The 54755-nt window shown below is 64.2% G+C and carries 54 protein-coding genes and 3 tRNA genes (2 of these 57 running past the window's edge); 32 read left to right on the plus strand and 25 right to left on the minus strand.

The window, feature by feature from the left end; all coding sequences use genetic code 11:
• Nucleotides 1-1090, plus strand: the 3' portion of a protein-coding gene (locus AB1Z25_RS00815) for an FMN-binding glutamate synthase family protein (protein ID WP_486636403.1). 521 nt of this gene lie to the left of the window's left edge; 1090 of the gene's 1611 nt are visible here — the last part of the coding sequence; its start codon lies beyond the left edge, outside the window; its stop codon occupies nucleotides 1088-1090.
• A 2-nt stretch (nucleotides 1091-1092) separates the two neighbouring features.
• Here the strand turns inward: AB1Z25_RS00815 and AB1Z25_RS00820 are convergent, their stop codons facing one another.
• The 5 genes from AB1Z25_RS00820 to AB1Z25_RS00840 form a co-directional block, all read right to left on the minus strand.
• The gene (locus AB1Z25_RS00820; RefSeq protein ID WP_107797854.1) at nucleotides 1093-1497 is read right to left on the minus strand and encodes a hypothetical protein; all 405 of its coding nucleotides are present in this window, start codon (nucleotides 1495-1497) and stop codon (nucleotides 1093-1095) included.
• 57 nt (nucleotides 1498-1554) lie between these two features.
• Nucleotides 1555-1980: a DciA family protein gene (locus AB1Z25_RS00825; protein WP_048413534.1), complete on the minus strand. Its 426-nt coding sequence runs from the start codon at nucleotides 1978-1980 to the stop codon at nucleotides 1555-1557.
• A gap of 83 nt (nucleotides 1981-2063) precedes the next feature.
• Nucleotides 2064-3377, minus strand: coding sequence for an ABC transporter ATP-binding protein (locus AB1Z25_RS00830; RefSeq protein WP_253313501.1), 1314 nt, complete (start codon nucleotides 3375-3377; stop codon nucleotides 2064-2066).
• A 10-nt stretch (nucleotides 3378-3387) separates the two neighbouring features.
• Entirely contained in the window at nucleotides 3388-5127 is a 1740-nt protein-coding gene (locus tag AB1Z25_RS00835; RefSeq protein ID WP_235084911.1) for an ABC transporter permease, read from the minus strand.
• A 357-nt stretch (nucleotides 5128-5484) separates the two neighbouring features.
• Complete coding sequence (locus AB1Z25_RS00840) at nucleotides 5485-7524, minus strand: alkaline phosphatase D family protein (RefSeq protein WP_486636404.1); 2040 nt, start codon at nucleotides 7522-7524, stop codon at nucleotides 5485-5487.
• Nucleotides 7525-7960: 436 nt separating this feature from the next.
• Here AB1Z25_RS00840 and secA point away from each other — a divergent pair, with 436 nt between their 5' ends.
• Together secA and AB1Z25_RS00850 are read left to right on the plus strand one after the other, a co-directional pair.
• On the plus strand, nucleotides 7961-10672 hold the full coding sequence (gene secA, locus AB1Z25_RS00845) for a preprotein translocase subunit SecA (protein ID WP_227106503.1): 2712 nt from the start codon (nucleotides 7961-7963) through the stop codon (nucleotides 10670-10672).
• A gap of 247 nt (nucleotides 10673-10919) precedes the next feature.
• Nucleotides 10920-11444 (plus strand): DUF2087 domain-containing protein, encoded by a 525-nt coding sequence (locus tag AB1Z25_RS00850; protein ID WP_107797859.1) that lies wholly within the window; start codon nucleotides 10920-10922, stop codon nucleotides 11442-11444.
• A 45-nt stretch (nucleotides 11445-11489) separates the two neighbouring features.
• Here AB1Z25_RS00850 and AB1Z25_RS00855 read toward each other — a convergent pair whose 3' ends face one another.
• A complete protein-coding gene (locus AB1Z25_RS00855) occupies nucleotides 11490-11966 on the minus strand; it encodes a TlpA family protein disulfide reductase (protein ID WP_107801581.1) in 477 nt (158 codons plus the stop codon).
• A gap of 122 nt (nucleotides 11967-12088) precedes the next feature.
• Here AB1Z25_RS00855 and AB1Z25_RS00860 point away from each other — a divergent pair, with 122 nt between their 5' ends.
• The 6 genes from AB1Z25_RS00860 (at nucleotide 12089) to AB1Z25_RS00885 (ending at nucleotide 16981) form a co-directional block, all read left to right on the plus strand.
• Entirely contained in the window at nucleotides 12089-13033 is a 945-nt protein-coding gene (locus tag AB1Z25_RS00860; RefSeq protein ID WP_107797860.1) for a carbohydrate kinase family protein, read from the plus strand.
• Between the two features lie 139 nt (nucleotides 13034-13172).
• A complete protein-coding gene (gene gshA, locus AB1Z25_RS00865; protein WP_107797861.1) occupies nucleotides 13173-14462 on the plus strand; it encodes a glutamate--cysteine ligase in 1290 nt (429 codons plus the stop codon).
• Nucleotides 14459-15079 (plus strand): hypothetical protein, encoded by a 621-nt coding sequence (locus AB1Z25_RS00870; RefSeq protein ID WP_486636405.1) that lies wholly within the window; start codon nucleotides 14459-14461, stop codon nucleotides 15077-15079. Before gshA ends, AB1Z25_RS00870 begins: the two co-directional genes overlap by 4 nt.
• A gap of 2 nt (nucleotides 15080-15081) precedes the next feature.
• Nucleotides 15082-16041: a glutathione synthase gene (gene gshB, locus AB1Z25_RS00875; protein ID WP_107797863.1), complete on the plus strand. Its 960-nt coding sequence runs from the start codon at nucleotides 15082-15084 to the stop codon at nucleotides 16039-16041.
• Nucleotides 16042-16184: 143 nt separating this feature from the next.
• Entirely contained in the window at nucleotides 16185-16556 is a 372-nt protein-coding gene (locus AB1Z25_RS00880) for a diacylglycerol kinase (protein WP_043635597.1), read from the plus strand.
• 44 nt (nucleotides 16557-16600) lie between these two features.
• Complete coding sequence (locus AB1Z25_RS00885; protein WP_107797865.1) at nucleotides 16601-16981, plus strand: DUF1622 domain-containing protein; 381 nt, start codon at nucleotides 16601-16603, stop codon at nucleotides 16979-16981.
• A 90-nt stretch (nucleotides 16982-17071) separates the two neighbouring features.
• On the opposite strand, the gene topA is transcribed toward AB1Z25_RS00885, so the two are convergent.
• From topA to AB1Z25_RS00905, 4 genes are all read right to left on the minus strand, one after another.
• Nucleotides 17072-19372 carry a type I DNA topoisomerase gene (gene topA, locus AB1Z25_RS00890; RefSeq protein ID WP_227106512.1) on the minus strand — a complete coding sequence of 767 codons (2301 nt, stop codon included), beginning with the start codon at nucleotides 19370-19372 and terminating at the stop codon, nucleotides 17072-17074.
• Nucleotides 19373-19637: 265 nt separating this feature from the next.
• Entirely contained in the window at nucleotides 19638-20096 is a 459-nt protein-coding gene (locus AB1Z25_RS00895) for a Smg family protein (protein WP_048413521.1), read from the minus strand.
• A 34-nt stretch (nucleotides 20097-20130) separates the two neighbouring features.
• Nucleotides 20131-21210, minus strand: coding sequence for a DNA-processing protein DprA (gene dprA / locus AB1Z25_RS00900; RefSeq protein WP_486636406.1), 1080 nt, complete (start codon nucleotides 21208-21210; stop codon nucleotides 20131-20133).
• Nucleotides 21207-22241, minus strand: a complete 1035-nt coding sequence (locus AB1Z25_RS00905) for a LysM peptidoglycan-binding domain-containing protein (RefSeq protein WP_235084894.1) — start codon at nucleotides 22239-22241, stop codon at nucleotides 21207-21209. Before AB1Z25_RS00905 ends, dprA begins: the two co-directional genes overlap by 4 nt.
• 149 nt (nucleotides 22242-22390) lie before the next feature.
• Here AB1Z25_RS00905 and def point away from each other — a divergent pair, with 149 nt between their 5' ends.
• The 8 genes from def to AB1Z25_RS00945 all read left to right on the plus strand — a co-directional run bounded on the left by def (nucleotide 22391) and on the right by AB1Z25_RS00945 (nucleotide 31006).
• The gene (def, locus tag AB1Z25_RS00910) at nucleotides 22391-22894 is read left to right on the plus strand and encodes a peptide deformylase (protein ID WP_107797869.1); all 504 of its coding nucleotides are present in this window, start codon (nucleotides 22391-22393) and stop codon (nucleotides 22892-22894) included.
• 37 nt (nucleotides 22895-22931) lie between these two features.
• Nucleotides 22932-23852, plus strand: coding sequence for a methionyl-tRNA formyltransferase (gene fmt / locus AB1Z25_RS00915; RefSeq protein WP_486636407.1), 921 nt, complete (start codon nucleotides 22932-22934; stop codon nucleotides 23850-23852).
• 35 nt (nucleotides 23853-23887) lie between these two features.
• Nucleotides 23888-24742 carry a zinc metalloprotease HtpX gene (gene htpX / locus AB1Z25_RS00920; protein ID WP_486636408.1) on the plus strand — a complete coding sequence of 285 codons (855 nt, stop codon included), beginning with the start codon at nucleotides 23888-23890 and terminating at the stop codon, nucleotides 24740-24742.
• 95 nt (nucleotides 24743-24837) lie between these two features.
• Nucleotides 24838-26088, plus strand: coding sequence for a 16S rRNA (cytosine(967)-C(5))-methyltransferase RsmB (gene rsmB / locus AB1Z25_RS00925; RefSeq protein ID WP_486636409.1), 1251 nt, complete (start codon nucleotides 24838-24840; stop codon nucleotides 26086-26088).
• Nucleotides 26075-26647, plus strand: a complete 573-nt coding sequence (locus AB1Z25_RS00930; protein ID WP_233246632.1) for a DUF4390 domain-containing protein — start codon at nucleotides 26075-26077, stop codon at nucleotides 26645-26647. Before rsmB ends, AB1Z25_RS00930 begins: the two co-directional genes overlap by 14 nt.
• Nucleotides 26647-28755: a sensor histidine kinase gene (locus tag AB1Z25_RS00935; RefSeq protein WP_107797874.1), complete on the plus strand. Its 2109-nt coding sequence runs from the start codon at nucleotides 26647-26649 to the stop codon at nucleotides 28753-28755. Before AB1Z25_RS00930 ends, AB1Z25_RS00935 begins: the two co-directional genes overlap by 1 nt.
• Complete coding sequence (locus AB1Z25_RS00940; RefSeq protein WP_019100015.1) at nucleotides 28755-30023, plus strand: sigma-54-dependent transcriptional regulator; 1269 nt, start codon at nucleotides 28755-28757, stop codon at nucleotides 30021-30023. The genes AB1Z25_RS00935 and AB1Z25_RS00940 overlap by 1 nt, the downstream gene beginning before the upstream one ends.
• Nucleotides 30024-30250: 227 nt before the next feature.
• On the plus strand, nucleotides 30251-31006 hold the full coding sequence (locus AB1Z25_RS00945) for a HesA/MoeB/ThiF family protein (RefSeq protein WP_486636410.1): 756 nt from the start codon (nucleotides 30251-30253) through the stop codon (nucleotides 31004-31006).
• A 49-nt stretch (nucleotides 31007-31055) separates the two neighbouring features.
• Here the strand turns inward: AB1Z25_RS00945 and AB1Z25_RS00950 are convergent, their stop codons facing one another.
• The 5 genes from AB1Z25_RS00950 to AB1Z25_RS00970 all read right to left on the minus strand — a co-directional run bounded on the left by AB1Z25_RS00950 (nucleotide 31056) and on the right by AB1Z25_RS00970 (nucleotide 33938).
• A complete protein-coding gene (locus tag AB1Z25_RS00950; RefSeq protein WP_107797876.1) occupies nucleotides 31056-31541 on the minus strand; it encodes a TlpA disulfide reductase family protein in 486 nt (161 codons plus the stop codon).
• A gap of 55 nt (nucleotides 31542-31596) precedes the next feature.
• A complete protein-coding gene (locus tag AB1Z25_RS00955) occupies nucleotides 31597-32010 on the minus strand; it encodes an acyl-CoA thioesterase (RefSeq protein ID WP_107801583.1) in 414 nt (137 codons plus the stop codon).
• Nucleotides 32011-32080: 70 nt separating this feature from the next.
• On the minus strand, nucleotides 32081-32449 hold the full coding sequence (locus AB1Z25_RS00960) for a VacJ (RefSeq protein ID WP_107797877.1): 369 nt from the start codon (nucleotides 32447-32449) through the stop codon (nucleotides 32081-32083).
• 20 nt (nucleotides 32450-32469) lie between these two features.
• Nucleotides 32470-33330 carry an energy transducer TonB gene (locus tag AB1Z25_RS00965; RefSeq protein ID WP_486636411.1) on the minus strand — a complete coding sequence of 287 codons (861 nt, stop codon included), beginning with the start codon at nucleotides 33328-33330 and terminating at the stop codon, nucleotides 32470-32472.
• Between the two features lie 140 nt (nucleotides 33331-33470).
• Nucleotides 33471-33938: a Dps family protein gene (locus tag AB1Z25_RS00970; RefSeq protein WP_107797879.1), complete on the minus strand. Its 468-nt coding sequence runs from the start codon at nucleotides 33936-33938 to the stop codon at nucleotides 33471-33473.
• 101 nt (nucleotides 33939-34039) lie between these two features.
• On the opposite strand from AB1Z25_RS00970, the gene AB1Z25_RS00975 reads away from it, so the two are divergent.
• Nucleotides 34040-34336 carry a DUF167 domain-containing protein gene (locus AB1Z25_RS00975; RefSeq protein ID WP_107797880.1) on the plus strand — a complete coding sequence of 99 codons (297 nt, stop codon included), beginning with the start codon at nucleotides 34040-34042 and terminating at the stop codon, nucleotides 34334-34336.
• On the opposite strand, the gene AB1Z25_RS00980 is transcribed toward AB1Z25_RS00975, so the two are convergent.
• Entirely contained in the window at nucleotides 34330-34767 is a 438-nt protein-coding gene (locus AB1Z25_RS00980; RefSeq protein WP_474455458.1) for an FxsA family protein, read from the minus strand. The two genes, AB1Z25_RS00975 and AB1Z25_RS00980, sit on opposite strands and share 7 nt — an antisense overlap.
• A gap of 257 nt (nucleotides 34768-35024) precedes the next feature.
• On the opposite strand from AB1Z25_RS00980, the gene AB1Z25_RS00985 reads away from it, so the two are divergent.
• From AB1Z25_RS00985 to AB1Z25_RS01010, 6 genes are all read left to right on the plus strand, one after another.
• Nucleotides 35025-35100, plus strand: a tRNA-Lys gene (locus AB1Z25_RS00985).
• Nucleotides 35101-35137: 37 nt separating this feature from the next.
• Nucleotides 35138-35213, plus strand: a tRNA-Lys gene (locus tag AB1Z25_RS00990).
• Between the two features lie 25 nt (nucleotides 35214-35238).
• Nucleotides 35239-35314, plus strand: a tRNA-Lys gene (locus AB1Z25_RS00995).
• 246 nt (nucleotides 35315-35560) lie between these two features.
• A complete protein-coding gene (locus AB1Z25_RS01000; RefSeq protein ID WP_227106529.1) occupies nucleotides 35561-36142 on the plus strand; it encodes a biliverdin-producing heme oxygenase in 582 nt (193 codons plus the stop codon).
• On the plus strand, nucleotides 36139-36585 hold the full coding sequence (locus AB1Z25_RS01005; protein ID WP_199225783.1) for a YbaN family protein: 447 nt from the start codon (nucleotides 36139-36141) through the stop codon (nucleotides 36583-36585). Before AB1Z25_RS01000 ends, AB1Z25_RS01005 begins: the two co-directional genes overlap by 4 nt.
• Nucleotides 36586-36620: 35 nt before the next feature.
• Nucleotides 36621-36950 carry a hypothetical protein gene (locus AB1Z25_RS01010; protein ID WP_227106531.1) on the plus strand — a complete coding sequence of 110 codons (330 nt, stop codon included), beginning with the start codon at nucleotides 36621-36623 and terminating at the stop codon, nucleotides 36948-36950.
• Here AB1Z25_RS01010 and AB1Z25_RS01015 read toward each other — a convergent pair whose 3' ends face one another.
• Both AB1Z25_RS01015 and pyrE read right to left on the minus strand, forming a co-directional pair.
• Nucleotides 36951-37544, minus strand: coding sequence for a DUF4124 domain-containing protein (locus AB1Z25_RS01015; RefSeq protein ID WP_486636412.1), 594 nt, complete (start codon nucleotides 37542-37544; stop codon nucleotides 36951-36953).
• Complete coding sequence (pyrE, locus tag AB1Z25_RS01020; protein ID WP_235084877.1) at nucleotides 37544-38188, minus strand: orotate phosphoribosyltransferase; 645 nt, start codon at nucleotides 38186-38188, stop codon at nucleotides 37544-37546. Before pyrE ends, AB1Z25_RS01015 begins: the two co-directional genes overlap by 1 nt.
• A 74-nt stretch (nucleotides 38189-38262) precedes the next feature.
• On the opposite strand from pyrE, the gene AB1Z25_RS01025 reads away from it, so the two are divergent.
• Together AB1Z25_RS01025 and AB1Z25_RS01030 are read left to right on the plus strand one after the other, a co-directional pair.
• On the plus strand, nucleotides 38263-39039 hold the full coding sequence (locus AB1Z25_RS01025) for an exodeoxyribonuclease III (protein ID WP_235084874.1): 777 nt from the start codon (nucleotides 38263-38265) through the stop codon (nucleotides 39037-39039).
• Entirely contained in the window at nucleotides 39039-39632 is a 594-nt protein-coding gene (locus tag AB1Z25_RS01030; protein ID WP_235084872.1) for an RBBP9/YdeN family alpha/beta hydrolase, read from the plus strand. Before AB1Z25_RS01025 ends, AB1Z25_RS01030 begins: the two co-directional genes overlap by 1 nt.
• Before the next feature lie 2 nt (nucleotides 39633-39634).
• Here the strand turns inward: AB1Z25_RS01030 and AB1Z25_RS01035 are convergent, their stop codons facing one another.
• Nucleotides 39635-40471, minus strand: coding sequence for a sulfurtransferase (locus tag AB1Z25_RS01035; RefSeq protein ID WP_227106539.1), 837 nt, complete (start codon nucleotides 40469-40471; stop codon nucleotides 39635-39637).
• A 39-nt stretch (nucleotides 40472-40510) separates the two neighbouring features.
• Nucleotides 40511-41176 carry an HIT family protein gene (locus AB1Z25_RS01040; protein WP_486636413.1) on the minus strand — a complete coding sequence of 222 codons (666 nt, stop codon included), beginning with the start codon at nucleotides 41174-41176 and terminating at the stop codon, nucleotides 40511-40513.
• 178 nt (nucleotides 41177-41354) lie between these two features.
• Here AB1Z25_RS01040 and paeA point away from each other — a divergent pair, with 178 nt between their 5' ends.
• The 3 genes from paeA (at nucleotide 41355) to AB1Z25_RS01055 (ending at nucleotide 45208) form a co-directional block, all read left to right on the plus strand.
• The gene (gene paeA, locus AB1Z25_RS01045) at nucleotides 41355-42653 is read left to right on the plus strand and encodes a polyamine export protein PaeA (RefSeq protein ID WP_227106541.1); all 1299 of its coding nucleotides are present in this window, start codon (nucleotides 41355-41357) and stop codon (nucleotides 42651-42653) included.
• A gap of 174 nt (nucleotides 42654-42827) precedes the next feature.
• Nucleotides 42828-43070 carry a hypothetical protein gene (locus AB1Z25_RS01050; protein ID WP_486636414.1) on the plus strand — a complete coding sequence of 81 codons (243 nt, stop codon included), beginning with the start codon at nucleotides 42828-42830 and terminating at the stop codon, nucleotides 43068-43070.
• A 527-nt stretch (nucleotides 43071-43597) separates the two neighbouring features.
• The gene (locus tag AB1Z25_RS01055; RefSeq protein ID WP_486636415.1) at nucleotides 43598-45208 is read left to right on the plus strand and encodes a glycosyl hydrolase family 18 protein; all 1611 of its coding nucleotides are present in this window, start codon (nucleotides 43598-43600) and stop codon (nucleotides 45206-45208) included.
• 48 nt (nucleotides 45209-45256) lie between these two features.
• Here the strand turns inward: AB1Z25_RS01055 and AB1Z25_RS01060 are convergent, their stop codons facing one another.
• Nucleotides 45257-45805 carry a cysteine hydrolase family protein gene (locus tag AB1Z25_RS01060; RefSeq protein WP_486636416.1) on the minus strand — a complete coding sequence of 183 codons (549 nt, stop codon included), beginning with the start codon at nucleotides 45803-45805 and terminating at the stop codon, nucleotides 45257-45259.
• 16 nt (nucleotides 45806-45821) lie between these two features.
• Nucleotides 45822-49673, minus strand: coding sequence for a DUF3683 domain-containing protein (locus AB1Z25_RS01065; RefSeq protein ID WP_486636417.1), 3852 nt, complete (start codon nucleotides 49671-49673; stop codon nucleotides 45822-45824).
• A gap of 317 nt (nucleotides 49674-49990) precedes the next feature.
• Between AB1Z25_RS01065 and AB1Z25_RS01070 the strand changes: the two genes are divergently transcribed.
• The 3 genes from AB1Z25_RS01070 to AB1Z25_RS01080 are packed head-to-tail and all read left to right on the plus strand — an operon-like array spanning nucleotide 49991 to nucleotide 51940.
• Entirely contained in the window at nucleotides 49991-50593 is a 603-nt protein-coding gene (locus tag AB1Z25_RS01070; protein WP_253313575.1) for a LemA family protein, read from the plus strand.
• A gap of 1 nt (nucleotide 50594) precedes the next feature.
• Nucleotides 50595-51434: a TPM domain-containing protein gene (locus AB1Z25_RS01075; protein ID WP_486636418.1), complete on the plus strand. Its 840-nt coding sequence runs from the start codon at nucleotides 50595-50597 to the stop codon at nucleotides 51432-51434.
• Nucleotides 51434-51940 carry a TPM domain-containing protein gene (locus tag AB1Z25_RS01080; protein WP_227106546.1) on the plus strand — a complete coding sequence of 169 codons (507 nt, stop codon included), beginning with the start codon at nucleotides 51434-51436 and terminating at the stop codon, nucleotides 51938-51940. Before AB1Z25_RS01075 ends, AB1Z25_RS01080 begins: the two co-directional genes overlap by 1 nt.
• A gap of 1 nt (nucleotide 51941) precedes the next feature.
• Here AB1Z25_RS01080 and pdxA read toward each other — a convergent pair whose 3' ends face one another.
• The 3 genes in view from pdxA to AB1Z25_RS01095 are tightly spaced (at most 9 nt apart) and all read right to left on the minus strand, a layout consistent with a single transcriptional unit that may run on beyond the window.
• The gene (gene pdxA / locus AB1Z25_RS01085) at nucleotides 51942-52922 is read right to left on the minus strand and encodes a 4-hydroxythreonine-4-phosphate dehydrogenase PdxA (protein ID WP_486636419.1); all 981 of its coding nucleotides are present in this window, start codon (nucleotides 52920-52922) and stop codon (nucleotides 51942-51944) included.
• A 1-nt stretch (nucleotide 52923) separates the two neighbouring features.
• Nucleotides 52924-54213 carry a peptidylprolyl isomerase gene (locus AB1Z25_RS01090; RefSeq protein ID WP_227106548.1) on the minus strand — a complete coding sequence of 430 codons (1290 nt, stop codon included), beginning with the start codon at nucleotides 54211-54213 and terminating at the stop codon, nucleotides 52924-52926.
• Nucleotides 54214-54222: 9 nt separating this feature from the next.
• Nucleotides 54223-54755 carry the 3' portion of an LPS-assembly protein LptD gene (locus AB1Z25_RS01095; RefSeq protein WP_486636420.1) on the minus strand. The gene runs 1741 nt beyond the window's last position, so the window shows 533 of its 2274 coding nt (coding positions 1742-2274); its start codon lies off the right edge, out of view; the stop codon is at nucleotides 54223-54225.

The raw sequence follows: 54755 nt of genomic DNA on the forward strand, positions 1-54755 counted from the left end.
CCGCGCCTTGAACCAGGGCGCGCAACGCGGCGACTTCTATCACGACACCGGCGAGGGCAGCATCAGCCCTTACCACTTGGAACATGGCGGCGCGCTGGTGTGGGAGCTGGGCAGCGGCTATTTCGGCTGCCGCGACGCGGCCGGTGGTTTCGACGCGGAGCGCTTCGCCGAGCAGGCGCGCAATCCGCAGGTGAAAATGATTGAGATCAAGCTGAGCCAGGGCGCCAAGCCCGGCCACGGCGGCATTCTGCCCAAGCACAAGGTGACGCCGGAAATCGCCGCCACCCGCGGCGTGCCGCTGGGGCAGGATTGCGTGTCGCCGTCGCGCCACAGCGCGTTTTCCACGCCGATCGAACTGATGCGCTTCATCGACCGGCTGCGCGAGCTGTCCGGCGGCAAGCCGGTGGGCTTCAAGTTCTGCCTGGGTCACCCGTGGGAGTTCATGGGCATCGCCAAGGCGATGCTGGAAACGGGGATTCTGCCGGATTTCATCGTGGTGGACGGCAAGGAGGGCGGCACCGGCGCGGCGCCGCTGGAGTTCACCGACCACATCGGCGTGCCGCTGCGCGAGGGCCTGCTGTTTGTCCACAACGTGCTGGTGGGGCTGAATCTGCGCGACAAGATCAAAATAGGCGCCAGCGGCAAGCTGGTCAGCGCCTTCGACATCGCCAGCGTGCTCGCCATAGGCGCGGACTGGGCCAATTCCGCGCGCGGCTTCATGTTCGCCATCGGCTGCATCCAGAGCCAGAGCTGCCACACCAACCGTTGTCCCACCGGGGTGGCGACGCAGGACGCGCTGCGCCAGCGCGCGCTGGTGGTGCCGGACAAGGCGGACCGGGTGTTTCATTTCCACCGCAACACCATGAAGGCGCTGGCGGAGATGCTGGCCTCGGCCGGGCTGGAACATCCGTCGCAGCTGCGGCCGCACCACTTGGTGCGCCGCGTCAGCGATACCGAGATCCGCCTGTTTTCGCAGCTGCACGTCTTTTTGCAGCCGGGCGAGTTGTTGGAGCCGGAGATCAAGGCGGCCTTTTACGGCCGCATGTGGCAGATGGCGCGGGCGGACAGCTTTGAGGCCCAGCCGGCCTGAGCCTATTGCGGGGCGGAGGCGGCGCCGCTTTCTTCGTCGTCCGCGTCCTTGGGCGGCGGCACGATGCGCCATTGGCCGTCCTGGCGGCTGAAGCGCATCCGTTGTTCGCGCTCCACCGGCTTGCCGGTGAGCTTGCGGGCCTGATAACTGACTTCGCAGTCCAGCGTGGCGTTTTCCTCGTCGTTCTGGCAGTCGTTCACCGCGGTGACGCGCAGGTCTTTGAGCGTGGATTCCACCATGGAGCGCATCAGCAGGGTGTGGGTGGATTCCGGCTTGGAATCGAATGAGGCGAGCGCCTGGGCCTTGAAAGCGGCTTCCGCCTCGGCCGGCGTCGGCTGTTCCGTCGGCGCGGCCTGGGCGAAGCCGGCGGCGAGACCGGCGATCAATATGATGATGTGTTGTTTCATGCCGCGACTTTAAGCCGGTTTGGCCGGCGGCGGCAAGCTGGGCGGCGGTCCCGGTCTTTACTTGCGGTGGTGGGCGATCAGCTTGGCCAGCGCGGCGCTGACCAGCGGATTGCTGACGCTGGCGGCGGCTTCTTCCATGCCGTCCAACGCGTTCTGGCTGATTTTCAGCTTTTTTTCACGCGGCTTGCGCGCCAGGCGGACATCCACCTTGACCCGGGTTTTGCCGGCGATGAAACCTTGCTTGGCCAATTGCGGCAACAGGCCGGGGGCCAGCATGCGCAAGCGGGCGGCGATGATGCCGGTGTCGGTGTAAATCACCAGCTCGTCGTCGCGGATGCGCACGGCGCGGCAGCTGCCGACCAAGAGCGGCGGCAGCAGTTTCTGAAAGGCGCGGTCCAGCTTCATCAGCTCTTTGGCCTCGGCGGTGAGCCGGGTCAGGGTGCTGTCTTTGCTGGCGATGTCGTTGAATTGGCGTCCGAACATGGCGGGCAGTCTAGTGAAAACAGTCCATTGTAGCCGCTGAGGGGGGCGCTTGGGGAGCCTTGGGCCGGCGGCGCCCCCAAGTCTTACTGTCCGCCTTCCACATCCTCCAGACTGAAGGTTTCGCTGTGGTCGTTGTAGGAGAAGATTTCCGCGTAGCGCCCCCAGCTGATCACGGTGTCCAGCGTCTCTTCGGCGGTTTCGTCGGACAGCGAGTCTTCCAGCTCCTGGGCGAAGCGCAGCCGTGGCGCGCGCTGGCCCGGGCGTTCCTGCAGCACTTTGCGGATGTGGGCGGCCATGGGCACGTGGCGCAGCAGGTGTTCGGCGAACTGCACTTTGCGTTCCTGGGTGCCGTAGTCGGCGAACAGCTTGCCGGCGGCGGTGAGCAGGATGTCGCCGTCTTTCAGTTCGGCGAAGCCCAGGTGTTCCAGGATTTCCGCCACCGGGAACAACTCGTCCACTTCCAGCCGTAGCTTTTCCGCGATTTCCGGCATGTCCGCCTTGCCGTGATACGGCGCTTGCGCCACTTCCTCGATCAGGCCGGCCATCAGGTTGGTGGAGACCTCGCTTAACTGGCTGCCGATTTCCAGCGGCAGCTTGTGCAGGGTATGGGCGCTGCGGCGCGCGGTCATCAGCGCGTAGATGTCGTCCACCATTTTGCGGAAGGCCGGGTCCAGCCGGTTGCGGCGGTGCGGGAAGGGCACCTTGATTTCCGCCACCACGCGGCCGGGATTGGACGACAGCACCAGGATGCGGTCGCACATGAACACGGCTTCTTCGATATTGTGGGTGACGATGAGCACGGACTGGATGGGCAACTGGCCTTCGCTCCACAGATCCAGCATATCGGTGCGCAGCGTTTCGGCGGTGAGCACGTCCAGCGCGGAGAAGGGCTCGTCCATCAAGAGCAGGGTGGGGTTGACCACCAGGCCGCGGGCGAAGCCGACGCGCTGGCGCATGCCGCCGGACAGCTCGCGCGGGTAGGCGTTTTCAAAGCCGTCCAGGCCGATCAGGTCGATGGCGGCCAGCGCGCGGCGGCGGCGTTCCTTGGCTTCCACGCCCAGCGCTTCCAGGCCGGCCTCCACGTTTTGCAGCACGGTCAGCCAGGGGAAGAGCGCGAAGGTCTGGAACACCATGGCCACGCCTTCGGCTGGGCCGGTCAAGGGCTTGTCGTGGTAGCGGACGTCGCCGCTGCTGGGCTTGATCAGGCCGGCGATGATGCGCAGCAAGGTGGATTTGCCGGAGCCGGAACGGCCCAGCAGGCCGACGATCTCGCCTTCGCGCAGCGTCAGGTTGACGTCGTCCAGCACCTGGATTTCGTCATTGCCCTTGTTGAAGCCGCGGCAGACGTTTTTCAGCTGGAAGATTTCCCGTCCCGGGGTGGTGGTGTCTAGTGTCATGGTTGCCCCCTTAGCTGAGACGGAGTTTGTTTTCGGCGATGGCGTACAGCGGACGCCACAGCAGGCGGTTGAACAGAACGACGAAGATGGACATCACGGCGATGCCGAGCAGGATCTTGGGGTAGTCGCCGGCGGCGGTGGTCTGGGCGATATAGGCGCCCAGGCCGTGGGCGGCCAGTTTGTCGTCGCCCCAGGACACGTATTCGGACACGATGCTGGCGTTCCAGGCTCCGCCCGACGCCGTTATCGCGCCGGTGACGTAGTAGGGGAAGATGCCGGGCAGCATCACTTGCCGCCACCATTGCCAGCCGCGGATGCGGAAATTGGCCGCGGCTTCGCGAAAATCGTTGGGGAAGGCGCTGGCGCCGGCCACCACGTTGAACAGGATGTACCACTGGGTGCCCAGCACGATCAGCGGCGACAGCCAGATATCCGGATTGAGCTTGAAGTGGACGATGAAGACCACGAACACCGGGAACAGCAGATTGGCCGGGAAGGCGGCGAGGAACTGGGCCAGCGGCTGGATTTTTTCCGCCAGCGCCGGGCGCAGGCCGATGTGCACGCCCAGCGGCACCCAGATCAGCGAGGCCAGCAGGATCAGCAAGGTGACCCGCAGCAGGGTGATCAGGCCCAGGCCCAGCACGCGCAGCACTTCGGCCGGGCCCACTTCGGTATGGATGAAGGTCAGCAGCTTCCAGCTGGCCAGCAGGCCCAGCGCCGCCACCAGCAGCCACCAGACCACGTCGATGCCGCGCGACACCGGCGTTTGCGCCTCCGAATGCAGGCCTTGCGGCAGGCTGTAGTTGAGGCGCAGCCGGGCGGTTTTGCGCAGCAGTTTGCCAAAGGGCTTGAGCAGCAGCTGGATGGCGCGGGTGCGCTGGATCAGCTTGAGCACCCAGGACTCCGGCGCGGATTGGCTGGAGGTGTCTTCCAGGCGGAATTTGTCGGCCCAAGCCACCATGGGGCGGAACAGGAACTGGTCGTAGACGACGATGACCACGGTCATGGTCAGGATCACCCAGCCCACCGCGGCCAGATCCTTGTGCTGGATGGCCATGGCCAGATAGGAGCCGACGCCGGGCAGGGTGACGGTCTTGTCGCCCACGGTGATGGCTTCCGAAGCCACCACGAAGAACCAGCCGCCGGACATGCTCATCATCATGTTCCAGATCATGCCGGGCATGGAGAACGGCACTTCCAGCTTCCAGAACTTCTGCCACGGCGTCAGCCGCAGATTGACGGAGACTTCCTCCAGATCGCGCGGCACGGTGCGCAGCGATTGGTAGAAGCTAAAGGTCATGTTCCAGGCTTGGCTGGTGAAGATGGCGAAGATGGCGGCGAACTCCGCGCCCAGCACCCGGCCGGGGAACAGCGCCAGGAAGAAGGTGACGGTGAAGGAGATATAGCCCAGCACCGGCACCGATTGCAGGATGTCCAGCATGGGCACCAGCAGCAGGCCGGCGCGACGGCTCTTGGCCGCCAGCGTGCCGTAAACCAGGGTGAAGACCAGCGCGGCGGCCATCGCGGCCAGCATGCGCAGCGTGGTGCGCAGCGCGTATTCCGGCAGATTGGCCGGGTCCAGTGTGATGGGAACGGTTTGCAGCGCGGTCAGCGGCGCCCAGGTTTCACGGATGCCGGTGGTGGCCATCAGCAGGAAGCCGAGCAGGAGCGGAAACGCGATCAGGTCCCAGCGGTTGGGAATCAGCCGCTTGGCCGTGGCGGGCATGAAATGGCGGACAACGGCTGTCATCGGGCCTCTCCGGTTTATCGCCGCCGACGCCGGCGGTGTGTAGTCTGTTTTGTCCGGGCGGAGTTGCGGCGGAAAGCCGGCCCGACGATCTGGGGTTGCGGCGCGACGCGCGGCCGGGATCGGCCCGCCTGCCTTCACAGCATAGGCCAGCATCAGGGACGGCGGGCTGTCGCGGAGGCTGGTTTGCGGCGGGAAAATGCGCGTGGCGTAGGCGCTGGATACTAGCAGAGTTGCGTGGACGGGAATGTTACCGGCGCCGCAGATTTGTTGGGCTTTTGTGACGGATTGTACTGTTTGAAACTGAGTGGCGTTTCGCCACCCGCTCCCGGCGTTCCGAGCGGGCGGCGGCGCCAATGCTTACAAGACGTTGACGGCGGGGCTGCCGGCCGCCACTTCCACGGTTTTGACGCTGGCGGTGGCCGGGCTGGGCGCCGCGCCGCCGTTCAGCGCGCCCACCTTGTGGAAGACACAGCTGAGTTTGGCCGGCGTCAGCGTGACCAAGGCGTAACCCTGGGCGTCGCTGTCCACGTATTTGAGCCAGCTGTTGAAGCTTTGCAGGGTGTTGGTGAAGGTGTTGACCACCTGGCCGCTGACCGTGGTGTAGATCAGCGGTTTGGCCTTGGAGAAGGCCGGCATGGTGTCCACCACGTTTTTGAAATAGCTGAACAGCGAGTTGCTGGACACGCCGGCGGTGACCAGGTCCACCATCACCGGTGCGGGGCTGGCGGCGTCGTAGTCGTCCATCACCGGGCCGGCGAAGAAGGCGTGGATGTCGCCGGTGAGCGCCACCACATTGGCGATGCCCTGGGCTTTCAGATAGGCCATCAGCGCTTTGCGTTCGGCGTTGTAGCCGTCCCATTGATCGGCGTTGAGGATGAATTTATCGAAGAACATCGACGGCGGCAGGCTGGCGTCCAGGCCGGGCTTGATGGCGGCGTTGAACACGCCGGCGGAGATCGCGCCGCCGCTGAGGGTGTTCAACAGCGGCTGGGTGTTGGCGTAGCTGACCACGGGCGTGGAGCCGCTGGTGTTGGCGGCGGCCAGGTCCAGATAGAGCGCGCCTTGCAGCTGGGCGATCTGCGGCTGGGTCAGCGTCAGGCCCATGCCGGCCAGTTGCGGCGCCAGGCCCTGGGTCAGCAGCGAGGCCACCGCGACGGTGCCGTCAAAGCCCATGCGCAGCAGCGAGACTTCATTGCCCCACAGCTTCCAGGTGGTGGCGGCGGATTTCATCTGAGTCTGCCACCAGGCGCGCTGCGTCTCGCCCAGGATGGAGACATTGAGCAGATTGCCGCCGGTGGAGGCCATCTTGCTGGCTTCCACCTGGGCCAGGGTGTTTTTCTGCACGAAGTAGCGGCTGCCGATTTCGCCGCCGGCCTGGGTCTCCGGGATGATGTGGTCGCTGCGGTACAGGCGCTCGTCGGTCATCACCAGGGTGGCCAGATCGCCGAAGGTGAAGCTGCGGTAGATCTGGATGTTCTGGAACGAGGGGTTGTTCAAGTCCAGCCGTACGTCGGCCGGCATGTTTTCGAACCAGGCCTGGCTGGCGCTGCGGCGGCGCGCGGTTTGCGGCGAGCTGTCGTCGGTGGCGGTGTATTCCTGGCGGTCCTGCCAGCAGTCGTCGGAAAACTCGTGGTCGTCCCAGATCGCAATCATCGGGAAGCTGGCGTGCAGCTTTTGCAGGCGGGCGTCGTTGCGGTAGGACTTGTACAGCGCGCGATAGTCCGCCAGCGTGGTGGCGTAGCGGGCGCCGTCGGCGCGCAGGGTGCCGTTGGGCAGGCTCAGCGCCGGGTGGCGGGTTTCGTTGCCGCCGCTCTGGAAGCCGGCGCCGACGGTTTCGTAGATGTAGTCGCCCAGATGGACGATGAAGTCCAGGTCCTGATTGGCCAATTCCTCGAAAGCGCCCCAGTGGTTGACGCTCCAGTCCTGACAGGAAATGAAGGCGAACTTGAGCTGGGACAGCGGCGCGCCGGCGGCCGGCGCGGTCTTGGTGCGGCCGGTCATGCTGACCGCCGGGCCGGTGAGGAAGCGGTAGTAGTAGGTGGCGGCGCTGCCAAGGCCGGTGACCTTGTGGCGTATGGTGTAGTCCCAGTCCGGCTGGGCGCTGAGCGCCACGTTCACCAGCAGGGTGGAGAAGTCCGCGCGGTCGGACAATTGCAGCGTGACTTTGACGTTCTGGCTGCCGTCGCCGCCGTCGACACGGGTCCACAACACGATGCTGTCCGGCTTGGGGTCGCCTGAGGCGACGCCCTGGCTAAAGCCGCTGCCGTTGACGCCGATCGCGGCGCCGGAGCCCCCGGGCAGGCTGCCCGCGCCCCCGCCGCCGCATGCGCTCAAGCCGCCGGTGGCGACGGAGGCGGTCAAGAAGCCGCTCCACTTCAGAAACTGTCTGCGATCCATCGATGTCTCCCCTCTATTGTCCTGCGTGCTTGTGTCTGAATCGGGCCGTGGGCGGCCCTTGTCGGAAAGGCGCTATTGTTTGAGGGGATTATTAAAGTGGCATGACAGCGGGTGTCAATTTAATTGAGTGTTTGCTCGAATTGGCCCGGAAAACGTGGGTTAAAACCAACACTTGTTTGAGTTTGATCCGCTTCCGCCCGCCAGCGCCGCGCCGGGGCCGCGCGCTTTGGGACGCGGCCGCGCCGCGGCGGGCGGTTTTCGCGCGCGCATCCGGCGGCGGCCGGGCGCGGAGGAAAATAAAGGCCGCGCACAGCGCCTGCCCCCTTGATACAGCGCAAGCGCGCCCCCATAAAATAAGACTGCTAATGTGCTACACTTTCAGGCATTTTTGCGGACACCTTACCTAAACAGCCCGCTGGTCTCTGGATTCGATTACATGATTTCTTCTTTGCTTAAAAAAGTATTCGGCAGCCGCAATGACCGGCTTCTGAAGCAATTCCACCAGACGGTGGTGCGCATCAATGCTCTGGAAGAGGGCTTGAAAGCGTTGTCCGACGAGGCTTTGGCGGCCAAAACCGATGAGTTCAAGCAACGTCTGGCCAAGGGCGAGACGGTGGACGGCCTGTTGCCAGAAGCCTTCGCGGTGTGCCGCGAAGCCTCGCGCCGGGTACTGGGCATGCGCCACTTCGACGTGCAGCTGATCGGCGGCATGGTGTTGCACTACGGCAAGATCGCCGAGATGCGCACTGGCGAGGGCAAGACTCTGGTGGCCACGCTGCCGTCCTATCTGAACGCGCTGACCGGCGACGGCGTGCATGTCGTCACCGTCAACGACTACCTGGCCAGCCGCGACGCCGGCATCATGGCCAAGCTGTACAACTTCCTCGGCCTCTCCGTGGGCGTCAACCTGTCCCAGATGCCGCACGACGAGAAGCAGAGCGCCTACGCCTGCGACATCACTTACGGCACCAACAACGAATTCGGCTTCGACTATCTGCGCGACAATATGGTGTTCAGCGTGGAAGAGAAGGTGCAGCGCAAGCTGGCCTACGCGGTGATCGACGAGGTGGACTCCATCCTGATCGACGAAGCGCGCACCCCGCTGATCATCTCCGGCCCGGCCGACGACAATATCGACATGTACCAGCGCATGAACGCGGTGCCGCCGATGCTGAAGCGCCAGGAAACCGAAGAGGGCGAGGGCGATTACTGGGTGGACGAGAAAGCCAACTCGGTAATGATGTCCGAAGCGGGCCACGAGCACAGCGAAGAAATCCTGACCCGTCTGGGCCTGCTGAAGGAAGGCGACAGCCTGTATTCCGCCACCAACATCACGCTGATGCACCATCTGATGGCCGCTCTGCGCGCCCACTCGCTGTTCCACAAGGACCAGCACTATGTGGTGCAGGACGGCGAAGTGGTGATCGTGGACGAATTCACCGGCCGCCTGATGTCCGGCCGCCGCTGGTCCGAAGGCCTGCACCAGGCGGTGGAAGCCAAGGAAGGCGTGGAGATCAACCGCGAGAACCAGACGCTGGCCTCGATCACCTTCCAGAACTACTTCCGTCTGTACGGCAAGCTGGCCGGCATGACCGGCACCGCCGACACCGAAGCTTACGAATTCCAGAGCATTTACGGCCTGGAAACCGTGGTGATCCCGACCAACCGGCCCATGGTCCGCAAGGACGCGCAGGACAAGGTCTACCGCTCCGCCAAGGAGAAGTACGACGCCATCCTGGCCGATATCAAGGACTGCCACGAGCGCGGCCAGCCGGTGCTGGTGGGCACCACCAGCATTGAAAACTCCGAACTGATCGCCAATCTGCTGCAAAAGGCCAAGCTGCCGCACAATGTGCTGAACGCCAAGGAACACGCGCGCGAAGCCGATATCGTGGTGCAGGCCGGCAGCCCCGGCGTGATCACCGTGGCCACCAATATGGCCGGCCGCGGCACCGACATCGTGCTGGGCGGCAATCCGGAGCCGGAGATCAAGGGCGTCGAATCCGACGACAGCTTGTCCGCCGAGGAGAAGCGCGCGCGCATCGAGAAGATCCGCGCCGATTGGCAAGTGGTGCACGATCAGGTGCTGGCCGCCGGCGGCCTGCACATCGTGGGCACCGAGCGCCATGAATCGCGCCGTATCGACAACCAGCTGCGCGGCCGTTCCGGCCGTCAGGGCGACCCGGGCTCCTCCCGTTTCTACCTGTGTCTGGAAGACCCGCTGCTGCGCATCTTCGCCTCCGATCGCGTCGCCGCGATCATGGACCGCCTGAAAATGCCGGAAGGCGAGGCGATCGAGCACCCGTGGGTGTCCCGCTCCATCGAGAACGCCCAGCGCAAGGTGGAAGGCCGCAACTTCGACATCCGCAAGCAATTGCTGGAATACGACGACGTCGCCAACGACCAGCGCAAGGTGATCTACCAGCAGCGCAATGAAATCCTGGTGGAAAGTGATGTGTCCGACGTGGTGGTCAATATGCGCGAAGGCGTGTTGTCCGACCTGGTGGACCTGCACCTGCCGCCGGAATCCATGGAAGAACAGTGGGATCTGCCGGGCCTGGAGAAAACGCTGGAAGCCGAATTCCTGCTGCCGATCAAGGTCAGCGAATGGCTGAAGGCCGAGCCGGCGCTGGACATCGAAAGCATCCGCGAACGCATCATCGAGCAAGCCGCCGAGACCTATCAGGCCAAGGTGGAGCTGGCCGGCGACGGCGTGATGCGCCAGTTCGAGCGCAGCCTGGTGCTGCAGATGCTGGACAATCACTGGCGCGAACATCTGGCGGCGATGGATCACCTGCGCCAGGGCATCCACCTGCGCGGTTACGCGCAGAAGAACCCCAAGCAGGAATACAAGCGCGAAGCCTTCGAGCTGTTCGCCGACATGCTGGAGCGCATCAAGCGCAGCGTGGTCAATGTGCTGATGACGGTGCAGATCCGCAGCCAGGAAGACGTGGACGCGGTGGAGCCGCACCAGGTGGGCGAGTACGAAATGCAGCACGCCGCGCCGGGTTCGGCGCTGGGCGAGGACGAGGATAATCCGCTGTCCCCGGACGCGCTGGCGGCGCAGGGCCTGCGCATCGGCCGCAACGACGCCTGCCCATGCGGCAGCGGCAAGAAGTACAAGCAGTGCCACGGCCGCCTGGAGTGATCCGGTAGCCGCAGGGCCAAAAGCCGACGCGCGAGCGTCGGCTTTTTTCATGCCCGCGCGCTTTGCAAGCGGACGGCGCGGTGTTAGCATCGTCGCGGGTCAACAGTTCACCCAGGCGTCGCCGGTGCCTTCACCACGCTAAACCTGTCTTGGCTAGATTCATCCCGCTTGGCTCGAACCCGTGCCAGGCCGTAACGGCGACCGCGGCAGTCCCTCCCGACCTTGGCACGACGACAGGATTCGAACCATGTCTCGTACGCTTTATCCCTTTTATTGCAGCGACATCTCCGCGCTGGCGCGTTCGCTCAAACAGCAATGGGCGCAGGAAAGCGCTCCGCCCAGCCATGTGCACATCCTCAATATGCTGGCGCGTTCCGCCGGCTTCCAGAACTTCCAGCATTGGCGGGCGGAATGCGAACGTCCGGCGCCGCCGGCCGGCCTGTCCGCGGCGACGACGCGGCTGTTGCGTCATTACGACGCCGAGGGGCGCTTGACGCGCTGGCCTAAGAAATTCAGCGAACAGCGCGTCTGCCTGTGGGTCTTGTGGGCCAGCCTGCCGGGCGGGGAGCAGTGGTCCGAGCCGGAGGCGAACGCCTTGATCCGCGCCGAAGAAGCCTTTGGCGACCATGTGTTGCTGCGGCGCGAGCTGGTGGAGCAGGGCTTGCTGGGGCGGACGCCGGATTGCCGGCGTTATTGGCATGTGGCGCAGGCCTTGCCGGCGGAGGCCGAGGCCTTGGCGGCGGAAGTGGGCCGGCGCAGAGCCGGCCGCTGAGGAGGCTTGGGCGGCGGCCGGCGTCAATGGCCGTCGCCGAGCGGTTTACAACTGGGCTTTGATCGCCGCTTCCAGTTTTTTCTCGTCCAAGAGGCCGGTGAGCTTGGCGGCGATCTTGCCCTTGCGGTCCAGTATCAGGGTGTAAGGCAGGCCGCCGGTGGCGTTGCCCAGGCTGCGCATCAGGTTTAGCGTGTCGCTGTCGCCCAGCAGGATGGGATAGCTTATCTTCAGCTGGCCGACGAAGGCGCTGACTTCTTCCTTATTGTCCAGCGCCACGCCCACCACTTCCACGCCCTTGGGCGCCAGCTTGGCGCGCAGGCGGTTCAGCATAGGCATTTCCTCGCGGCAAGGCCCGCACCAGGTGGCCCAGAAATTCAGCACCGTGACCTTGCCCTTATAGGCGGCGATGGTGGCGTCGCCGCCTTGCAGCTTGGTGAAATGGGTTTGTTCCAGCGTGGGCGCGGCCATGGCGGAGAGCGGTAGCAGCGCGATCAGCGCGGGGGCGAGCAGTCGTTTCAGCATCTTGTTGAGCTTCCGGTAGGTGTTTGAAGTGTATTGGATATCCGACAAGGTCAAAGTTCTCGACGTGAACCAAACAAATGTTTCATGTTAAAATGGTCGATTGACCTTTTTGCGGAGTGGGCATGTCTATCCTCGTCTGCGGGGCCCTCGCATACGATACCCTGTTCTCGTTTCATGGCCGTTTTGACAGCCAGATCCTGCCGGATCAGCTGCACAAAATTTCCACGACCTTCCTGGCCCCGACCATGCGCCGCGAATTCGGCGGCATGGCCGGCAATATCGCCTACAGCCTGTGTCTGTTGGGCGAAACCCCCATCGTCATGGGCGTGGTGGGTGAGGATTTCGAGCCGTATCGCCAACATCTGAAACGCGCCGGCGTGGACGACCGCTTCATTCGCTTGATCCGCAAGCAGTATACCTCGCAGTGCTTCGGCATCGCCGACAAGGATGGCAATCAATTGATGGCCTTCCATCCCGGCGCCATGGATTTTGCCACCGAAAACCACATATCGGATATTCCGGGGCCGATCGAGCTGGCGATTCTGTCGCCCGGCGGCTACAGCGCCTTCCTGCAGCATTCCAAGGAATTGGCTGCGGCCGGCATTCCCTTCATCTTCGATCCGGGCCAGGAGCTGCCGCTGCTGTCGCGCGACGAGATCCACGAGATCGTCGAACTGGCCAGCTATGTGGCCATCAACGACTACGAGAGCGAGCTGATGCGCGAACGCGCCGGCCTGTCGGTGGAGGACTTGCGCAAAAAGGTGGAGGCGCTGATCGTCACCCGCGGCTCCAAGGGCGCGGAGATTTACGTCGGCGACACCGTGCACCTGATCCCGCGCGTGCAAATGCCGATCAAGCCGGTGGACCCGATGGGCTGCGGCGACGCTTTCCGCGCCGGCCTGCTCTACGGCATCAGCCGCGGCCTGGACTGGAAGATCACCGGCCGTCTGGCCAATGTGATCGGCGCGATCAAGGTCACCACGCCGGGCTGCCAGAATCACTTCTTCGACTGGGACTCGCTGAAGGACTTGTATCAGCAGGCTTACGGCGAACCCTGGCCGTTGTGACGATGCGGCCCGCGGGCCAAACCGACAAGGACGCGCAAGCGTCCTTTGCTTTTTGACGGTCCCAACACAACAAGTCTTGAATTCATCCCGCGCCACCCCCACCATTAGCGAATTCAATTCGAAAACCCAAGGGGATTCCATGCCGCCCGTTCCGCATCTGGCAACAGCACTGACCGGCCCGCTTTACGAACTGGAAAGCCGCATCCTGACTGCCCAGCCTCAGATCGAACACTGGTTCCGCAGTCAGTGGCATAACCACGCGGCGCCGTTCTACGGCTCGGTGGACCTGCGCAACAGCGGTTTCAAGCTGGCGCCGGTGGACATGAACCTGTTTCCCGGCGGCCACAACAACCTGAACCGCGACTTTCTGCCGCTGGCGGTCCACGCCGCGCAAAGCGCGGTGGAAAAAGTGTGTCCGGAAGCGCGCAGCGTGCTGCTGATACCGGAAAACCACACCCGCAACACCTTCTACCTGCAGAACATCGCCGCGCTGGTGCATATTTTCGAGCAGGCCGGCCTCAAGGTGCGCCTGGGCTCGCTGAACCCGGAAATCACCGAGCCGACCGAGCTGCAATCGGCCAACGGCGACATCGTGCGCTTGGAGCCCATCGAACGCCGCGGCAACCGCCTGGTGCTGGCGGACGGCTTCAACCCCTGCGTGGTCCTGCTCAACAACGATTTGTCCGGCGGCATTCCCGACCTGCTCAAAGGCCTGGAGCAGAATCTGCTGCCGCCGCTGCACGCCGGCTGGGCGGTGCGCCGCAAGAGCAACCACTTCGCCGCCTACGACAAGGTGTGCGAGGACTTCGCGCGTTTGATCTCCATCGATCCCTGGACCATCAATCCCTATTTCGCCAGCTGTAGCGGCCTGGATTTTCACGCCCGCACCGGCGAGGAGCAATTGGCGGACGAGGTGTCGCGGATGCTGGACAAGATTCGCGTCAAATACCGCGAATACGGCATCGACAACGATCCCTTCGTCATCGTCAAGGCGGACGCCGGCACCTACGGCATGGGCGTGATGAGCGTGAAGAGCCCGGACGAGGTGCTGGGTCTCAACCGCAAGGCGCGCAACAAGATGTCGGTGGTCAAGGAAGGCCTGGAGGTGTCCGAGGTCATCGTGCAAGAGGGCGTGTACACCTTCGAAACGGTGGAGGACGCGGTGGCCGAGCCGGTGGTCTACATGATGGACCGCTACGTGACCGGCGGTTTCTACCGCGTGCACACCGGCCGCGGCATCGATGAAAACCTGAACGCGCCGGGCATGCACTTCGTGCCGCTCTCGTTCGAAACCGCCTGCCTGCCGGACAAGCAGGGCACGCCGGACTGCGCGCCCAACCGTTTCTACGCCTACGGCGTGATTTCGCGGCTGGCGCTGCTGGCCGCCTCGCTGGAGTTGGAAGCCACCGATCCGGACGCGGACGAATGAAAGCCTGGCTGAGCCTGGCGCTATTGGCGGCGACGGCCTCGGCGGCCGCCGACGAGGCCTTGACGCCGCAGGCGCTGGAGGAATTGGTGCAGTGCGCGTCGTTCGAGCGCTACCAGGCCTTGCAGCCGGCCTTGCTGGACGTGGTGTTCGACAAGGGGCCGGACTGGATACGCAAGAACGAGCAGGCCAGCACGCTGGGCGTTTACGCCTATGACCTGAAACGGCCGATCCGGGTGTTCGGCGCGGAGACGACGCGGCTGGCGCTGCACAAGGAGTTCGTGTCGGTGCCGCTGCCGTCCGCTTGGACAATGGCCGAAGCCGCGTCCCGGCTGCGGCTCAAACGCGCGCCGATCCGGGTGACGGAGCAGTATTACCGCTTCGTCGGCGCGGAAGGGCCGATGCTGTCCGTCTACGAGATGTCCGCCAATCCCTTGGCGGCGCTGCTGGGCGCGCCGCAGCAGGGCGAAGCGCTGCGCTACCTCGGCTGCTCCTATAATGGGGCCGACGAGCCCACTTTCCTTTCCGTCGCCGCACAGGCCGACGAGATGATGCAAACGGCGCGTAGCGGCATGGAACGCATGCTGCGCGACGCCGCCAAGCCAAGCGAGGACCGATAATCATGCGCATCCTGTTCATTGCCGATCCGCTGGATCACTTCAAGCTTTACAAGGACACCACCTTCGCGATGATGCAGGAGGCCGCCGCGCGCGGCCATGCCCTGAGCTTCGCCCAGGCCCATCAATTGTCGGTGGAGGGCGGCCGCGTGCTGGTGGACGCGCGCGATCTGAGCCTGACCGGCCAGTACGAGGGCGAACACCCGGCCTGGTTCAAGCTGGGCGAAGTGCATCGCCAGCCCTTGCAGTCCTTCAGCGCCACCGTGATGCGCAAGGATCCGCCCTTCGACATGGAATACCTGTACGCCTCTCAGCTGTTCACGCTGGCGGAGGCGCAGGGGGCCAAGGTGTTCACCAGCGGCCAGGCGCTGCGCGATTTCAACGAGAAGCTGGCCATTTTGCAGTTCCCGGAGCTGACCGCGCCCACGCTGATCACCGGCGAGGCGCACCGCCTGCGCGCCTTCATCAACCAGCATCAGGACGTGATCCTGAAGCCGCTGGACAGCATGGGCGGCGACAGCATTTTCCGGCTGCGCCCGGACGACGCCAATCTGTCTGTGATCATTGAAACCATCACGTTGCGCGGTAAGCGCACGGTGATGGCGCAGCGCTACATTCCGGAGATCCGCGACGGCGACAAGCGCATTCTGGTGATAGACGGCGAGCCGGTGGAGTGGTGCCTGGCGCGCATTCCGGCGGCGGGGGAGACCCGGGGCAATCTGGCCGCTGGCGGTCGCGGCGAGGCGCGGCCGCTGACCGAGCGCGATCGTGAAATCGCCAGGACGGTGGGACCGGAGCTGAAAAAGCGCGGCATCCTGTTGGCCGGGCTGGACGTGATCGGCAACTATCTGACCGAGGTCAACGTCACCAGCCCCACCTGCTTCCGCGAAATCATGGACCAGACCGAGATCAAGGTCGCCGGCCTGTACATCGACGCCTTGGAGCGGCGTTGCCAGCCGCACTGACACGGTTTGCGACGACTTTATAAACACGGCCGGCGGCAACGTCGGCCGTTTTGATTTTTATTGTCGTCATCTTGAGCTGGCATGCTGGAGCGCCGGCCGCCATCCGATGCCGTTTCCGACGACCCAACCGCATGGATCTAGCAATGAAAGAAAGCCCGTTCAAAGGCAAAACCGGGATCACCCGCCTGATCAACGCCTTCGGTTACTCGCTGGACGGCCTCAAGGCGGCGTTCCGGCATGAGGACGCCTTCCGCCAGCTGGTGCTGCTGGCGGCGGTGCTGATCCCGCTGGCCTTCGTCATCCATGCCCAGCCGCTGGAGCGCGCCTTGCTGGTGGCCAGCTCGCTGGCGACGCTGATCATCGAACTGCTGAACTCCGCGATCGAGGCGGCGGTGGACCACACCTCGCTGGAGCGGCATCCGCTGGCCAAGCGCGCCAAGGACATGGGCAGCGCCGCTCAATTGCTGGGCCTGATCAATCTGACCGCGGTGTGGTGTCTGGTGTTGTTTGCCTGAAGCGGGTAAGGTGACGGCTGCCTGAACCCAGAGGGAGCCGTCCGATGATGTCGCCAGTGGAATCCGGAGTCGAGGAGTGGGTGTTGAACATCGTGCTCTGGCTCAAGTTGGGCGTGGAAGCGCTGGGCGCGCTGGTGATAGGCGTCGGCATCCTGGCCCTGGGCGTCCGCTATGTTCGCCGCTGCCTCAGCGCCAACCATGACGATTACAATCAGGTGCGGCTCAGCTTCGCCCGCTTCCTGGCGCTGGCGCTGGAGTTGCAATTGGCGGCCGACATCCTGTCCACAGCGGTGGCGCCCAGTTGGGACCAGATCGGCAAGTTGGGCGCCATCGCGGTGCTGCGCACCGCGCTCAATTACTTTCTGGGCAGGGAAATTCGCGAAGCCGAGGCGGCGCGCCGGCCCACAGAGCCGCCGGCCGCGTGATCCGGCGCTTGGCGCAAGCGTAAGCGAGGCCTCAATGAAAACAGCCCTGCCGCGGTGTCCCGCGCAGGGCTGTTGTCGTAAGCGGAGCCCTTAAGCCGGCTCGGCTTCCTTGCCTTCCGGCGGCGCGATCACCTCGCTATAGCCGCATTCCTTCTGCGGGCAGACTTTCTCGGTGCCGCGGCGCTTGGTGGTCTTGATGGTCAGGATCGGCCAATTGCACTTCGGGCAGGGCTCGGCCACCGGCGGGTTCCAGGTGGCGTACTTGCACTTGGGATAGGTGTTGCAGCTGTAGAACAGCTTGCCGTAGCGGCTCTTGCGCTCGATTAGCTGGCCGGCCTTGCATTCCGGGCATTCCACGCCGGTTTCGCGCGGCTTTTCCAGCGGCTCGATGTGCTTGCACTTCGGGTAGTTGGCGCAGCCGATGAACTTGCCGTAGCGGCCCTTCTTGATGTGCAGCTCGCCGCCGCACTCCGGGCAGCTGCGGCCTTCGATCACCGTCGGCGCTTCCGCCTCTTCCGCAGCCTGTTCGGCGGTTTCGCCCATATTGCGGGTGTAATCGCAGTCCGGATAACCGGTGCAGGCGATGAAGCGGCCGCGCTTGCCGAACTTGATGGACAAGGGCTTGCTGCATTTTGGACAGGCTTCGTCCAGGCTCTCGGTGGTGACCTCGGCGCGGGAGATGCTCTCCTTCTCCGCGATCTGCTTGGAGAAGTTCTTCCAGAAGCTGTCCATCACCGGCACCCATTCGCGCTGGCCGTTGGCCACTTCATCCAGCTGGTTTTCCAGCTTGGCGGTGAAGTTGTAGTCCACGTATTGCGCGAAGTGCTCGGTCAGGAATTTGTTGACGATGTCGCCGGTGTCGGTGGGCAGGAAGCGCTTCTTGTCCAGCACCACGTATTCGCGGTCTTTCAGCGTGGAGATGATGCTGGCGTAAGTGGACGGCCGGCCGATGCCGAATTCTTCCAGGGCCTTCACCAGCGAGGCTTCCGAATAACGCGGCGGCGGCTGGGTGAAGTGCTGGGTGCCGTAGAGCTTGTCCACCGGCAGGGTCTCGCCCTCGTCCAGCAGCGGCAGCTTGGCGTTGTCCTCGTCCTCGGCGTCGTCCACGTCTTCTTCATACACGGCGAGGAAGCCGGCGAAGGTCTGCACCTGGCCGGTGGCGCGGAAAACGCCTTCGCCGACGGCGATGTCTATGCTGGTGGTGTCGAACTTGGCCGGCGCCATCTGGCAAGCCAGCGTCCGCTTCCAGACCATGTCGTAGAGCTTGAACTGATCCGAGGTCAGGAAGGGCTTGACCATGTCCGGGGTGCGCAGGATGGACGTGGGGCGGATCGCCTCGTGCGCTTCCTGGGCGTTCTTGGACTTGTTCTTGTAGGCCACCGGGTTCTTGGGCAGGTAGTCGCCGTCGAATTTCAGGCCGATATAGCCGCGGATCTCCTCCACCGCCTCGCCCGCCAGCGCCACCGAGTCGGTACGCATATAGGTGATCAGACCGACGGTGCCCTGGCCGATGTCTATGCCCTCGTACAGCTGCTGCGCGGTGCGCATGGTGCGGTCGGTGGTCATGCCCAGCTTGCGCACGGCTTCCTGCTGCAGCGTGGAGGTGGTGAACGGGGCGGCGGGGCTGCGAGATTTCTTTTTCTTCTCGATGCTGCTGACCACCGCCGGGTGGCCTTCCAGCCGCGCCAGTATGCTGGCCTGCTCGGCCTCGTTGGGGATGTCGAACTGTTCCAGCTTCTTGCCGGCCATCGAGGTCAGCTTGGCGCCGAACTTGGTGCGGCCCTTGTGGCTGTCCAGATGCACAGACCAGTATTCCTGCTCGACGAAGGCGCGGATTTCGTTCTCGCGCTCGCAGATCAGCCGCAGCGCGGGGCTTTGAACCCGGCCGGCGGACAGGCCGCGGCGGATCTTCTTCCACAGCAGCGGCGACAGGTTGAAGCCCACCAGGTAGTCCAGCGCGCGGCGGGTCTGCTGTGCGTCCACCAGGTTCTGCGCGATTTCGCGCGGGTTCTGGATCGCTTCCAGCACCGCGTTCTTGGTGATTTCGTGGAAAACCACGCGCTGGGCGGTCTTGTTCTTCAGCAGCTTCTTGCCGTTGAGGATCTGCACCAGATGCCAGGAAATGGCCTCGCCTTCGCGGTCCGGGTCAGTCGCCAGATAGATGTGTTCGGCGTCGCCCACCGCTTTGACGATGGCGTCGACGTGTTTGCTGTTGCGCGCGATCAACTGGTATTTCATCGCGAACCCTTTTTCAGGGTCCACTGCGCCGTTCTTGGGCACCAGATCGCGCACATGGCCGTAGGAAGCCAGGACTTCAAAGTCAGGGCCTAGGTATTTCTTCAGCGTTTTCGCCTTGGAAGGCGATTCGACGATCAAGAGACTGGTGGGCATATTATCTTTTCTATGTGCAATCGCCGGCATGCCGGCCGATCCGTCCGGACCGGGCGTTTCTGCCGCGCGGCAGAAGGGCGCCAGGCCCGTGCGTGGGCTGCTGCGTTCCCGTCGACAAGGAGGGTGAAGGCTTCACCCTGAAAATTTCGCGTCGACAGAAAATATATTCGTCAAATAAAACAAGAGCGCAAGAGCGCTCTTGGATCGGCCGCCGGAACCGGCGGCCAAGGGCGGCATGTTAAGCCCGCTCCATGAGGCTGACAAGTCATTGCATGGTGGGTTCGCCATGCACGGCATCCAACAGCGCCTCGCCCAGCAGAATGGGCAGTTCCGCCTGTTGCGCCCACAACACCATCAAGGCCACCAGCTTGGCGCTGCCGACGTTGATGTCGTCGCCGTGCAGTTCCATCAGGCGGTCGATGACCATTTCGCGCTGCGCGGGCGTCAAGGCGCCGTGATCCTCCAGGAACTGCAGCAGGCCGCGCACGTCGGCGGGCAGGTGCTCCAGCTCGTCTTCGGCGTAAACGCGCATGCCGCTGGCTTCGTTGGCGCCGACGTAGCCGCTGTCGTCCAGGCCGCTGATGCCGTCCAGCCAATCCAGCGCGTCGTTGATCTCCTCGTCCTCGAAACCGGCGGCCTCCAATTGGCGCATCAGCGCGCCGCGGTCGCCGAAAGCGTCCGGATCGCGGAATTGTTCAAACAGGAAGGCGAGTACGTCAAACATCAATCTATCTTCTTAAAGTGCGGGTTAGCGCGGTTCAGCCCGGTTTCAGGCGCTGAAAAAGCCCGCCGGGATGGCTGGCCACCAGGCCGGCCAGCTCAAGTTCGAGCAGCATCGCGTAAAGCTCCCCCACAGTCAACCCGAGCGTGGTCGAAAGCGCATCCATACTGATGGGGTCGAATCCCATGGCTTCAAGCAGCGGCGATTCCGCCGCGGGGGCCGCCGGCTTGGCGCTGGGGCGTTTGCGTTGCAGCCTGCCCACTTCGTCCAGCACGTCGTCCACGGTTTCCACCAGTTTGGCGCCGTCCTTGATCAGCCGGTGACAGCCGCGAGACTGCGGATTGTGGATGGAACCGGGGATGGCCATCACTTCGCGGTTGTTCTCCATCGCCAGCCGCGCGGTGATCAGCGAGCCGGAGCCGATATTGGCCTCCGCCACCAGACAGCCGCGGCTGAGGCCGGCGATGATGCGGTTGCGGCGCGGGAAATGGCCGGCCAGCGGTCCCATGCCCAGCGCGAACTCGGACAGGATCAGGCCTTCCTCGGCGATGCGGTGCGCCAGCTGGCGGTTGCTGGCCGGGTAGACGCGGTCTATGCCGGTGCCGACCACGGCGATGGTGGCGGGCGGCTGTCCGAGCGCGCCGTGATGGGCGGCGGCGTCGATGCCGCTGGCCAGGCCGCTGACGATGCAATAGCCGTGTTCGGCCAGTTCGCGGGAAAAGCTTTCCGCGTTCTGCCTGCCCTGCGGCGTGGCGGCGCGGCTGCCCACGATGGCGAGCATGGGCTGGGTCAGCAGCTCGCGCCGGCCGCGGGCGAACAGCAGCGGCGGCGGCGAGTTGGATTCGGCCAGCTGCGGCGGGTAGTCGTCGTCCAGCAGCGACAGCAATTGGCAGCCCGGCGTTTGCGCCCATTCCAGCGCCGCCTCGGCGGAGGCGGCGGCCTCGCGCCGCTGCAGGGCCTCGGCCGCTTCTTTGCCGATCAAGGGCTCGGTCTGGCGGCTGTTGGCGTTCAAGGCGGCGTCGGCGCCGCCGAAGGCGTCGATCAGCCGTAAAAAGCCGGCTGGACCGATGCCGGGGGTCAGCGCCAGCAACAGCCAGTCATGCGGCGGAGCCTTCATTCTTGCTCGGGGCTGGCCACGCCGTCGCCCACGTAGATCGGGCCGCGGCTGTCCAGCACCAGCGCGTAGGACACCTTGTCGAACACGCGGTAGACGAAGGCGTTGCCGGCGCGCTCCGCCGGCAGCGTCACCGTGCGCTTGCCCTGTTCGTCTTTGATTTCCAGCGGGCGGCCTTTTTTGAACAGGCCGAACACATGACCGTTTTCGACGCCCTGCGACTGGCCCAGATTGAGTACAATAGTGGAGTATTGGGCCGCGCCGTCCACGCCGTTGTAGACCGAGACCACCTTGCCGCTCAGATGAGCGTCGGCCGGATGCGGGGCGTAGTTGTTGAAGTTTTGCTGCGGCGCGCGCATCAGATGGTCGCCCACCAGGATTTCCTCGCTGACGTTTCTGACTTTCAGCGTCTGAACGTCGCCTTGGGGCTTGTCTGCGGTCAGGTCGCCGCTGTAGGTCGCTTCTACGCCCAGCACCTTCTTGGTGTCCGGGTCCAGCAGCGGCTTGCCCAGCCGGTAAGCCTGCCAGGTGCCGGCCTCGTTGACGCCGGTGGCGTAGACGCGGTCCCCGGTGGCGACGGTGAGGTGTTCTTCCGGTCCGGCGATCAGCTTGGGCGATTGCAGGAACTGCGCCATGTCCACCACCAGCGGCCGTTTAAGGAAGGGCTCGATTGCCGAGGCCGGAATGCTGGCCACCGCCTGATCCAGCGTCTCGACGCGGGCCTGCGGCGAGAGTTTGACTTCGCGCTGCGCGCCTCGCGCCAGCGACAGCCGCGGCTGGCCGTCCACATAGTCCAGCGCCAGCACGTCGCCCGGGTAGATCCAGTGCGGATTCTTGATTTCGCCCTGGTTCATCCGCCACAGACGCGGCCATTTCCAGGGGCTGCTCAGATAGCGTCCGGAAATGCTCCACAGTGTGTCGCCGCGCTTCACGGTGTAGCGGCTGGGCGCGTCAGCCTTCAACTGGAGATCGGCGGCGAAGGCGGGCGCGGCGAGCCCGAGGGCCAAGGCGAAGGATATAATGCTTTTACGCATGGGAAATGCCCCAATATGAAGGTGGACGGACACCTGCGGGGGTGGCCCGCATACAAGGAATCGCGTTTCGAACATGTCTATTATCGGCGTGCCGATCGCGATACGACAACTTGATGAGTGAATGAAACGACGGGGAGTCATTAAATCCGATGGCATTGTTGAATATTTTGCATTACCCGGATGAACGGCTGCACACCGTGGCCAAGCCGGTGGAGGTCTTCGACGAGGCCTTGCAGATCCAGATCGATAATATGTTCGAGACCATGTACGAGGCCAAAGGCATCGGCCTGGCCGCGACTCAGGTCGATTTCCACCACCGCCTGGTGGTGATGGACATTTCCGAGGAACGGAACGAACGCCGCGTGTTCATCAACCCGGAAATCCTGAGCAAGGACGGCGAGACGGAATATGAAGAAGGCTGTCTGTCCGTGCCCGGCATTTACGACAAAGTGACTCGCGCCGAGCGCGTCAAGGTGCGCGCGCTGGACCGCAACGGCAAGCCGTTCGAACTGGAGGCCGACGGCCTGCTGGCGATCTGCATCCAGCACGAGATCGACCATCTGGACGGCAAGGTATTCGTAGAATATCTGTCGCAGATGAAGCAGACCCGCATCAAGACCAAGCTGAAAAAGCGTGAAAAACAGAATATGTGACCGTGGCGCCGTGGGCGCCCCGTCCGGAATGGTTTGAATGAAATTGATCTTTGCCGGTACGCCGGAGTTTGCCGCCGCCGCGCTGCGCGAGTTGATCGCCGCCGGCCATGAAATCGCCCTGGTGCTGACCCAGCCGGACCGTCCGGCCGGCCGCGGCATGAAATTGAAGCCCAGCCCGGTCAAGGCGGTCGCGCTGGAGCACGGCCTGCGTGTGGAGCAGCCGGCGTCCTTGCGCAACGACGAAGCGCAGCAGATGCTGCGCGACATCGGCGCCGACTTGATGGTGGTGGCCGCCTACGGGCTGATCCTGCCGCAGGCGGTGCTGGATATCCCGGCGCGCGGCTGTCTGAACATCCACGCCTCGCTGCTGCCGCGCTGGCGCGGCGCGGCGCCGATACAGCGCGCCATCCTGGCCGGCGACGCCGAAACCGGCATCACCATCATGCAGATGGACGTGGGCCTGGACACCGGCGACATGTTGTCCATCCATCCTGTGGCCATCGCCGACGACGAAACCGCCGCCACGCTGCACGACAAGCTGGCCGTGGAAGGCGCGCGCGCCATCGTCTCCACGCTGGCCGGATTGGACGGGATCGCCCCGCTCAAGCAGCCGGAAGCGGGCGTCACTTACGCGCAGAAGCTGAGCAAGGCCGAGGCCTTGGTGGACTGGAGCCTGCCGGCGGAAGAAGTGGCCCGGGCGATCCGCGCCTACAACCCGGCGCCGGGCGCGCATACGCTGCTGGCCGGCGAAGCGCTGAAACTGTGGATGGCCGGCGCCGAAGCTGGCCAGGCCGAGCCGGGCGTGATCGTCGCCGCGGATGCGGACGGCGTGCTGGTGGGCTGCGGCTCCGGCCTGGTGCGCTTGAGCGTGCTGCAGGCGGCCGGCGGCAAGCGGCTGGCCGCGCGGGACTTCGTCGCAGGCAGAAGCCAGCTGGCGGGCACGCGGCTGGGCGTGTGAGCGGATAGACTGAGGCGAGAGGAAAGGGGGCGGCAATGACGGACAACTGGTTCAAGACCACCTTGCTGATGGCGGCGATTCTGGCGCTGTTCGCCGTGATCGGCGGCATGATAGGCGGCAAAAGCGGCATGATTCTGGCCTTGCTGTTCGGCGGGGCGATGAATGTGTACGCTTGGTGGAATTCCGACCAGATGGTGCTGCGCATGTACAACGCGCAGGAGGTGGACGCCCAGAGCGCGCCGGAATTCTACGGCATGGTGGCGGAACTGGCGCAGCGCGCCGGCCTGCCTATGCCGCGCGTCTACGTGATTCACGAAGAGCAGCCCAACGCCTTCGCCACCGGCCGCAGTCCCGAGCACGCGGCGGTGGCCGCCACCAGCGGCATCATGCGCATGCTGGACTATCGCGAGCTGCGCGGGGTGATGGCGCACGAACTGGCCCACGTCCAGCACCGCGACACCTTGATCTCCACTATTTCCGCCACCATGGCCGGCGCGATATCCGCGCTGGCCAACTTCGCCATGTTCTTTGGCGGCCGCGACGAAAACGGCCAGCCGGTGGGCTGGCTGCCGCGTCTGGCCGTCGCCCTGCTGGCGCCGCTGGCGGCCAGCCTGATACAGATGGCGATTTCCCGCGCGCGCGAATTCGAGGCCGACCGCGGCGGCGCCGAGATTTCCGGCGACCCGCTGGCCTTGGCCTCCGCCTTGCAGAAGATCGAGTACTATGCGCAGGGCATTGTGATGCCCGCCGCCGAGGCGCACCCGGAAACCGCGCAGATGATGATCATCAATCCCTTGTCCGGCGGCGGGATGGGCGATCTGTTCCGCACCCATCCGCAGACCGCGGACCGCATCGAACGGCTGCAAGCGATGGCGCGCGGCGTATATTAATTGAAGAGCGTCGGGCGGCCGCGCGCCGCCTTGATCGCGCAAGGCCAATGCCGGAAGGCATTGGCCTGTTTGTTATGGTTTGATAGAAAGCACCCATGCATCATATTCAGCAATTGGCCGCCAATATTCTGTTGCGCGTCGAATCCGGAACCAATCTGACCGAGGCCTTGGCCGAGGCTCAACGCAAGGCGCCGGAGTTGACGCCGTCCGAGCGCGGCGCTTTGCAGGATCTGGCCTACGGCAGCCTGCGCCACTTGGCGCGGCTGCGTTTCTACCTGCGCCAACTGGTGGCCAAGCCCTTGCCCGAGCCGGTGCTGGAGCGGGTGCTGATCGTGGCCTTCTATCAGCTCTCGCACACCCGCGCCGCCGAGTACGCGGTGGTGAACGAGGCGGTGACCCTGGCCAGCCGGCTGGCCAAGGGCAATTTCAAGGGTCTGGTCAACGGGGTGCTGCGCAACTTCCTGCGCCAGCGCGCCGCCTTGGAACGCGCGGCGGAAAAGGACATCGAGGCCAGCTTCAACCACCCGCTATGGTGGATCAAGGGCTTGCAGCGCGCCTATCCGGACGCCTGGCAAGCCGTGCTGGACGCCGACAACGGCCATCCGCCGATGACTTTGCGCGTCAATCGCCGCCATGGCGACGCCGCGGCCTATCTGGAACGGCTGCGAGCCGCCGGGCTGGACGGCGAGGCTTTGGACGGCGGCTCGATCACGCTGACGCGGCCGGTCAATGTGCGAGACTTGCCGGGCTTCGCCGACGGCGAAGTCTCGGTGCAGGATTGGGGCGCGCAGCAGGCCGCGCACTGGCTGGACCTGCGCGCCGGCCAAAGGGTGCTGGACGCTTGCGCGGCCCCCGGCGGCAAGACCGGCCATATTCTGGAGAGCGCCGATGTCGAAGTGACCGCGCTGGACATCGACGAACAACGGCTGCAGCGCGTGGCCGACAATCTGGAGCGCATCGGCGCGACCGCGCGGCTGCATGCGGCCGACGCCGGCCAGCCGGATGGCTGGTGGGACGGCCGGCCCTTCGACCGCATCCTCGCCGACGTGCCCTGTTCCGCCAGCGGCGTGGTGCGTCGCCATCCGGACATCAAGTGGCTGCGCCGCCCCGGCGATTTCGCCGCGTTGGGCGTGCAACAGGCCGCCATGGCCGACGCGCTGTGGCCTTTGCTCGCCTCGGGCGGCAAAATGCTTTACGCTACGTGCTCCATTTTCCCCGAAGAGAATCAGCAACAGCTAGACTCCTTTCTGAATCGCCATGCGGATGCCGCGTGCCTGAGACAGGAGCAGTTGCTTCCTTGTGAGCGTCATGACGGCTTTTATTACGCGTTGCTTGAAAAACGTTAGCCTGCTGCTGTGCTTGCTGGCCGGTCTCGCCATGGCGGCGCAGGCCGAAACCATCAGCTCGCGTCGGGCTGAGGCCGAGGTGACGGCGGACGGCCAGTTGTCCGTCAGCACCCGGTTTCAGACGCGCTTGACGCCCAGTCTCAGCGACGCGCTGGAACAGGGCGTGGTGCTGCCGTTCCGGCTGGAGTTCCAGCTGACCAAGCCGCGTTTGACCGCTTACTATCTGAATTTCAGCGAGTGGTTCGATCCGCACGCCCAGTTGGGCTTCAAGCTGTCCTATCAGTCCTTGACCAATCGCTACCGCGTCACCATCGGCAATCTCTCCAACTACTACCCCACCTTGCGCGAAGCGCTGGGCGCAGTGGGCGCTATCCAGGGCTGGCGCGTGCTCAATTCCGGCACCCTGGACCCGCGCGCCTCGGGGCGCGTGGCCGGCCAGGTGCGGCTGTTGCTGGACATCGGCGAACTGCCCAAGCCCTTTCAATTGAACGCGCTGGGCTCGTCGGACTGGTCGCTGTCGTCCGACTGGGTCAAGCTGGACGTGAAGGACGGCGGCTGATGCGTTACGCGGTGATTGCGCTGGCGACGCTGGGCGCCATCCTGCTTTATCTGCTGGCCTTGGCCACCGGCAACGCATCCAAACTCAACGAATACTACTGGTGGGTGTTCGGCCTGAACGGCCTCCTGCTCGCCACGCTGCTGGGCGTGGTGGCACGGCAGCTGCTGCGCCTGCGTCAGCGGGTGCGGCAACGGGTGTTCGGCGCCAAGCTGACTCAGAAGCTGGTGATGATGTTCGCGGTGGTGGCCCTGGTGCCGGGCATCCTGGTGTTCACCGTTTCCGCCCAGTTCCTGACCCGCAGCATCGAAAGCTGGTTCGACGTCCGCGTCGAGTCGGCGCTGGACCGCAGCCTGGGCTTGGCGCGCAACTCGCTGCAGTACGTGCAGGAAGACCTGGGGCGCCGCACGCGTTCGGTGCAGGACGATATCGAGTCCTTGCCGGAAGGCCTGCTGCCGGCGCGGCTGGAGCGCTTGCGCGAGCAACTGGGATTGCGCGAGCTTGCTGTCTATAGCCGCAGCGGTCAGCTGCTGGCCTTCGCCGGCGGACTCAGCGAGCGAGTGCCTCCTCCGCTGTCGCGCGAGAGCATAGGCAAGCTCAAACCGCGCCAGACGCTGGACAGCTTCGAGAACGACGGCGGCAGCGGCCTGGTGCTGAAATCGCTGCTGATTTACCGCAATCTGGACAGCCAGCAACGCGTGTTGCAGGCCCTGCAATCCGCTCCCGGCCGTATCGCCCAGGACGCGGAGCAGATCGAGACCGCGCGCGCGGAGTACCGCCAGCTGCTCTTGGGCCGCGAGGGCCTGACCACCTTCTACATGCTGACGCTGGCGCTGTCCGCGCTGCTGGCGTTGACCGCGGCGCTGGCCTTCGCCTTATTCCTGTCAGAGCGCCTGTCGGCGCCCTTGTCCGAGCTGGCCGCCGGCACCCGGGCCGTGGCGCAGGGCGACTTTTCCAAGCGCCACCCGGTATACCGGCGCGACGAGCTGGGAATGCTGACCACCTTGTTCAACCGGATGACGCAGCAGCTTGAGGACGCGCGCCACGCCGCGGACCTCAGCCGCAGCGAACTGGAAAGCAGCAAACTTTACCTGGAAAGCATTCTGGCCAACCTGAGCGCCGGGGTGATCGCCTTCGGCGCCGATTGGCAGCTGCGCGCCGCCAATACCAGCGCCTCGCGCATTCTGGGCGTGGATTTCGCCGAGGTGTCGGATCAGGATTTCCCGCACTGGGCCACCTCGATTCCGGCGGTGGCGCCGCTGGTGGAGTGCGTGCTGGAGTACGCGTCCAAGAACAGCGACAGCGACTGGAAAACCCAGCTGAACTATTTGACGGTGCAGGGCGAGCGCACCTTGCTGGTGCGCGGCGCCCATCTGCCGGAGGCGTCTGCGGTGGGCTATGTGGTGGTGTTCGACGATATCACCGAACTGGCGCGCGCCCAGCGCGACGCGGCCTGGGGCGAGGTGGCCAAGCGGCTGGCGCATGAGATCCGCAACCCGTTGACGCCCATCCAGCTATCGGCGGAACGGCTGGCGATGAAGCTGCAGGACAAGCTGGCCGGCGCCGACGCCGACATGCTGCGACGCTCCACCGACACTATCATCAAGCAGGTGGGCGCGCTCAAGGCCATGGTGGACGCTTTCCGCGATTACGCGCGCGCGCCGCGCACCAAGTTGACCGAATTGGACCTGAATCAAGTGGTGCGGGAGGTGATGGCTCTTTACGAATCCAACTCTGCTGTTAAGATGGCGCTTGATGAAAGGCCGTTGATGATCATGGCGGATGCGGCATTGTTGCGGCAGGTTTTACATAACCTGATTCAGAACGCGCAAGATGCGGTCCTTGACGTTGACATCCCGATGATTCAAATTAGCAGCCGAAAAGAAGAAGGCTATGCGCTCGTTTGCGTGGAGGATAACGGTCCGGGCTTTGCTCCGGAGATCCTGCAACGCGTGTTCGAACCCTATGTGACCAGCAAGACCAAAGGTACCGGTCTTGGCCTGGCGGTGGTCAAGAAGATTCTTGAAGACCATCACGGGCAGATCAAAGTGGGTAATCTCGAACCGAATGGCGCGCGCATCCTTCTCTCCCTGCCATTGCTGGAGGCCTAATGCGTAGCAGCGATATTTTGATTGTTGACGACGAGATCGGTATCCGTGAATTGCTCTCCGAGATACTGCAGGATGAGGGGTACACCGTCGCGCTGGCGGAAAACGCCGAGGTAGCCAGACAGTTGCGCAACCAGACGCGTCCGGCGTTGGTGTTGCTGGACATTTGGATGCCGGATTGCGACGGCGTGACTTTGCTCAAGGAATGGGCCAAGTCCGGTCAGCTGAACATGCCGGTGGTGATGATGTCCGGTCACGCCAGCATAGACACCGCGGTAGAGGCGACTCGCATCGGCGCTTTCGACTTCCTGGAGAAGCCGATCGCGCTGCAAAAGCTGCTGACCACGGTGCAGCGGGCGCTGAAATACGGCGATATGCAGGCCAACACCTCGCTCAATCTGGACAAGCTCGGCCGCAGCGAGCCGATCCAGGAGCTGAAGCGGCAGCTGGAACGCGTGGCCAAGGTCAAGTCGCCGGTGCTGCTGACCGGCGAACCGGGTTCCGGCTTCGAACTGGTGGCGCGCTTCTTCCATCAGGGCAACACCCCGTGGGTGACGCCGGCCAAGCAGGAGCAATTGGCGGACGCCCCGCTGGAGCTGCTGCAAAAAGCCAATAATGGCGTCTTGTTCCTGCCGGAGATCGGCCAGTACGGCCGCCGCGTGCAACAAGGGCTGCTGTTCCTGCTGTCCAAGCTGGACCGCTTCAATGTGCGGCTGCTGTGTTCCTGCAGCCGCCCGTTGCAGGAACTGCTGGTGGATCCCGAGTGCGACAACCGCCTGCTGACGGCCTTGTCCAGCGTGATCGTGCCGATTCCGCCGCTGCGCGAGCATTCCGAAGACATCATCTTCATCGCCGAGCAGATCCTGACCGAGCTGGTGGAGTCCAAGCAGGTGCCGGCCCGCAAGCTGACCACCGCCGCGCTCAATGCGCTGCGTCAGTACGACTGGCCTGGCAACCTGGAGCAGCTGCGCAGCATCATCAAGAGCCTGGCGCTGACCTCGGAGTCGGACGAGGTGGACGCCGGCGAGGTCAACAAAGTGCTGGCGCAGTTCCGCCATGAGAAGCCGGTGGAGGAGTCCGGTTTCGACTTCAACATGCCCTTGCGCGAGTTGCGTGAACAGCTGGAGCGTCGTTACTTCGAGTACCATATCTCGCTGGAGAACGGGAATATGAGCCGGGTGGCGCAGAAGGTGGGCCTGGAGCGCACCCATCTGTACCGCAAGCTCAAGCAGCTGGGCATCAAGTTCGCCCGCAAGACGGTGGAAGAATAAGCCCGCGTTTCCGTTAGAACCGTTCAAAGTCTCGCGAGCAAGAGCGAGACAAGGCGAAAATGACTGAAGAAGCGGAATGTACATACGGTACATGAGCATTCTGAAGGTATTTTCAACGCCGTATAGCTGAAGCGCAGCAGACTTTGAGCATAAGGCCAGCCCGGATACGGCTGGCCTTATGCTTTGGGCGATGGCGCGGCGGCGGCGTTCGGATTAGGCTAGCAATCATGATTGAACTCAACGACGAGGCGCTATTGCGCTACAGCCGGCACATTCTGCTGCCGGAAATCGACATTGCCGGCCAACAGCGGCTAAACCGGGCGCGTGCGCTGATCGTCGGCGCCGGCGGATTGGGCTCGCCGGTGGCGCTGTACCTGGCCAGCGCCGGCGTGGGGCGGATCAGCATCGCCGACGACGATGTGGTGGAGCTGTCCAATCTGCAGCGTCAGATCGTTCACGACAGCGATAGCCTGGGGCGTTTGAAGGCCGAGTCCGCCGTCGAGAGAATGCGCCGCATCAACCCGGAGGTGGACGCGCGGCCGCTGGCGCGGCGGCTGGACCAGGCGGCCCTGGAGGAATTGGCCGCCGGCCACGATCTGGTGCTGGACTGCAGCGACAATTTCGCCACCCGTCACGCGGTGAACCGCGCCTGCGTCGTCGCCGGCACGCCGCTGGTGTCCGGCGCCGCGGTGCGTTTCGCCGGCCAGCTGGCGGTGTTCGATCCGCGCGACGCGGCGTCTCCCTGCTATCACTGTCTGTTTCCGGACGAGGGCGAGGCCGGCGACGGGCCGTGCGCGACTTTCGGCGTGCTGTCGCCGCTGGTGGGGGTGATAGGCAGCTTGCAGGCGGTGGAGGCGGTCAAGCTCTTGGCCGGCATCGCGCCGCGTTTGGGCCGGCTGACCCTGTACGACGGGCTGAGCGGAGAGTTCCGCCAGATCAAGGTGCCGCGGGATCCCGCTTGCGCGGTGTGCGCCGCGCGATGAAAAACGCCCCGTTTGACCGGGGCGTTGGTTTTTCCGGGGCGAGCGGGCATCACAGATGCTGCTGCACCAGCTTGCGTACTTCCTTGAAGTCCATCACGCCGACGTAGCGCTTGATGATCTTGCCCTGTTTGTCGATCAGGAAGGTGGTCGGCGCCAATTGGATGTCGCCGAAGGCCTTGGCGATCTCGCCATTGCCGTCCAGCGCGACAAAGAAGGGCAGCTGGTATTTGTCCACGAAGCTCTTCACGTAATTGGGCGGATCGTAGCTCAGCGCCACCGCGATGGTTTCATAGCCCTTGCCGGCGAACTCCTGATGCATTTTCTTGATTTCCGGCATTTCCTCAACGCAGCCCGGGCAGCTGGTGGCCCAGAAATTGACCAGCACCACCTTGCCCTTCAGCGATTCGGTGCTGGCGGTCTGGCCGCTGAGCGAGGTGTAGTTGACCTGGGGCGCCGGCGAGCCGGCGAACAGCGTCATATAGGCGACGACGGCGACCAGCGCGATGCCCAGCAGCGCGAGCAGACCTTTCTTCATTTCCTTATCCTGCGGTAAGGTCCGGGCGCGGCCCGGACGGTTCATGCCATGGCGATCAAGCCTGTTCGGCCAGCATTTGTTCCAGTAGTTCCTTCAGCTTGCCGTCCAGCGCCACCGCCTTGCCTTGTTTGGCGTCAAACACCGCGAAAGTGACGTCGGCTTCGGCCACCAGCTTGCCGCTGCCGACCAGGGTGACGCGTTGATGCATCACCGCGCTGCGGGTGCCTATCGATTTGACGCCGGTGTCGATTTGCAGCTCGTCGCCCATGGTGGCCGGGTAGCGGTAATCGATATTGATGTTGACGACCACCAGCGCCAGGCCGGACTGCAGGAACCAAGGCAGGTCGCCGCGGCTCTCGAAGTAGTTCCAGCGCGCCTCCTCCAGAAACTCCAGATAGCGGGCGTTGTTGACATGGCCGTACAGGTCCAGATGATAGCCGCGCACTTTGATCTTGGTATTGTGCTGCATGATGGTGTTTTCCCCTTTGCTCGTGATGGCGCGCTGCGCCGCCATGGACGGCGACGCCGCGGCGCCCATGTTATTCGCCCAGTTCCAGCGGCACGAAGGCCTCGCGCTCCAGCGCCTCGTCCACCAGATCGGTGACGATGGAATGGATTTCCAGCGAGAACCATTGCTGGAACAGTTCCAGCGACAGCTCTTCCGGCCACAGGCTGTCGTCGTCGCACCAGTCGGACAGCTCGGCTGCGAATAATTGCTGGTAACGCTCGAAAACAAAGGCTTGGGCGTCGGCGTAATCTTCCGCCGCCGGAATCAGCAGCGCGTTGCAGTCCTGGCCCAGGTGCTGCAGCGAGATTTCCTCGTCCAAGCCGCCGGGCAAGGATTGCAGCCAGGCGTGGAAGGGGGCGAGGGGGCGGATCAGGGCGATGCTGCGATTGACTTCGTACATGGAGATTCCTTGATGATGTGTCAGCGACTGGACAGTTGATTGTCGCGAGTGAAAACGAATTTCTGGCGGATGCGTTGCGAGCTGGATTGCTCCGCGAGCGAGGCCGGGAACGGCGCGTAGGGCGCGGCCAGTTCCACGATGCGGCGCGCGGCTTCGTCCAGCACGTCGAAGCCGGAGCTGCGCAGCACGCGCACGTCGCGCAGGCCGCCGTCGGCTGCAATCAGCACTTCCAGCGTCACGGCGCCGTGAATGTTCTGGCGGCGGGCGGCTTCCGGGTAGTTGAGGTTGCCGATGCGCTCCACTTTCAGCCGCCAGTCTTCCTGGTAACGGGCCCAGGGGTAGCCGCGGGCGCTTTCGGCCAGCTTGCCCTGTTTGCCGCCGCTTTCCTGCTCCTTGTCGGTCAGGCCGCTGTCGCCCAACTGCCGGCTCAAGTCGCCGACCTGGGCCAGCAGGCTGCCGGCGCTGACATGTCCGACCGTGCCGGACTGCGCGGCCGGCAGCGCCGGTTTTTTGCCGGCGTCAGGGGGCCGGGCCATGGTTTGTTGCCGCGGCGATGCGTCGGCGGGTTCGGGCGTGCCGGGCTCCGCCGGCGCGGCGACCGGCTTCGCGCGATGGCTGGCCAGCTTGTCGGTCTGAGCGCTATTGCCGGCCCCCAGATTGTTCTGCTCCGCCAGCCGGCGGGTTTTGGGCGTCTGGCGGCTGGGCGTCTGGTTCAACTGCACATTGATGATCTGGGCGGAGACGGGCGCGGGCGGGCTGGAGCGTGGACGAATCTCCAGGCTGAACAACAGCGCATGGACCAGCAGCGAAGCGAGCAGCGTCAAGCCCAGCGGCAGCATGGTGGCGCTGGAAGTCGAGGGCGAGAGCGGACTAGTGGACATGGGTGGCTGTTGTGTTGGCTTTCACCGGGTAAGCGGAGTTCGCCGCAGGCGGAACCGGGCGCAGCTGAAAGTGTAGCACGGCGGCCAGTAAAAACGCCGCGCTGAGCGCGGCGTGGCGATGCATCAAGCGTGCGGGCGTATTATTTTTCCAGCAGGCTGCGCAGCATCCAGGCGGTTTTCTCGTGAACTTGCAGGCGCTGGGTCAGCAGGTCGGCGCTGGGCTCGTCGGCGGCGCGTTCCACCACGGCGAAAATGCTGCGCGCGGTGCGACATACGGTTTCATGGCCGTCCACCAGCTGGCGGATCATCTCCTCGGCCTTGGGCGGGGCGCCGGCGGCTTCCTGGATCGCGGTCAGCTTGGCGTAGTCGGCATAGCTGCCCGGCGCGTGGTGGCCCAGCGCGCGGATGCGTTCAGCCACGGCGTCCACCGCCAGCGCCAGTTCGTTGTACTGGGTTTCGAACATCAGGTGCAGGGTGTTGAACATCGGCCCGGTGACGTTCCAGTGGAAGTTGTGGGTTTTCAGATACAGGGTGTAGGTGTCGGCCAGCAGGCGGGACAAGCCATGAGCGATTTCCTGGCGGTCTTGTTCGTTGATTCCAATATCCATCGCGATATCCTCATAAGTGAAGGGAGAGCGGAAGCCTCCCGTCGGCTGACGCCGGCGCGGCGGCTTTTGGACTACACTCTCCCGTTTTGCGGGAAAAAATCATGAAACCTTGGCTGGACTGCCGCAACGGCGCTGTCCGTCTGACGCTGCATGTGCAGCCCGGCGCCAGGAAAACCGAGGCGGCGGGCGAACACGGCGACTGCCTGAAAATACGTTTGGCGGCGCCGCCGGTGGACGGCAAGGCCAATGCCGCGCTGTTGGCCTGGCTGGCGCAGCGCTTCGCCGTGGCCAAGCGCGACGTTCAACTGCTGTCCGGCGACAAGAGCCGGCACAAGGTGGTCTTGCTTCAGTGCGAGATCACCGAGGAAGACGCGCTGCGGCGGCTGGACTTTCAGTGAAGGCGCCGGTCGGGCGGCGTGGTTTTGTCCACCCGGGTATATTCTCCATCGATGATGTCGGGGTCGGCGGCGGGTCCGGGTCCGGTCGCCGCGCGAGCGTTGACGGCAATGCTGGGGCCTTTGAAAGGCAGCAGCAATAGTACGGCGGCCAGGTCGCTGATGACGCCTGGTATCAGGAACAGCACGCCGGCCAGCAAATAACGCAGCGGCCAGAGCAAGGAATACAGCGATACGCGGTCGCCCTGGCGCATCACGCTGCCCAGGGTGAACAAGGCGCCGATCTGCTGGTTGCGCAACATCCACAAGCCCAGCAGCGAAGACAGCACGACGAAAACGAAGACGGCGAGCCCGCCGAAGTGGTCCGCCAGCGCCACCAGGGCGGCGATTTCAGCGAAGGGGTACAGCAACAGCAGGATGAGGAAGGTGCGCATGGGCAACTGAATCCGGTAAGTGGGTTTCGCGATCAGGCGGCGGACGCGTAAACCTGATCCCTTGTTGTACACATGGGTATGGCTTGGCGGCTTTCAAGGCCGGTCTGGAATTATCGTTCGGGCTTAGATGATATCGCGGCGCTTCGGTTCCCGTTTCAAGCGGGCTTTTCCGTCCGTGCCGCTGTCATTGTCATGAAAAAAAATGCAAAAACCCGTTGACGACCCTGAACTGTTTCATTATAGTTGCGCTCTCTCTTGGGTCGTTAGCTCAGCTGGTAGAGCAGCGGACTTTTAATCCGTTGGTCGCAGGTTCGAATCCCGCACGACCCACCAGTTTCCGATACCGGAAATTGCCAAGAGTTTTGTTTGGGGGTCGTTAGCTCAGCTGGTAGAGCAGCGGACTTTTAATCCGTTGGTCGCAGGTTCGAATCCCGCACGACCCACCACGACAAACTCTTAGCGCCCAGGATCGGGTCGTTAGCTCAGCTGGTAGAGCAGCGGACTTTTAATCCGTTGGTCGCAGGTTCGAATCCCGCACGACCCACCAAATATATAGCAATCAGGCCAGTTCGCGAGAACTGGCCTTTTTGTTTTCTCTCGCTTCCCGTGTTTCCCTCTGCTTTAGCGTTTGCCGGTTTTCCCGGGTCTTTCTCGCGGACATGTCTTTGTCGTGGTAAATTTGATAATGATTGTAAGAATCATTCGCATTATAATGGCGAGTTATTCGCCTCTTCCCGACGTCCGCGCCGCCGCGCGCAGGCGCCGGGATCGCATCAAACAGGAAACACAGAGCATGACTACCGTTGTCGAGAAAACCCGCACTCAGGACTTGAAGGCCCGCACCCACGAAACCCACGACGCGCTGGACCAGCGCATCATGGCGAATCAGCCGTTCGCCACCCGTGAAAACTACGCGCGCTTCCTGCTGGCGCAATACCGCTTCCTGCGCGACGCCGACGCGCTGTATGACAATCCCGAGCTGGCCCGCCTGTTCCCGGACCTGGCCGAGCGCCGCCGTTACGACAGCATCGCCGCCGATCTGCGGGATCTGGACCGCCCGCTGCCGGAATTGCGCGAAGCGCCGATCAGCAGCACGCTGGATGTGGCCAGCGCGATGGGTTGGCTCTACGTGGTGGAAGGTTCCAAACTGGGCGCGGCCATTCTGTACAAGCTGGCCGGCAAACTGGGCCTGGACGAGCATTGCGGCGCTCGCCATCTGGCCGGCCACCCGGACGGCCGCGCCCGCCACTGGCGCGCGTTCACCGCGGCGCTGGACGGTCTGCAGCTGGACGAGGCGGCCGAGCAACGCGTCACCGCCGGCGCGGTGGCCGCTTTCGCCTGCATGAACAGCCATCTGGACCAGGTGTACGCTTGAGTCAGCGTTTGCGGCACCCCGCGGTGCGCTGGCTATACCTGTGCGCCGGCGTGGCGATGCTGGCCTTGGGCGTCATCGGCGCCTTGCTGCCGGTGATGCCGACCACGATTTTTCTGATTTTGGCCTTGGCTTGCTTCAGCAAGTCCTCTCCGCGGCTGGAGCAGCGGCTGCTCGCGCATCCGCGTTACGGGCCGGGCCTGCGCCGCTGGCGCGAGCACCGCGTGGTGCCGGTCAAGGCCAAGTGCTTCGCCGCCATGGGCATGGGCGCGGGTTTCGCCGCCTTGTTGCTGGCGCGGCCTCCGCACTGGGTGCCGTGGCTGGTGGGGGCGATCGAATTGAGCGTCTTGCTGTACTTGCTGTCGCGGCCTTCGCAGGCGATCGAACCGGCCGGGACGGCCGCGGCGCCCCAGCCGGATTTAGCCAAAACCCCGCCGCCGCGTTAAGCTTGCGCATCGATACCGAAAACGGGAGCTGTGTGATGAGGGTAAACGGAATCGTCGCGGCCTTGGCCGCCCTGGCCTTGCCTGCCTTGGCTGTGGCGCAGACGGCGGACGAACAGTTGCTGGCGGCGCAGATGTACTACCAGCAAGTGCGAGGCGCGCAGCAGAAGGCGGACGCGCGTTTGACGCAGGCCGAGTCCGACAAGCTCAAGGCGGAGCAGCGACTGAGCGAGGCTCAGGCGGGCTTGAGCGGCGCCACGGCGGAACTGGAGGCGGCCAAGTCGGCTCAGGCCGCGGCGGCGCAGACCAGCGAGGCGGCCACCAAGGCCTTGAACGAGGCTTGGCAGCGCAAGGACGGCGGGCAGTAGTTAGCCGCCGCGCAATTGCCGGTAGCGGTTGAGGTCGTTCTGAGTCTTTTGGCGGAAGGCGGCCAGCTCCTGCTGCTTGGCGGCGATTTGCCTGGCCAGTTCGGCTTGCTCCGCCTGCAGCACGTTCAGATTGCGCTGACTGTTTTGCGGAGGGGCTTGTTTGTTGCGCCGGCTTTGCGCAATGTCTTGCTGAATGCCTTGAATTTGCAGCGTCAGGCCGCGAGAGCGCTGTTGCAGCGCGTCCAGCGCGCTTTGTAGCACGGCCTGCTGTTTGGCGCGCTCGGCCTGCAGTTGCTGCAGGTTGGCGTAGCTTTCCACCAGCGCGTTGTCGCGGCGGGTGTTTTCCAATTGCAGGGCGTCGCGTTGTTTTTGCGCGGCCTCGGCGGCTTCGCGCGCCTGGCGGGCGGCGGGGCTTTCCGCCGGTTTGGTGACGGCGCCCTGCTTGGACAGCTCGGCGACGCCCTGCTGCTGGCTTTGCAGCGGCGGGGAGTCGCTGTAATGCACCTTGCCGGATTCGTCCACCCACTTGTAGAGGCCGCCGGCGTAGACGGCGGTTCCCAGTATCAGCAGCGCGAGTCCGGCAAGCGGTTTCATCAGTCGTTGACTCCGTATTGCGCCCGGTAGGCGCGCACCGCGTCCAGGTGCGCCGCCAGTTCCGGGCTGTGTTCCAGGAAGCCGAGCAAATCTTTCAGCGTGGCGATGGCGATGACCGGCAGGCCATGTTGCTGGGCCACTTCCTGCACCGCCGACAATTCGCCGCTGCCGCGTTCCATGCGGTCCAGCGCGATGGCCACCCCGGCCGGTTCGGCGCCGGCGGCGCGGATCAGCTGCACCGATTCGCGCACCGAGGTGCCGGCGGAGATCACATCGTCGATGATCAGGACCTTGCCTTGCAGCGGGGCGCCCACCAGGGTGCCGCCTTCGCCGTGGTCCTTGGCTTCCTTGCGGTTGTAGGCGAAGGGCACGTTGCGACCCTGTTCCGCCATCGCCATGCAGGCGCCGGCGGCCAGGATGATGCCTTTATAGGCCGGGCCGAACAACATGTCGAATTGCACGCCGCTTTCCAGTATCGACTTGGCGTAGAAGCGCGACAAGTGCAAAGTGGACAGACCGTCGTTGAACAGGCCGGCGTTGAAGAAGTAGGGAGACTTGCGGCCGGCCTTGGTGATGAACTCGCCAAACTTCAAAACCTGCTTGTCGAGCGCAAAACGAATAAAATCCTGACGGAAATCGCTCATCATTACTCCTTATTAACTGTTAACTGTTTGAACGGCTGAAAAAATTGCCGGCAAGCATATCACGGGAGAGTCCTTTGCTTCGAATCGTTTCCGCCAATCTGAACGGCATCCGCTCCGCCGATAAAAAAGGCTTTTTCGACTGGTTGGCCGGCATAGACGCCGACTTCGTCTGCGTGCAGGAACTGAAGGCCCAGGCCGGCGACCTGTCCGAGCGCATGCGCCAGCCGGACGGGATGACCGGCTATTTCCATTACGCGGAAAAAAAGGGCTACAGCGGCGTAGGCCTGTATACCCGTCATCAACCGGATGCGGTGGTGGAGGGGCTGGGCGTCGACTGGATCGACGCCGAAGGCCGCTTTTTGCAACTGGATTTCGGCAATCTCAGCGTGATTTCGCTGTATCTGCCGTCGGGCTCCAGCAGCGATGAACGCCAGCAAGTGAAATTCGATTTTCTCGACGTGTTCATGCCGCATCTGGAAACGCTGCGCGCGGCCGGCCGCGACATCGTGATCTGCGGCGACTGGAATATCGCCCACAACGAGATCGATCTGAAGAACTGGAAGGGCAATCTGAAGAACTCCGGTTTCCTGCCGGAAGAGCGCGCCTGGATGACGGACTTGCTGAGCCGCGTGGGTTGGTGCGACGCCTGGCGCCGCCTGTACCCGGACACGCCGGGCTACACCTGGTGGAGCAACCGCGGCCAGGCTTACGCCAAGGACGTGGGCTGGCGCATCGATTATCACATCGTGACCCCGTCGCTGATGGAGCTGGCGCGCAAGGCCTCGGTATACAAGGACGAGAAGTTTTCCGACCATGCGCCGCTGATCGTCGATTACGAACGGAGCCTGTGATGTTGGACGAGGACGACGTCACCTTGATCACGGTGCCGGGCTGGGGCAATTCCGGCGCTGAGCATTGGCAGACCAGTTGGGAGCGCTGCTACCCCTTGGCGCGCCGGGTGGAGCAGGACGATTGGCTGTACCCGGAGTGCGAGGCCTGGGTGGACGGCATCCGGCGCACGCTGGAGCAGGTGCCGGGCCGCTGGATGCTGGCGGCGCACAGTCTGGGCTGCCATGCGGCTGCGGCCTGGCTGCGGACCTTGTCCTTGCGCGAACAGAAGCGGCTGCAAGGGCTGCTGCTGGTGGCGCCGCCGGCCTTGCCCATCAGCGAGGCGCGGGCGCGCGCCAGCGGCGAACTGCCGGAGGACGCGCCCTTGCCCGCTTTCGCCGGCTTCAACGCGCCGACGCTGCGCTTGCCGGCGCCGGCCTTGCTGGTGGCCAGCCGCGACGACTTGTTCTGCGACATGGCCGAGGCCGAGGCGATGGCGCAAGCCTGGGGCTGTCCCTTGGTGGACGCCGGCGCGCATGGACACCTGGGCAGCGCCGCGCGCCTTGGGCATTGGCGCTTCGGCCAGGATTTGCTGCAGGAACTGATGCTGGCCTGAGCCTAGCGCGCCACCGGCCTTGCCGGGTCGCTGCACCATTCGCTCCAGGAGCCGGGGTAGAGCCGGCTGCCTTCGAAGCCGGCGTGGCGCAGCGCCAGCAGATTGTGGCAGGCGGTGACGCCGGAGCCGCATTGATGAACGATGGACGCCGGATCGAGGTCGCCGAGCGCCGCTTGCCATTCGGCGCGCAGCTGTTCCGCCGGCTTGAAGCGGTTGTCGGCGTCGACGTTGAGCATGAAGAAGCGGTTGGCCGCGCCGGGAATATGGCCGCCCACCGGATCCAGCGTTTCGCCTTCGCCGCGGAAGCGCTCGGCGGAACGGGCGTCCACCACGGTGAAGGCCGGCTGCTCGATATTGCTCAGCACGGCGGCGGCATCGACGGTGTCTTCCAGTGCGGGCTTGATCGAGAAACGGCAGGGACGGCGTTCCGCCGTTTGCTGGTCGAGGGCGCGGCCGGTCCGGGTCCAGGCCTGGACGCCGCCGTCCAGCACCGCAACCGCGGAGTGTCCCAGCCAGCGCAGCAGCCACCAGGCGCGGGCTGCGTATTGTCCGGCGGCGTCGTCGTAGGCGACCACCTGGGTGTCCGGAGTGATGCCGATCGCGCCGAGGTCCACCGCCAAGCGGCTGCCGTCGGGCAGCGGATGGCGGCCGTTGGCGCCGGTCTTGCTGCCGGAAAGATGGTAATCCAGGTTCAGGTAATGCGCGTTCGGCAGGTGGCCGGCCTCATAGGCGGTCAAGCCATAATCCGCTTGTTCCAGCCGGAAGCGGCAATCCAGAATCACAAGGCGTTCTGTCGGCAGAGCCGCCAGCTGTTCCGCGGAGATCAAGGTTTGGTGCATGGCATTCCTCTTTCTTGATGGATGGCCGAGGACGGGCGCTTAGCGCAGCCGTCCGGCCTGATAAGGACGCGGGCAGGGCAGCAGCTGGTAGCTGCCGGGCTCCAGGCGCAGGCTGTCCACTTGTTCCGTGCCGTCCGGGCCGCAGCGGCGCAAGGCCAGCCAGTGCCGGCCGTCGGCGTCCACGCTGTCGACTGGCCAGCTCAGGCCGGATTCGGCGAAGAAGCGGTAGCAGGCCAGATCGGCGCCTTCCAGCCCGTCCGGAACCTGGTCCACCTGGATTTGATAGTCCAGCCAGCAATGAGTCTGGGCGGCGGCGAGCTGTCGGCGCAACTGCTCCGCCAGTTGCGGCCAGGCGCGCGGAGCGCTTTGGCGGCGGGCCGCGGCCCAGATCGGGGCGGGAAAATGAGCGTCGTCGGCGAAACGGGGAATCACGTGCCAGTGCAGGTGGGGCACCATATTGCCGAGGCTGGCCAGGTTGATCTTGTCGGCTTGCATGCAGTGCAGCAGCGCGGCTTCCACGTAATGGACCCAGTCCAGCAGGTGCAGGCGGTCGCAGGCGGACAGGTCCGTCATTTCCTTGACGTGGGCCTTCCAGATCACGCGGCAGAAACCGGGGTAGCCTTCCTCGTCCACCAGCAGGACTTTGAGATGATCGTCTTCGTGCAATACTTGCCCGGCCGGGGCCTGGCACAATTCACAATCCATGATGGCGGCCTTTTGAAATGCGGAAACCTTATTGTAACGGTTGCCGCGGGCTTCGGCTAAAGCCCGGTTCGCTGCTATCATTACAGAAATTATGATTTGAACTATTTATCATGCCTTCTGCCGTATGCCGTCGCCTGTGCGGTGTTCAGGCGCAGCGGCGGGCACAATGGAGAGCTTGATGACGGATATGATGATTATTCTGGCGCTGATTCTGGCCAGCGCCTTTTTCTCGGTGTCGGAAATATCGCTGGCGGCTTCCCGCAAGATCCGCTTGCGTCAGATGATGGACGAGGGCAACGTCAATGCCGGCAAGGTGCTGGCTTTGCAGGAGCATCCGGGACATTTCTTCACCGTGGTGCAGATAGGCGTCAATGCGGTGGCCATCCTGGGCGGTATTGTCGGCGAGGCGGCGTTCACGCCCTTCTTCGCCCGCGTATTGGGGTTTTTCCTGTCCCCGGATCTGGCTCAGAGCCTGGGTTTTCTCTCGTCCTTCCTGCTGGTGACCAGCCTGTTCATCCTGTTCGCCGACTTAACGCCCAAACGTCTGGGCATGGTGGCCGCGGAGACGGTGGCGGTGCGCATTGTGCGGCCCATGCTGTTCATGGTGTTGCTGTTCAAGCCGCTGGTGTGGCTGTTCAATGAATTGTCCGGCCTGCTGCTGCGGCTGGTGGGCATGCCGACCAGCCCGCGCGACGAGATCACCAGCGACGACATCTCGGCGATGATGGACGCCGGCGCGGAAGCCGGCGTGCTGCACCGGCAGGAACATCAGGTGATTGAGAACGTGTTCGAGCTGGAAAGCCGGCTGGTGCCGTCGTCGATGACGCCGCGGGAGAGCATCATCTATTTCACGCTGGACGAAGCGGAGGACAGCATCAAGTCCAAGGTGGCCGAGCAGCCGCATTCCAAGTTCCTGGTCTGCGACAACGGCATCGACAATGTGGTCGGCTACGTCGATTCCAAGGATTTGCTGCGCCGGGTGCTGGCCGGCCGCGCGATCTCCTTGAAGGAGCCCGGCTTGTTGAAGACGGTGCTGCTGATTCCGGACTCCTTGACCTTGTCGGAGTCGCTGGATCAATTCAAGGGCACGCGCGAGGACTTCGCGGTGATCTTGAACGAATACGCTTTTGTCGTCGGCCTGATCACGCTCAATGACGTGATGTCCACGGTGATGGGCGATCTGGTGGGCCAGGGACAGGAGGAGCAAATCGTCAAACGCGACGAGAATTCCTGGCTGGTGGACGGCATCACCCCGGTGGAAGATGTGCTGCGGGTGTTGGAGATCGACGAATTGCCGGACGATCAGAACTACGAAACCGTGGCCGGCTTCATGATGTATATGCTGCGCAAGATTCCACGCCGCACCGATTGCGTGCAATACGCGGGCTACAAGTTCGAAGTGGTGGACATCGATAATCACAAGATCGATCAGATCCTGGTGACGCGGGTGGCGGCCAAGGAGCCGGCGCCGGTCTGAGAAGGTTTGACTCCGCTCGCTTGGTGAGACGCGGCGCTGAGGCCTTGTACGATCGGTTACATGATTTAACACAGGCCTCACAGACTGCGGCGAGGCGGCTTGCATATGATGAATTCAAGGACGCACCAGGACGGTGCCCTGACAACCGATAAGTCGCAGACTTGGAGAAACATCATGAAAAAGATCACCGCACTGATCCTGGCTTCCGTAATCGGCCTGACTTCCGCCGCCGCCTTCGCCGCCGACGCCTCCGGCCCGGCCGCCAAGGCCGCCGCTCCGGCGCACGCCAAGAAACACCATCACAAGAAGCACGCCAAGAAAGCGGCTTCCGCTCCGGCCGCGCAGAAAGCCCAGGCCGCCAAGAAGCACGTTAAGAAGCATCACCACAAAAAAGCACAGGTGAAAAAAGCGGCTTGATTCTGCGGCTACAGGCAGGGTATCGGGAGGAGGCCAAGGCCTCCTCTTTGCGTTTCTGGCCGGTTGCGGCATGCGTTTGGCTTGCGATTGAAAACGTAATGGTTTTGTAGTGGCATGGTTTTGTGAAGCCCATGCTTTTGCTGTGAAGTTTTGTCTCAAATTGCCAACAGGCATTTCTCCTGTGCTTAAGCGGCTTTCTCACTGAAGAAATAGACATCGCCAAGTGCGCTGTTTATCTCCTTTTCTTGGCTATTTGTGCGATAAATTCGCCTAAATTCGCGTAAACCTGAACTTTCACGCATTTTTGAGCCACAGCTGCGCCCTTGTCGGCGTAAGACAATCCTTTTGACCTGTTTTAACTGTTATTAAGGACAGGTTGGTGAAATTTGGGTTGGCAGCGGTGGAGTGATTGCTCGAATCTGATACCACTGTAATACCACATGTCCGAACTAAAACGCCGGCTTGCGGTGCTGCAGCGGGGACAGCATGACGCTGCCGTGATCACTGACAGAATTGAGGAGGTCCGAATGTCGAAACTTTCGTTGACGTTGTCGGCGCTGTTTGGGGGGGCTGGCTTGTTGTTGAGCAGCGCGGCGGCGTTCGCCGCGCCGGCCTGCAGTGCGTGGAGCAATGCGCAGACCTATAACGGCGGCGATTACGCCTTGTACGCCAACAAGACCTGGCGCGCCAAGTGGTGGACGCAGAACAATCAGCCGGGCGCGGATCAATGGGGGCCGTGGGAAGAGCGGCCTGCCGGCGAATGCACGCCGGGCGGCGGCGATCCCGGCCCCGGACCGGGCACCGGCGTGCCGCCGGAACCGACGCCGACCGTGGGTCGTCATGTCGGCTCTTATTTTGCGCAATGGAGCATTTACGGCCGCAATTACAAGCTGCGCAATCTGGTGGACGCCGGCGGCGACAAGAAGCTGACCTTCCTGAACTACGCCTTCGGCAACGTCTACGCCGACGGCAAGTGCGGCATGGTGACCCGCGCCGAGAACGGCAACGGCGACGGCGGCGACGCTTGGGCCGATTACCAGAAATCCTTCGGCGCCAATGAGTCGGTGGACGGCAAGGCCGATGCCTGGAGCGATCCGCTGCGCGGCAACTTCAATCAGCTGCGCAAGCTGAAGCTGGCCAATCCTTCGCTGAAAGTGCTGATTTCGCTGGGCGGCTGGACCTGGTCGAAGAATTTCGGCAAATTCGCCGCCACCGACGCCGGCCGCAAGACCATGGTCGCGTCCTGCATCGATCTGTACCTGAAAGGCAATCTGCCGGTGGGCGAGAACGCCGGCGGCGCCGGCGCGGCCAAGGGCGTGTTCGACGGCATCGACATCGATTGGGAATACCCGGGCGGCGGCGGTCTGCCGACCAATAGCGTGGATCCCAACGATAAGCAGAACTTCACCTTGCTGATGGCGGAATTCCGCAGCCAGCTGGACGCGCTGACCGCGCAGAACAAGCGCCGCTACTACCTGACGGCGGCGATTGGCTCCGGCGTCGACAAGATCCGCCAGACCGAGCCGGCCAAGTACGCGGCCTATATGGACTGGATCAATGTGATGACTTACGACTTCAACGGCGGCTGGGACGCCAAGGGGCCGACCAACTTCCAGTCCAATCTGTTCCGCGATCCGGCGGCTCCGGTGACCGGCGACCGCGTCTACTACAACGTCGACGACTCGATCCAGACCCTGGTCAAGGGCGGCGTGCCCAAGGCCAAGCTGAACGTGGGCATCCCGTTCTATGGCCGCGGCTGGGCCGGCGTGGCCGCCGGACCCAAGGGCGATGGTCTGTACCAGGTGGCCACCGGCGCGGGCAAAGGCACTTACGAAGCCGGCATCGAGGACTACAAGGTGCTGAAGAGCCGTTCCGCCAAGCAGTTCGTGCATCCGGTCAGCAAGCAGCTGTGGACTTACGACGGCAACGAGTTCTGGAGCTACGACGACCCCGCCACCATCCGCACCAAGTTGGATTACGTGCGTCAACAGCAGCTGGGCGGGGTGTTCAGCTGGTCCTTGGACGGCGACGACGCTCAGGGCACTTTGCTGAAGACCACCAGCGAAGTCCGTCAGGACGCCGCCGCGGCCAAGAAGAAGGCGGCCGCCAAGGCCTCGGCCGCGTCGCCGTTGAAGTAAAACGGAAGCCGCAAAGAAAAACCGCCGGGCGTGCCCGGCGGTTTTTGTTTAGGCCGCGCCGCTTTCCAGTTCGGCGATGTTGCGCACGCGTAGGGGCTTGGGTGTTTCGTCCAGATTGGACCAGACCCAGTTGAAGTGATCGATCACCTGTTCCGCGTTCAGCCGCGGCCGCGGTTTGCAGGTGTGGGCGTCGGCGATCAGGGTGACGGCGTATTCCTGCGACATCGCCGAGCGCAGCGTGCTGTCCACGCAGAACTCGGTGGCGGAACCGGCCAGCCACAGCTCGTCGACATCGCCGCCGCGCAGCAGCTCGGTCAGCGCGGTACGCTGGAAGCTGTCGCTGAAGCGTTTGTGCACCACGGCGTCGCCATCCTGCCGCGCCAGCGCCGGATGTAGCTGCCAGGCCTCGCTGTCGCGCGCCAGATCGCTGCCGGGACCGCTGTCGTGCTGGATGAAAATCACCGGCATGTGTTGGCGGCGCGCCAGCGCGATGGCGCGGTTGAGATTGGCCAGCACGGCGTCGGCGCGGCCGGCGCGGGGCAGGCCTTCGATCTGACCGTATTGCACGTCGATGACGATGAGCGCTTTGTTGCCCATGGATTGTTCTCCAACCTTATAGAAGCACGCGCTCAATGCCGCCATCGCGCGCCTGGTCCACATACTGCTTCAACCAGTTCGGCCCCAGCACATACTTGGCGATTTCCACCACGATGTAGTCGGCCTCGGTGCCGGTGTCCGGGCCGTAGCGCGACAAGCCTTGCAGGCAGGACGGGCAGGAGGTCAGGATCTTCACCGGCTGGGACGGCTTGGCGCCGCCGGTCAGCGCCTGCAGGTTCTTGTTGATTTCCTCTTCCTTGCGCGAGCGCACCTGGGTGGCGATGTCCGGCCGGCTGGCGGCGAAGGTGCCGGATTCGCCGCAGCAGCGGTCCGACAGCGCCACGCCGCCGCCCAAGAGCTCGTTGACCACTTTCATCGGCTGATAGGCCTTCATCGGCGTGTGGCAGGGGTCGTGATACAGGTATTGCTGGCCGCCTACGCCGTCCAGCTTGACGCCTTTCTCCATCAGGTATTCATGGATGTCGATGATGCGGCAGCCGGGGAAGATGTCTTCGAAGCGGTATTGCGACAATTGGTCGTAGCAGGTGCCGCAGCTGACCACCACGGTCTTGATGTCCAGGTAGTTCAGCGTGGTGGCCACGCGGTGGAACAGCACCCGGTTCTCGGTGGTGATGGCGTCGCCCTTGTCCTGATAGCCGGCGCTGGTCTGCGGATAGCCGCAGCACAGATAGCCGGGCGGCAGCACGGTCTGCGCGCCGACATGCCACAGCATGGCCTGGGTGGCGAGGCCGACCTGGCTGAACAGGCGCTCCGAGCCGCAGCCGGGGAAGTAGAACACCGCTTCCGCGTCTTCCGACAGCTTGGGGTTGCGGATGATGGGCACGATGCTGGCGTCTTCCACGTCCAGCAGCGCGCGCGCGGTTTTCTTGGGCAGGCCGCCGGGCATGGGCTTGTTGATGAAGTGGATCACCTGCTCCTTGACCGGGGCCTTGCCGACGGTGGCCGGAGGCTGCCGGGTCTGGGAGCCTATCAGTCCCAGGCGCTTGCCCACCGCGTTGCCCAGCCGCTGCGCCTTGTAGGCGACGCCGACCAAGCCTGTGCGCAGCGCTTTGATGGTGGCCGGATCCTTGGCGGTGAGAAAAGCCATGCCGACCGCGGTGCCGGGATTGAAGCTCTTGTTGCCGGTCTTGCGCAGGAAGTTGCGCATCGCCACCGAAACATCGCCGAAGTCGATCTTGACCGGGCAGGGTTTGACGCAGCGGTGGCAGACCGTGCAATGGTCGGCGACGTCGGACAATTCCTCGAAATGCTTGAGGCTGACGCCGCGGCGGGTCTGCTCTTCGTAGAGGAAGGCCTCGGTCAGCAGGCCGACGCCGAGGATCTTGTTGCGCGGCGAGTACAGCAGATTGGCGCGCGGCACATGGGTGGAGCACACCGGCTTGCACTTGCCGCAGCGCAGGCAGTCCTTGATCGAATCGCTGATCGCGCCGATGTCGGATTGTTCCAGGATCAGCGACTCCGCGCCCAGCAAGGAGAACGACGGCGTATAGGCCATGGCCAGGTCGGCGCCGGGCAGCAGCTTGCCGCGGTTGAAGTGGCCGTTGGGGTCCACTTGCTGCTTGTAGGCGCGGAAGGGGGCGATTTCTTCTTCGCTGAGGAATTCCAGCTTGGTGATGCCGATGCCGTGCTCGCCGGAGATCACGCCGCCCAGCGCGCGCGCCAGCGCCATGATGCGCTCCACCGCCTTGTGCGCGGTCTGCAGCATCTCGTAATCGTCGGAGTTGACCGGCAGGTTGGTGTGGACGTTGCCGTCGCCGGCGTGCATGTGCAGCGCGACGAAGACGCGGCTGCGCAGCACTTTTTGCTGGATGGCGCGGATGGCGGCTAGGATGGGGCCGTCGGTGTTGCCGGAGAACAGCTGCTCCAGCTCGGCCTGCATTTCGCGCTTCCAACTGACGCGCACGACCATATCGCGCAGCGCGTGAAACACCGAGGCCGGCGTCGCCGCGGCGTCTTCCAGCGGCGCGTGCGGCCAGCGTTCGCGGTATTCGTGAAAGGGACGGTCAAGGTGTTCCAACAGCCATTGCCAGCGGTCGCGGGTGATGGCGAGCTGGGACAGCGCCGAGGCGCGGCGGTCGCCGATCAGTTCTTCCGACGGCAGATTGGTGTCCAGCTTGTCCACCGGCAGCCGGCCGTGGAAATATTCGGTCAGGGTGTCGAGCAGGCGCAGCTTGTTCTGGATCGACAGTTCGATATTGATGCGTTCGATGCCGTCGCTGTAATCGCCCAGCCGCGGCAGCGGGATCACCACGTCTTCGTTGATCTTGAAGGCGTTGGTGTGCTTGGCGATGGCGGCGGTGCGGCTGCGGTCCAGCCAGAAGCGCTTGCGCGTTTCCGGGGTGATGGCGATGAAGCCTTCGCCGTGACGCGCGTTGGCCAGCCGCACCACCTGGCTGGCGGATTCCGCCGCCGCGTCCTCGTGGTCCGACACCAGATCGGCGATCAGCACCATCTTGGGCCGACCCTTGCTCTTGGCCTTGGTCACATAGGACACCGCGCGCACATAGCGCCAGTCCAGGTGTTCTAGGCCGGCCAGCTGCACGCCGGCGGCGAGGCCGGCGCCGCCGGGTTTGAACAGGTCGGTGATTTCGACGATGGCCGGCGTGGCCTCGGCCACGGTGCCGAAGAACTCCAGACAGACGGTGCGGATGTGCTTGGGCATGCGGTGCAGCACGAAGCGGGCGCTGGTGATGATGCCGTCGCAGCCTTCCTTCTGCACGCCGGGCAGGCCGGCCAGGAATTTGTCGGTGACGTCCTTGCCCAGGCCCACTTTGCGGAAGGCGCTGCCGGGGATGTCCAGCTGACGGCTGGACACCACGGTCTGGCCATCGTCCTTGAGTTGGCTGACGCGGAAGCGGGCGACGTCGACGTCGTGGATCTTGCCGTAGTTGTGGCCCAGGCGTTCGATGAACTGCCATTGGCCGTCGGCGTCCACCATTTTCCAGCTGGCGAGGTTGTCCAGCGTGGTGCCCCACAGCACCGCCTTCTTGCCGCCGGCGTTCATCGCGATATTGCCGCCGATACAGGAGGCCTCGGCCGAGGTGGGGTCCACGGCGAACACCAGGCCGGCCGCCGCCGCGGCCTCGGCGACGCGGGCGGTGACCACGCCGGCGCCGCATTGTATGGTGGCGCGGGGGCCGTCCAGGCCGGGCAGTTCCACCTGTTCGACGCCGAGATGGCGGTCCAGCTTCTCGGTGTTGATCACCGCGCTCATGCGGTCCAGCGGCACCGCGCCGCCGGTGTAGCCGGTGCCGCCGCCGCGCGGGATGATGGTCAGGCCCAGCTCGATACAGGCGCGCACCAGCGGCGCGATTTCGGCCTCGCTGTCCGGGCTGAGCACCACGAAGGGGTATTCGACGCGCCAGTCGGTGGCGTCGGTGACGTGGGCGACGCGGGACAGGCCGTCGAACTGGATATTGTCGCGGCGGGTGAGCCGGGACAGCTTCTTCAGGATCTTGGCACGCAGTTCGCGGGTATCCTCGAACTGTTCGGCGAAGCGCTCGACGGCGGCGCGGGCCGCCGTCAGCATCTTGCCCACCTTGTCGTTGCCTTCGCGGCGTTTTTCCACTTCGGCCAGCCGGTGGCGCATCGCGTCCACCAAGGCGGCCAGCCGCTTGGGATTGTCCAGCAGGTCGTCGACCAGATAGGGGTTGCGGTCCACCACCCAGATATCGCCCAAGACCTCGAACAGCATGCGGGCGGAGCGGCCGGTCTTGCGTTCGGCGCGCAGTTCTTCCAGCAGCTTCCACATCGGCGCGCCCAGCAGGCGGATGAAGATTTCGCGGTCGGAATACGAGGTGTAGTTGTACGGGATCTCCCGCACACGGGCTTGGGTGGTGGTGGTCATTGTCCGTGCAGCTGTCATTATTGGAAAAACGTCCACCAGTGTAGCCCAATTGTTGCGTTGCGAAAAACCCGTATTCACTAGGGATTTCCCTCTTTACTTCAAGATATTGGCGCGAATTGTATATTGTTGGGCAAGGCGAGCCGGGGGCGGAGCGCGCCGGTCTTGCCGGTCTGGCCGCGCAGGGGAGGGAATGGTGCGCGCTATTCCATAGGCGGGGCGAAAACTGCTGGTTTTATGCTTTTTATGGGTAAACTGAAGCTCGAACGCGTTGCGCTGATCGGGATGGCGCGGCCACGACGGGAATGGAGAACAGGATGATGTGGAAGAAGTGGGCGATGGCTTTGTTATTGGCGGCGTCGCTGAGCGGCTGCGGTTACAACGCGATGCAGACTCAGGACGAGGCGGCCAACGCGGCCTGGTCCGAGGTGATCAATCAATACCAGCGGCGCGCGGATCTGATTCCCAATCTGGTCAAGACGGTGCAAGGCTACGCCAAGCATGAAAAAGAGGTGCTGACCCAAGTCACCGCCGCGCGGGCGCGGGTGGGCAGCATCCAGATGGATGCGTCGATGGCGACGGACGAGAAAAAGCTCAATGATTTCGCCGCGGCGCAGAATCAGCTGGGTTCGGCCTTGTCCCGCTTGCTGGTGGTGTCGGAAAACTATCCGCAGTTGAAGGCGGATCAATCCTTCCGCGATCTGCAGGCGCAGCTGGAAGGCACCGAGAACCGCATCGCCTTGGCGCGCAAGCGTTATATCGATTCGGTGCAGGCGTACAACAGTACGGTGCGGACCTTTCCCAATAATCTGACCGCGATGATGTTCAGCCTGAAGACCCGGCCGAATTTCACCGTGGAGAACGAGAAGGCCATTTCCACCGCGCCGCAGGTCAACTTCGGCGAGCCGGAGGCGAGCAAATAAGATGAGGGCGCTATGGCGTTGCTTGGGCATCGCGTTGCTGCTGTGCGCGCAGCTGGCGCGGGCGGAACTGGCGGTGCCGCCGGCCAGTTCGCCGGTGGTGGATCTGGCCGGTTTTTTATCGGCGGACGAACGCGGACAATTGGAACGGCAATTGCTGAGCTTTCATCAGCGCAAAGGCAGTCAGCTGGCGGTCTTGATCGTGCCGTCGGTGGAGCCGGAAACGCCTTTCGACTACGGCACCCGGGTGATGGACGCCTGGAAGCTGGGGCGCAAGGGGGTGGACGACGGCGTGCTGCTGCTGATCGTGGCGGATCAGCACAAGACCCAGTTGTTGGTGGGCCGCGGCCTGGAGGGCGCGATTCCCGACATCTACGCCAAGCGCATTCTGCAGGACACGCTGAGGCCTCTGTTCAAGCAGGGTTTGCGCTTTCAGGGCATTCAAGCGGCGGCGTCGCAGCTGGAAGGCCTGATCGACGGCGAAAAGCTGCCCCCGCCGACGCGGACTCAGCAGCAGGGCTGGGAAGACAGTTGGCCGGCGCTGGCGTTCGCGGTCTTGTTCGGCGCCGGCGTCGTCAGCCGCCTGTTCGGACGCTTGATCGGCAGCCTCATCATGGGCGGCCTGGGCGTCGCCGCGGCCTTGCTGCTGGGCGCAGGCGTCGTGTTCGCCTTGCTGGCCGGGGCGGTGGCGGCGCTCCTGTGCCTGGTGATCGGCGCCCACGGCTTGTCGTTCGGCGGCGGAGGCGGCGGGAGTTGGCGCGGCGGAAGCAGCGGCGGCCGCGGAGGCGGCTGGTCCGGCGGCGGCGGGGGATTTGGCGGCGGCGGCGCTTCGGGAGATTGGTGATGTGGAAATCATGGCATAGAGCGCTGCGTCATCTGGCCAGCACCGGCTATTTGGCGCGACGGCGTTTTCCCGCCGCGGAACTGGCGCGTTTGCAGCAAGGCATCGCGGCTTCGGAACGCGAACACGCCGGTCAGCTGCGCTTTGTGGTGGAGTCGGCGCTGGATTGGCGCGACGCCTGGCGCGGCATGAGCGCTCGAGAACGGGCGCTGGAGTGGTTCGGCCTGCTGAGGGTATGGGACACCGAGGAGAACACCGGTGTGCTGGTGTATGTGTTGCTGGCGGAGCGCCGCATTGAAATCGTCGCCGATCGCGGCATAGACCGGCGGGTGCCGTCGCGGGCCTGGGAGGAGATTTGCGCCGAAGTCGGACGCGCGATGGCGGAAGGCAAGCGAGTGGCCGGCCTGGAGGCCGGCTTGTGGCGGATACACGCTTTGTTGATCGAGCATGCGCCGCTCCGAGGCGGGCCCAGCGTCAACGAGTTGCCGGACGAGGTGATCGTCCGCTGAGTCAGTTCGCGGCGGAGGCGGCCAGTTGCGCCGCCAGCTGCACGGCCTCGAACAGACTGCCCGGGTGGGCCTGACCGCTGCCGGCCAGATCCAGCGCGGTGCCGTGGTCGACCGAGGTGCGGACGATGGGCAGGCCCAGGGTGATGTTGATGCCGGCGCCGAAGCTGGCGTGCTTGAGCACCGGCAAGCCTTGATCGTGATACATCGCCAGCACCGCGTCGCAGCGCCGCAGCTTGTCGGGGTTGAACAGGGTGTCGGCCGGCAAGGGGCCGATCAGGTCCATGCCCTCGCCGCGCAGCCGCGCCAGCAGCGGTTCGATGACCTCGATTTCCTCGCGCCCCAGATGGCCGCCTTCGCCCGCGTGCGGATTCAGGCCCGCCACCAGCACGCGCGGCGCGGCGATGCCGAACTTGGCGCGCAGATCCCCGTGCAGGATGCGGATGACCTGCTCCAGGCTGTCCGCGGTGATGGCGTCGGCGACGTCCCGCAGCGGCAGATGGGTGGTGGCCAGCGCCACGCGCATGCCGCCGCCGGCCAACATCATCACCACCTTGGGCGTGTGCGTGCGTTCGGCCAGGTATTCGGTGTGGCCGGAGAAGGCGACGCCGCCGTCGTTGATGACGCCCTTGTGCACCGGCGCGGTCACCATGGCTGCGAACTCGCCGCTAAGGCAGCCGTCGATGGCGCGGTCCAGCGTCGCCAGCACATAGCCGGCGTTGGCCGGGTCCAGCCGGCCGGGAGCGGCCGGAACCGCCAGCGGCACATGGCAAACTTCCAGTCCCTGCGCCGGCGCGGGCGTGTCCGGCGCGTAATCGCGCAGCGCGAGCGAGAGGCCCAGCTGCCGCGCGCGCGCGGCCAGCAAGGTCTTGTCGCCGATCAGCACGCAGCGCGCGCCGACGCCGGCCTCCGTCAGCCGCAGCGCCAGATCCGGCCCCACGCCGGCTGGTTCTCCGGTGGTGACGGCCAATACGGGGACGCTCATCTTACTTCTCGTCCAGCCGTTCTTCGACGAAGGCGGAGTCGCGCAGTTGGCGCACCCAGTCGGCGTACGCCTGTTCGATCTTGCGGGAGCGGATCTGTTGTTTGACCGCCAGCCGCTCGCGGTCGCCGGACACGTCTTGATTGCGCTTGCCTTCCACCAGGATCAAATGCCAGCCGAAGGGCGTGCGCACCGCCGGCGACAATTGGCCGATAGGCAGTTGCGTCATCGCGCTCTCAAAATCCGGCACCAGATCGCCCAGATTGACCCAGCCCAGATCGCCGCCCTTGGCGTTGCTGCCGTCTTCGGAGTAGAGCTTGGCCATGTCGGCGAACTTGGCGCCGCGCTGGATGCGGTCGCGCACCTGTTCGATGCGGGTTTTGGCGTCGTTGGCCGACACCGCCTCGTTGGTGCGGATCAGAATGTGGCGCACATGGTATTGCTCCACCATCAGCGGCGCGCCGCTGTCGCGTTTGTCCTGCAACTGGAAGATGAAGAAGCCTTGCTGGGTGCGGATCACATTGGTGTGCTGGCCGGTTTTCAGCTGTTCCAGCATCTGCACGAACTCAACCGGCAGCGACACCGCGCTGCGCCAGCCCATGTCGCCGCCTTTCAGCGCATTGGGGGCGTCGGAGTAGCTGGCCGATACCTTGGCGAAGGCTTGGCCGGCCTCCAGATCCGTCAGCGCTTTCTCGGCCTTCTTCGACAGCGCGTCGATCTGCTTGGCGTCGGCGCGTTCCGGCACGTTGATCAGGATGCTGGCCAGGTGGTATTCGGCGCGGTTGCCGCTCTGCGCGCTTTTCAGCACCTGATCGACTTCGGTCTCGTTGACGTTGACCTTGGCGGCGACTTCGCTGTCGCGCAGGCGCGCGATGGTCAGTTCCTTGCGCACTTCGGCGCGCAGCTTGTCGAAGGCCAGGCCTTCCTTGGCCAGCTGGGCTTTCAGGCCGGCCACGTCCATCTTGTTCTGCTTGGCCAGATTGGCCACCGCCTGATCCACCGCGGCGTCGTCGATGCGCAGGCCGCCGCTGGCGGCGTACTGCAGCTGAACCTCCTCGGTGATCATCTGTTCCAGCATCTGTTTTTCCAGCACGGCGCGCGCCGGCGGCGTCACTTTCTGCGCTTGCAGCTGTTTGATGGCTTCGTCGACGCGGGATTGCAGATCCAGCCAGGTGATCACGTTCTTGTTGACCACCGCGACGATGCGGTCCACTTCTTTGACCGGGGCGGCGGGAGCGGCGACGGCGCCTTGCAGGGCGCCGGCCAGCAGCAGGGCGAGCAGAGTCTGTTTCATGATCATCGCTTATAAATCGTTAGTCTTGCTATAGCCGGGAATCGCCAGCTTCAGCGTGTTGAGCGGATTGTTGCCGAAGCCGCCAAGGCCCTTGAATTCCAGCTGGAAATAAATGGCGTTCTTGGTGGTGATCAGGTCGCTGACATAGCGCTGACCGACCAGGCGCGCCGACCAGCAACCGTCGTTGTACTCGAATCCGGCCAGTTGTTCCAGCGGCTTGCGGTCGGCCAGCGAATAGTTGTAGCGGCCCAGCGCATACCATTTCTTGGCGATAGGCCATTGAGCGCCGATGTCGACCTGGCGCAAGGGGCCGTACAAGGTGGAGTTGTCCCGCTGCTCGTAGCGGCCGTAGCGGTAACGGGCGCTGAGCACCTTGCCGGGTGCGGGGTTGTAGCGCAGCTGGGCATTGTAGCGTTCGGTGGTTTTCAGCGCCTCGTTCCATTCATAGGAGCTGTCCAAGCGCCAGCCCTGGGCCAGATCGCCGCTGGCGCCCAGCAGCAGATTGGAGCCGCTGACGGTGCGCTGTTGCGGCACGCCGGTCA

This window comes from Chromobacterium sp. HL1 (assembly GCF_057418835.1).

Excerpts from the sequence above, each read along its gene's own strand:
- AB1Z25_RS00820 (WP_107797854.1), bottom strand. The coding sequence starts at position 1,497 with ATGAAACAACACATCATCATATTGATCGCCGGTCTCGCCGCCGGCTTC.
- AB1Z25_RS00825 (WP_048413534.1), bottom strand. The coding sequence starts at position 1,980 with ATGTTCGGACGCCAATTCAACGACATCGCCAGCAAAGACAGCACCCTG.
- AB1Z25_RS00830 (WP_253313501.1), bottom strand. The coding sequence starts at position 3,377 with ATGACACTAGACACCACCACCCCGGGACGGGAAATCTTCCAGCTGAAA.
- AB1Z25_RS00835 (WP_235084911.1), bottom strand. The coding sequence starts at position 5,127 with ATGACAGCCGTTGTCCGCCATTTCATGCCCGCCACGGCCAAGCGGCTG.
- AB1Z25_RS00840 (WP_486636404.1), bottom strand. The coding sequence starts at position 7,524 with ATGGATCGCAGACAGTTTCTGAAGTGGAGCGGCTTCTTGACCGCCTCC.
- secA (WP_227106503.1), top strand. The coding sequence starts at position 7,961 with ATGATTTCTTCTTTGCTTAAAAAAGTATTCGGCAGCCGCAATGACCGG.
- AB1Z25_RS00850 (WP_107797859.1), top strand. The coding sequence starts at position 10,920 with ATGTCTCGTACGCTTTATCCCTTTTATTGCAGCGACATCTCCGCGCTG.
- AB1Z25_RS00855 (WP_107801581.1), bottom strand. The coding sequence starts at position 11,966 with ATGCTGAAACGACTGCTCGCCCCCGCGCTGATCGCGCTGCTACCGCTC.
- AB1Z25_RS00860 (WP_107797860.1), top strand. The coding sequence starts at position 12,089 with ATGTCTATCCTCGTCTGCGGGGCCCTCGCATACGATACCCTGTTCTCG.
- gshA (WP_107797861.1), top strand. The coding sequence starts at position 13,173 with ATGCCGCCCGTTCCGCATCTGGCAACAGCACTGACCGGCCCGCTTTAC.
- AB1Z25_RS00870 (WP_486636405.1), top strand. The coding sequence starts at position 14,459 with ATGAAAGCCTGGCTGAGCCTGGCGCTATTGGCGGCGACGGCCTCGGCG.
- gshB (WP_107797863.1), top strand. The coding sequence starts at position 15,082 with ATGCGCATCCTGTTCATTGCCGATCCGCTGGATCACTTCAAGCTTTAC.
- AB1Z25_RS00880 (WP_043635597.1), top strand. The coding sequence starts at position 16,185 with ATGAAAGAAAGCCCGTTCAAAGGCAAAACCGGGATCACCCGCCTGATC.
- AB1Z25_RS00885 (WP_107797865.1), top strand. The coding sequence starts at position 16,601 with ATGATGTCGCCAGTGGAATCCGGAGTCGAGGAGTGGGTGTTGAACATC.
- topA (WP_227106512.1), bottom strand. The coding sequence starts at position 19,372 with ATGCCCACCAGTCTCTTGATCGTCGAATCGCCTTCCAAGGCGAAAACG.
- AB1Z25_RS00895 (WP_048413521.1), bottom strand. The coding sequence starts at position 20,096 with ATGTTTGACGTACTCGCCTTCCTGTTTGAACAATTCCGCGATCCGGAC.
- dprA (WP_486636406.1), bottom strand. The coding sequence starts at position 21,210 with ATGAAGGCTCCGCCGCATGACTGGCTGTTGCTGGCGCTGACCCCCGGC.
- AB1Z25_RS00905 (WP_235084894.1), bottom strand. The coding sequence starts at position 22,241 with ATGCGTAAAAGCATTATATCCTTCGCCTTGGCCCTCGGGCTCGCCGCG.
- def (WP_107797869.1), top strand. The coding sequence starts at position 22,391 with ATGGCATTGTTGAATATTTTGCATTACCCGGATGAACGGCTGCACACC.
- fmt (WP_486636407.1), top strand. The coding sequence starts at position 22,932 with ATGAAATTGATCTTTGCCGGTACGCCGGAGTTTGCCGCCGCCGCGCTG.
- htpX (WP_486636408.1), top strand. The coding sequence starts at position 23,888 with ATGACGGACAACTGGTTCAAGACCACCTTGCTGATGGCGGCGATTCTG.
- rsmB (WP_486636409.1), top strand. The coding sequence starts at position 24,838 with ATGCATCATATTCAGCAATTGGCCGCCAATATTCTGTTGCGCGTCGAA.
- AB1Z25_RS00935 (WP_107797874.1), top strand. The coding sequence starts at position 26,647 with ATGCGTTACGCGGTGATTGCGCTGGCGACGCTGGGCGCCATCCTGCTT.
- AB1Z25_RS00940 (WP_019100015.1), top strand. The coding sequence starts at position 28,755 with ATGCGTAGCAGCGATATTTTGATTGTTGACGACGAGATCGGTATCCGT.
- AB1Z25_RS00945 (WP_486636410.1), top strand. The coding sequence starts at position 30,251 with ATGATTGAACTCAACGACGAGGCGCTATTGCGCTACAGCCGGCACATT.
- AB1Z25_RS00950 (WP_107797876.1), bottom strand. The coding sequence starts at position 31,541 with ATGAAGAAAGGTCTGCTCGCGCTGCTGGGCATCGCGCTGGTCGCCGTC.
- AB1Z25_RS00955 (WP_107801583.1), bottom strand. The coding sequence starts at position 32,010 with ATGCAGCACAATACCAAGATCAAAGTGCGCGGCTATCATCTGGACCTG.
- AB1Z25_RS00960 (WP_107797877.1), bottom strand. The coding sequence starts at position 32,449 with ATGTACGAAGTCAATCGCAGCATCGCCCTGATCCGCCCCCTCGCCCCC.
- AB1Z25_RS00965 (WP_486636411.1), bottom strand. The coding sequence starts at position 33,330 with ATGTCCACTAGTCCGCTCTCGCCCTCGACTTCCAGCGCCACCATGCTG.
- AB1Z25_RS00970 (WP_107797879.1), bottom strand. The coding sequence starts at position 33,938 with ATGGATATTGGAATCAACGAACAAGACCGCCAGGAAATCGCTCATGGC.
- AB1Z25_RS00975 (WP_107797880.1), top strand. The coding sequence starts at position 34,040 with ATGAAACCTTGGCTGGACTGCCGCAACGGCGCTGTCCGTCTGACGCTG.
- AB1Z25_RS00980 (WP_474455458.1), bottom strand. The coding sequence starts at position 34,767 with ATGCGCACCTTCCTCATCCTGCTGTTGCTGTACCCCTTCGCTGAAATC.
- AB1Z25_RS01000 (WP_227106529.1), top strand. The coding sequence starts at position 35,561 with ATGACTACCGTTGTCGAGAAAACCCGCACTCAGGACTTGAAGGCCCGC.
- AB1Z25_RS01010 (WP_227106531.1), top strand. The coding sequence starts at position 36,621 with ATGAGGGTAAACGGAATCGTCGCGGCCTTGGCCGCCCTGGCCTTGCCT.
- AB1Z25_RS01015 (WP_486636412.1), bottom strand. The coding sequence starts at position 37,544 with ATGAAACCGCTTGCCGGACTCGCGCTGCTGATACTGGGAACCGCCGTC.
- pyrE (WP_235084877.1), bottom strand. The coding sequence starts at position 38,188 with ATGAGCGATTTCCGTCAGGATTTTATTCGTTTTGCGCTCGACAAGCAG.
- AB1Z25_RS01030 (WP_235084872.1), top strand. The coding sequence starts at position 39,039 with ATGTTGGACGAGGACGACGTCACCTTGATCACGGTGCCGGGCTGGGGC.
- AB1Z25_RS01035 (WP_227106539.1), bottom strand. The coding sequence starts at position 40,471 with ATGCACCAAACCTTGATCTCCGCGGAACAGCTGGCGGCTCTGCCGACA.
- AB1Z25_RS01040 (WP_486636413.1), bottom strand. The coding sequence starts at position 41,176 with ATGGATTGTGAATTGTGCCAGGCCCCGGCCGGGCAAGTATTGCACGAA.
- paeA (WP_227106541.1), top strand. The coding sequence starts at position 41,355 with ATGACGGATATGATGATTATTCTGGCGCTGATTCTGGCCAGCGCCTTT.
- AB1Z25_RS01050 (WP_486636414.1), top strand. The coding sequence starts at position 42,828 with ATGAAAAAGATCACCGCACTGATCCTGGCTTCCGTAATCGGCCTGACT.
- AB1Z25_RS01055 (WP_486636415.1), top strand. The coding sequence starts at position 43,598 with ATGTCGAAACTTTCGTTGACGTTGTCGGCGCTGTTTGGGGGGGCTGGC.
- AB1Z25_RS01060 (WP_486636416.1), bottom strand. The coding sequence starts at position 45,805 with ATGGGCAACAAAGCGCTCATCGTCATCGACGTGCAATACGGTCAGATC.
- AB1Z25_RS01065 (WP_486636417.1), bottom strand. The coding sequence starts at position 49,673 with ATGACCACCACCACCCAAGCCCGTGTGCGGGAGATCCCGTACAACTAC.
- AB1Z25_RS01070 (WP_253313575.1), top strand. The coding sequence starts at position 49,991 with ATGTGGAAGAAGTGGGCGATGGCTTTGTTATTGGCGGCGTCGCTGAGC.
- AB1Z25_RS01075 (WP_486636418.1), top strand. The coding sequence starts at position 50,595 with ATGAGGGCGCTATGGCGTTGCTTGGGCATCGCGTTGCTGCTGTGCGCG.
- AB1Z25_RS01080 (WP_227106546.1), top strand. The coding sequence starts at position 51,434 with ATGTGGAAATCATGGCATAGAGCGCTGCGTCATCTGGCCAGCACCGGC.
- pdxA (WP_486636419.1), bottom strand. The coding sequence starts at position 52,922 with ATGAGCGTCCCCGTATTGGCCGTCACCACCGGAGAACCAGCCGGCGTG.
- AB1Z25_RS01090 (WP_227106548.1), bottom strand. The coding sequence starts at position 54,213 with ATGAAACAGACTCTGCTCGCCCTGCTGCTGGCCGGCGCCCTGCAAGGC.